Origin of the sequence: Streptomyces spiroverticillatus (assembly GCA_014650415.1) — a bacterium.
GTDB classification, from domain to species: Bacteria; Actinomycetota; Actinomycetes; order Streptomycetales; family Streptomycetaceae; genus Streptomyces; species Streptomyces spiroverticillatus.
Window position 1 is genome coordinate 1 of record BMUX01000016.1, and the last position, 55,288, is coordinate 55,288.

Below are 55,288 nucleotides of genomic sequence, written 5' to 3' on the forward strand. Positions count from 1 at the left end.
GGGAGAGTAGGACGCCGCCGAACAATCATTGTGGAAATGCCCCGTACCGGGTTACCGGTACGGGGCATTTCTGCGTTCAGGGGTCGGGTCAGTGCGGGGCGTTGCAGGCGCAGCCCGGGGTGGGGGTGGCGAGGGTGCCGTTTTCGGGGGGTGTGCTTTCGGAGGCGGCTTTTTCGACGGCGGCCAGGAGGTGGGTGCGGTCGGTGGGGGAGAGGTAGTGGCCGGCGTTGACCACGGAGTGGATGTTGAGGGTGTGGCGGATGTTTGTGAGGGGGTTGGCGTTGAGTATCAGGAGGTCGGCGGGGCGGGAGGTGGGGAGGCGGAGCAGGTCGTGGGGGTGGGTGGTCGCGGTGGTGAGGACGTCGCGGGTGGGGAGGCCGGCTTCGGAGAGGAGGCGTAGTTCCTCGTGGAGGGAGAAGCCGGGGACGGCGTAACCGGTGCCCGTGTCCGTGCCGGCGGTCAGGCGGACACCGGCGCGGTGCATCTCGGAGACGAGGGTGAGGCGGTGTTCGTAGATGCGGCGGATGCGGGCGGTGTCCTCGGGGGTGCGGGAGCCGGTCATCGCTTCCCAGATGTACGGCCAGGAGGCGACCGTCCAGGCGGGGAGGTACTTCCAGTCCGGGGATGAGGTGGGGAGGTCGGCGATGCGTTCCAGGGAGTGGTGGACGGTGAGGGTGGGGGTCACGTAGGTGCCGTGCTCGGCGAGGGTGTCGAAGAGGCGGCGGGCGCGGCCCTTGTCGTACGAGCGCATGGCCTGCCATTCCAGGGGGTGGACCTGGCGGAACCAGCTGCCGTAACGGGACAGGCTGGACGGGTCGTTGGGGTCGATCCGGACCTTGGTGAGGGCCGCGCGGATCTCGCGTTCGCGGGAGGACGTCGCCGGGAGCATGGCGTGCAGGTGCTCGATGGAGCGTTGGCCGGAGGTGGCGGCGCGGGACATCGGGAGGGTGTCGGGGCAGTGGCCGGCGAAGGGGAGGTGCTGGCGCTTCGACTCGTCGGCGATGGCGTAGTACGACTCGGGCGAGAGGCGGGAGTAGACCTTCACGAAGTCGGCGCCCTCGCGCTTCACCTTGCGGACGGCGGCGCGGGCGGACTTCGCGTCGGCGACTTCGAGGACGGGCAGGCCGGTGTCGTTCGCCCAGATCGAGGGCGGGCCGTCGAGGATCGGGCTTGCGATGACGAAGCGGGGGCCGAGGAGGGTGCCCGCGGAGATCCTCCGGCGCCAGTCGTGGTGGAGGGGCTGGCCCCACATTTCGCGGACCGAGGTCACGCCCGTCAGGGGGAAGAGGGGCGGGGTGATGGCGTCGTCGCCGCTGGTGTGGATGTGGGACTCGGTCAGGCCGGGGATCACGTATTTGCCGGTCAGGTCGACGACGTGGGCGTGGGGTGGGGGCTCGAGCTGGGCGCTGGGGGCGTAGGTGGTGAGTCTGCCGTCGGTGATGAGGAGGGTGTGGTCGGGGAGGGGGCGGGAGTTCGGGGTGAGGAGGAGGGTGGCGTGGGTGAGGGCGAGGACGGAGGGGTTCGGGCGGGCGGCGGTGCTTGCGGACGCGGTCGCCGGGGTCCCCGCAGGCGCCGCGGAGGCGGCGGGTGCGAGGGCGAGGCCGGTCAGGGCGGCGGCGGTGCCGAGGGCCGCTGTGCCGAGGGCTTCGCGGCGGCTGGGGCCGGGTGTGGGCGCAGTTGTGGTGTGCGGGTGCTTGGGCATGGGTGGTCGCCTCTTCTGCCGGTGGTGGGTGCGTGACGAGCGGGTGCGTCCTTGAGGGGCGCGGTGGGACTCGTACGACTGTCGCCGGTACGGAGGCGGAAAGCTGTGGGTGTGAACGGTCTTTGTGGGGTGGATCCGGGTGCACCCCCGGGCGGGGGCACACCCCATCAACGCCCTTGTGGCCAGGCGGAGTTGAACTGTTCCTGGGAACGGAGCAGGGCCAGGGTCGGCAGACCTTGGCCCTGACCGGCCGTGAGGAGCTCCGGGAGCTGGGGAAGCGGAGCCACGGCCGCGACATCGTCCAGGACGAGCGTCATTGGTGGGTCGAGCCGACCGTCGGATGACCGTGCGGCCATGCGGCGGCCGTGCTCGACCACGTGTGAGGCGAGGGCGGTGAGCAACGGCATCGCGCCCGGCCCGCTGGGGCGGGTGCGGGGGTCCTCGATTGATTCACCGACCATGTAGAGCGTTCCCCCCTCGACCACAAATGATTCCAAGGTGAGCGAATCGGTTCGGTTTGGGGTGCAAGCCTCGCGGATGTGGATCGAGGAGAGGGCGGAGAATGCGCGCGTGGTGAGGTGCTGGGCCTGCTCGCGGCGTTCGGGGTAGGCCGTGAGGGCCGATTCGAGGAGGCCGGCGGCGCCGGAGCGGGCCTTGGGGTGGGTGCGGAGGATGCGTACGGCTTCGTGGGTGCCCGAGCCCTGGGCCCAGCGGAGCAGGTGCTTGAACGGGCGGCCGTCTATGGCGGCGGCGTGCAGCCAGCTGCTGAGGAGGGTTTCGGCGGTCTCGGCGAGGGCGGAGTCGGCCTGGGCGCGGGGGCGGACGGGGGCGAGCAGTGCTCGGGCGCGGGCGGTGGCGGTGGTGGGGTCTTCGCAGCCCGTGGTGGGGGACCAGTGGAGGCGGGAGGGGGTGTCGCAGCGGTGCTCGGGGTCGTAGAGGAGGACGGGGCCGAGTTTGGTGCGGGCGTCCTTGGTTTCCGACCAGAGGGTGGGGTCGGAGGTGAGGACGAGGGTGGGGCCGGGGGCGTCGAGGATGGCTTCGGTTGCCGTTGCTCGGTGGGTGGGGCGGTGGAGGAGGAGGCCCGTTGTGGGGGTACGGGGGGAGGGGGCCGGGGGTGTGGGGTGCGGGTCTTCCGGGGCGGGGCGGGGGGTGGTCAGGTGGGCGGTGGTGGTGGGTGCGGGGGGCTCGGGGTGGGCCGGGGCGGTGCCGGGCGTGGCCGGGGCGGGGGGTTCGGCTCCGCCGGGGGCCGCCCCCTTGCCCGCCCGTTCCGCCCCCGGGGTTCGGCCCAGCCGCCCAAGGGGGCTACCGGAGGCGTCCCGTTGCCCAAGGGGGCTGGCGGGAGCGGAGGCGTCTGGCTGGTCAAGGGGGCTGGCGGGGGCGTCCGTTGGGTGGAGGCGGGCCTCGCGGGTGCGGGCGCGGACCAGGCGCCAGCGGGTGTAGACGCCCAGGGTGAAGATGGTGAGGACGAGGAGGATGAGGAGCTGACTGATGAAGAGGCCCCAGAAGAGGCCGTAGCCGGAGAGTGAGGCAGGCGGGGTGGTGGGCCAGGCCGCTGCGATGTCGTGCGGGTCCGTGGCCAGGCGGCGCATCGCGGAGGGGGCGCTGAGGAAGGTGACCCGGCTCGGCCAGGAGCCGTGGGCGAAGAGGCCCGCCAGGCCCGTGGAGGTCCAGGTGAGCACCATCAGGCCCAGCAGCAGGCCGAAGAGTCCGAGGAGCAGGCCGTCCGGGATGCCGCCGGTGCCGCCGGGGGCCCCGCGCCGGCCCCGGCCGCCGTGTCCGGCGCGGGGCGGCCCGGAATCGTAACCCCGGCGCTCGGACTCGGAGTCGCGGCGGCCGTGTTCGTAACCCCGCTCGTACGAACCCGACATGTCAGGCGACCGTCGCGTCCGAGGATTCGACCTCGGCCATCTGCTGCTCGATGAGGGCCGCGCGCTGTTCCGCCTCCCAGTCGGCGGCGCGGGCGTCGTCGTTGAGGAAGGACTCCTCGGGGGTGGTGGAGGAGGACTCGGTCATGGCGCGGTCGGTGAAGACCAGGGGGCGTTCGGCCTCGGTGATCAGGTGTTTGACGACCTGGACGTTGCCGTTGACGTCCCAGACGGCGATGCCCGGGGTGAGGGTCGGGATGATTTCGACGGCCCAGCGGGGGAGGCCGAGGACCTTGCCGGTCGCTCTGGCCTCGTCGGCCTTCTGGGCGTAGATCGTGCGGGTGGAGGCCATCTTGAGGATGGCGGCGGCCTCGCGGGCGGCGGCTCCGTCGACGACGTCGGAGAGGTGGTGGACGACGGCGACGAAGGAGAGGCCGAGGCGCCGGCCGAACTTCAGGAGGCGCTGGAAGAGCTGGGCCACGAAAGGGGAGTTGATGATGTGCCAGGCTTCCTCGACCAGGAAGATGCGCTTCACGCGGTCCGGGCGGATCCAGGTGTGTTCCAGCCACACGCCGACGATCGCCATGAGGATCGGCATGGCGATGGAGTTGCGGTCGATGTGGGAGAGGTCGAAGACGATCAGCGGGGCGTCGAGGTCGATGCCGACCGTCGTCGGGCCGTCGAACATGCCGCGCAGGTCGCCGTCGACCAGGCGGTCCAGGACGAGCGCGACGTCCAGGCCCCAGGCGCGTACGTCGTCTATGTCGACGTTCATCGCCTCGGCGGACTCCGGCTCGGGGTGGCGGAGCTGCTCGACGATGTCGGTCAGGACGGGCTGGCGGTTGGTGATCGTCTCGTTGACGTAGGCGTGGGCGACCTTGAGGGCGAAGCCGGAGCGTTCGTCCAGGCCGTGGCCCATGGCGACTTCGATGATCGTACGGAGAAGGGCCAGCTGGCCGGTGGTGGTGATGGCGGGGTCGAGGGGGTTGAGCCGGATGCCGTCGTTGAGGGCGGCCATCGGGTCCAGGCGGATGGGGGTTATTCCCAGCTGCTGGGCGATGAGGTTCCACTCGCCGACGCCGTCCTCGCCCTGGGCGTCCAGGACGACGACCTGGCGGTCCTTGAACCTCAACTGCCTCAGTACGTACGTCTTTTCCAGGGCCGACTTGCCGTTTCCGGACTCGCCGAGGACCAGCCAGTGAGGGGCCGGGAGCTGCTGGCCGTACAGCTGGAAGGGGTCGTAGATGTAGCCCTTGCCGCTGTAGACCTCGCGGCCGATGATCACGCCGGAGTCGCCGAGGCCCGGGGCGGCGGTGGGGAGGTAGACCGCCTGGGCCTGGCCGGTGGAGGTGCGGACCGGGAGGCGGGTGGTCTCGACCTTGCCGAAGAGGAAGCTGGTGAAGGCATCCGTGGCTGCGGACAGCGGGTCTCGCATGGTCTGTCCTTTCCGGGGGACCGGGGGCTTGGCGGTTAGCGACGGATGCCGGTGGCGAAGGGGAGGGTGTTCACGAAGGCGCGGTGGTGCTCGCGGTCGCACCATTCGAGCTTCAGGTACGACTTTCCGGCGGAGGCGCGGATGGTGCGCTTGTCGCGGGCCAGCTCCTCGGGGTTGCGGGAGGAGACCGTGATGTAGCCGACGATGTTCACGCCCGCCGCACCGCTGGCGAGGTCCTCGCCGCGCTGGTCGAGGCGGCCGTGGGCGGCGATGTCGCGGGGGTCGACGGTGCGGTTCATCTTGGCGGCGCGGGAGGCGTCGGCCTCGTCGTTGGTCTTCTCGGTGAGCATCCGCTCGATGGCGACCTCGGTGGGTTCGAGGTCCATGCAGACGGCGACGGTGCGGATGACGTCCGGGGTGTGGACCAGGAGGGGCGCCAGGAAGTTGACGCCGACCGGGGTCATCGGCCACTCCTTGACCCACGCGGTGGCGTGGCACCAGGGCTCGCGGGTGAGGGACTCGCGGGTCTTGGCCTGGAGGTAGGTGGGCTCCACCGCGTCCAGTTCGGCGGGCCAGGCGTTGCGCTTGGTCATGGCCTGGATGTGGTCGATGGGGTGGTCCGGGTCGTACATCGAGTGGACCAGGGAGGAGAGCCGGCCCTGGCCGAGCGGCTGGCGCACCCGGATGTCGGCCTCCGCGAGGCGGGCGCAGATGTCGGTCAGCTCGCGGGCCATGACGATCGCGAGACCGGCGTCCTTGTCGAGCTTGCGCTGGCCCTTGGGGCGCGAGGCGCGGGCCATCGCGGCGCCCTCGGCGGCCAGTTCGCGGGTGTAGTGCATGCAGGCGACCAGGTAGGCGCGGTGCTGCTCGCTGGAGGTGGAGACCATCGACTGGAGCTGGTCGTACGAGTCGAGGAGCCAGTCGGGGGCTGTGTGGTCGCCGCGCTGGGCGACGTCCTTGGCGTGCGCGTCGGGGTCGGCGGGGAGCGTACGGGCGAGCATCTGGAGGCGGGTGACGAAGCCGTCGCCGTTGGCCACGTGCTTGAGCAGGGTGCCGAAACGGTCCACCAGGGCTTCCTGGTCCTCGCTGTCGCGCAGGCCGACGCCGGGGCCCTCGATCTCGATGGCGGCGGTGACGGTGCGCCGGTCGGCGTGGAGGAGTACGGCGATCTCGTCCGGGCCGAAGGGGGCGGCCAGCCAGTTGATGCGGCCGATGCCCGGGGGCGGGCCGATCTCGACCTCGCGGCCGTCGATGCGGGTGCCCGCGTCCACCGCCTGGGAGCGGTAGGCGGTGCCCTTGCGGAGGTTCCGCTTGTAACTCCGGTTGATCTCGAACCACTTGTAGAAGGTGCGGTGCTTGTACGGCACGTACACCGCCATGAGAGCGAGCAGCGGGAAGCCGACCAGCAGCATGATGCGCAGGGAGAGGGTGGGGACCAGGAGGCCGCACATCATGCCGACGAAGCCGCCCGCGATGATCAGGGCGATCTCGCCGGTCTCGCGGTTCTTGCCGACGATCGCGTTGGGCCGGGCCCGGCCGATGAGATACGTGCGGCGGGGCGTGATCGGGTGGGACTGGGTGGTCAACGCCCTCCCCCTCCTGAGTTCTTGCGGTGGCTGTGCGGGGAGTTGGACGTTCCCGTGTTGCCGGTACCGCGGTTGCTGTGGGTGCTGTTGCTACGGGCCGAGGGGGCTGCGGAGGGGATGGATCCGGTTCCGCCGGTGGTTCCGCTTGAGCCGCTGGAGGACGGGCCGGGGTTTCCCGTACGGGAACCGTGGGCGGTGACGCCGCTGGAGGCGGAGTTCGCGGCCTGGCGGGGGGCGGGGGCGCTGCCGCCGCCTCCACCGCCGCCGCCTCGGCTGCTGTGGGTCTTGATGCCCTGGGAGACGAGGTTGGCGGGGGAGGAGAGGACCGCGGAGGCGCGGGCGCCGTCGGTGACCTGCTTGCGGCTGGCGCTGGCGGCGGCGATGTCGTCGCCGAAGCCGGGCACGAAGCGGTAGATCATCGCGGAGGCGAAGATGGCCAGGAGAATGATCGCGAGGCCGGAGACCACGGCGGAGAAGGCGTTGGGGCCGTCGCCGCCGGACAGTGCCCCGGCGAGGCCGAGGACGATCACGATGACCGGTTTGACCAGGATGACGGCGATCATGATGCCGGCCCAGCGGCGGACGTGGCTCCAGAGGTTCTTGTCGACCAGGCCCGCGTAGACGACCGTGCCGAGGAGGGCGCCGACGTAGAGCAGGGCGGCGCGGATCACCAGTTCGAGCCAGAGGACGCCCGCGGCGAGGATCGTGACGAGGGCGACGACGATCAGCATGATCGGGCCGCCGCCGATGGAGTCGCGGTTCTTCAGCGCCTGGGCGAACGAGCCGAAGAAGACGTCGGTCTGGCCGCCGGACGCGGAGGCGATGACCTGGGTGACGCCGTCGGTGGCGGAGACGATCGTGTAGAGGATCAGCGGGGTGAAGGCGGAGGCCAGGACGGTCAGCCAGAGGAAGCCGATGGCCTCGGAGGTGGCGGTGGCCAGGGGGACGCCGCGCATGGCGCGCTTGGCCACCGCGAGGAGCCAGAGGACGAGGGTCAGGACGGTGGAGGCGGCGAAGACGACGGCGTACTGCTGGAGGAACTTGGGGTTGGTGAAGTCGACGTTGGCCGTCGACTTCACGGCCTCGCTGAGCTTGCCGACGATCCAGGCGGCGGCGTCGGCGCAGCCCTTCGCCAGGGAGGCGAGGGGGTCCATGGTGTCGGTGGTGCCGGGGGTGGGGGCGGCGGGGGTGCTTCCGGCGGGGGCGCTGCCCTTCTGGCAGTAGTCCCGTGCGGGCCCGGAGATGGCCTCGCAGGGATCGCTGCTGCCGCTGGGGGTCGGCGTGGGAGTGGGGGCGGCGAAGGCGCGCGCCGACAGCAGCACTGCGGCTGTCTGGAGGGCCGCCAGAGTTCCGGCGACGGTACGCACTCGAGGGCTACCGGGCATACGTGAACCCTCCGAACTTTGTGACCGCGTCTGCGATCTCCTCGGATTTGGACGCCGGGTTGTCGGCCGTGAGCGGGGTGGGCCCGGTCTTCTGGCTGGTCTCCAGGACCTTCCAGTCCGAGCCGTTCCACTTGAGCTTCACGGTCAGCGTGAACCAGCCGCTCGTCACCGGCTTCGTGGACTTGTCCCCGGCCAGGCCGAAGAGGCCCATGCACCAGACGTCCACGGAGGCGCTGTCCGCCGAGTAGGTGGTGGCCTTCGTGCCGGAAGGGATGGTCCGGTTGACGAAGGTCAGGCCGGCGGGTGCCGCACCGTTCTCGTCGAGACCGATCTGCTTGAGGAAGGCTGCGGAGTAGTCGGCGTCGAAGCCGCCCTGGAGCTTGTCCACCGCACTGGCGTCCGCGACGGTCTGCACGATCCCGTGCCGACGGCCCGCGTTGAACATGCCGTCCGAGCCGAGGACCGTCGCGTAGTTGGCGGCGGCGCTCTCCGCTCCCTGCTGGGTCCTCGGGAAGCCCGAGGGGATGCCGCCCTTCTCACCTTCGACGGGCTTCACCCCCGAAGCAGCAGTGGAGCTCGACTCCGGTCGGCTCCCTTGCCCCCCCTGGGTGGACCCGTCCCCCGACCCCCGGTTGACGAACGCGATCGCCGCCACCAGCAGCACCACCACGCCCACCACCGTCACCGTCGACCGCGACGCCCTCATCCGGGGGGAGCGCGGCCGGGCCGAGCCCGCGTCGTCCGGCATGCGGGTACGCGTCTGGCGGGTGCCGCCCATCGTCGTATAGGGGTCGTCCGTTCCCCTTCGCTCGTCGTCACCGCGGTTCATGCCGCGTACGCCCCCTCAGCCATTCGCCGTCCCACGTCCGTCCCGCCGCATCCGCACACGTATGCGGTGGCATACCTCTTAGACGGTAGCGGTGCCGCTTCCCGCGTGGGCGCGGTGTGGTGACTCGTCAGTTGAGTCGGCATCAGAGAACGCAACCTCGGGGGGAGTTCCGGGCACGCCCGGTGAGGACTGGGGGAGAGGTGGCTAGACGGCCATGCCGTACACGATGGTGAACAGCGTGCCGAGCGAGCCGATGATGAAGACGCCGGTCAGGCCCGCGACGATGAGGCCCTTGCCCTGTTCCGCGCTGAACGTGTCGCGCAGCGCCGTCGCGCCGATCCGCTGCTTGGCCGCGCCCCAGATGGCGATGCCGAGGCACAGCAGGATGGCCACGGCCATGACGACCTCGACCATGATGCGGGCCTCGTTGCCGAGATTTCCGAACGGCCCCCAGTTAGGCGCGATTCCGCCGATGATGGTGGTGATGTCGCCCTTTTCGGCTGCCAGGATCATTAAGTCACCGCCCCTGTCGGGTAGTTCGCACTCCTGCCGGACGGCAGAGAGCATCGCCCTATCTTCGCTGATGAAACCGCCCCGGTATGTCGACTTGGCGGCTCTCTTTACCGGACTTCCGCACGTGTGTCCGGTCCCACCGCTCTGACCTGCGGTGCGGAGGGGGTGGGGCCGGTGTCGGGCGAAAAGCCGTATGGTCACTCTGTGTATCACGGGGGGTGACTCCGGGCAATGACTGGCGTTGTGCACCCTGGCTCTGTTACGTCCGGCCGAGGCGTGCGCTCCCTTGCGCCCGCGCTGCGTCTACGCGCGCGGGCTCTGCATCGGTCGGGCGGAGGGAGATGTTCCGGTTGCCGGAGTCAGGGGCTGCTTCGTCACGTCGACCTGGTGGGCCACCGCCCACAGCCACCGTTCCGCCACCGTCAGCCCCCGGCCCGCGCCGCCCGCCGCCCGGTCCGTCGCGCGGCCCGCCGCCGCGCCCAGGTCGGGGGCGGGGTGCGGCTTCGTACCGCTGAGGACGGCGTGCCCGGCTCCGCCGTCCCAGGCTGCGGTCGCGAAGACGTAGCTCTCGCCGGGGGTCAAGGGGGCGTCCTCGCCGGGACTCTGAGTGACCGTCACCACTCCGGTGAGGCGGCCCTTGAAGTTCCGGTCGACGCGGACCTCGTACAGCTCCTGTTCCAGCCCTCCGAGTGAGCGGTGGCCGGTCCTCCGGATGACACCGGCGTGGAACACGTTCTCGGCCGACCCGGCGACCTCGCGGAGGTCGGTGGGGTCGTAGAGGGTGAGGGATTCCACGCTGCTCGGCTGCGGGGCGTACGAGGTGTACGTGGCCCAGCCGGACGCGGCGAGGACGAGGGCGGCGGCCGCCCCGAGCCGTACGCGATGACGCATCGTCAGCCCCACAGACTGCGGTAGTTGGTGACGTCCTGGCGGGTCGGGCGGCCGTCGGCGGGGAGGTCGGTGACGCCGCGTTCCATGAGGGTGAAGTACCAGTTCAGGGACTTGTGGCAGAAGCCGAGGGCGTGGCCCAGTTCGTGGGCGGCGACGATGCGGCGCCAGCGGGTGGCTCCGTAGCGGCGGCCGTCGGCGAGGTAGGCGTCGTTCATGAAGACGACGTCCGTGCCGGGCCGCCCGCTCCACGCGGCCCCGGTGTTGTGCCACTTGCCGTCGGTGCGGTCGGTGTCTGTCCACTCCAGATCGGCGTACGAGAAGGGGTCGTCCGGCCGGAACGTCACCCGGCCGAGGCCGCGCCCCCGCTCCGTCCACGCGCGCACGGCGTGCCGTCGGGCGTCGTCGTACGCCGTCGAGTCCTCCCAGGTGATCTCGCGGCCGTCGACCGAGGAGTCGCCGCGGGAGTCGACGCCGTCGGTGCAGCGGGCCGGGGCGGCGGCCCGCTGGGGCAGGGCGTGCGCCGGGTTGGCGAGGGCTACGGCGAGTGCGGTGGCGGCGAGGAGGGTGGCCAGGGGGTGGCGGGCCGGAGTCATGTGCCCACTGTGGGGCGTGGTCCGGGCGTGCTCCGGGCGCGACATGCGGCGGCCCGGTCCGGTCTCCGTACAGCGGCCCGGTCCGGGCACGGCCTGCGGCGGGCGGTCCCGCGCCGTCCCCGCCTCGAACGCATGTGCCTTCCGGCCCCGGCCCGCGCGATAGTGTCCACCATGTCCGAGACCCAGGTGCCCCCCAGAGCCCGGACGAACGAGCCGGACCCGGCCCCCGGCCCCGTGTCCCGCCCGTTCGTCGCCCCGCTGCGGTACGCGGCACCCGCGCTGCTCGGTTACGTCGCCGTACGGCTCACCGGCCTGGCGATCCTCCTCGTCACCGCGTCCGCGCAGGGCAAGGACGGCCTGCTCCGTCTGTACGGGCGCTGGGACTCCCTCTGGTACCAGCGCATCGCCGAGCACGGTTACGGGCTCACGGTCACGCTGCCCGACGGCACCGTCCACTCCGACCTCGCCTTCTTCCCGCTGCTCCCGGCGCTGGAGCGGGCCCTGCACGCCCTCGTCCCGCCGCTCGACCTCGCCGGCGCGGGGCTGGCCGTCTCGTGGGTGGCCTCCGTGGCCGCCGCGTGGGGGATCTTCGCGGTCGGGGCGCGGCTGTACGGGCGCCGGGCGGGCGTGCTGCTGGCGGTGCTGTGGGGGGCGTACCCGACGGCCTTCGTGCAGTCCATGGCGTACACCGAGACACTCTTCACCGCGCTGGCGGCCTGGTCCCTGTACGCGGTCCTGCGCGACCGGTGGGTGTCGGCGGGCCTGCTCGCGGTGGGCGCGGGACTGACCCGGCCGGTGGCGGCGGCGCTGATCGCGGCGATCGGGATCGCGGGCCTGTGGCGGCTGTTCGTGACGCGGGACGCCGGGGTGCGTCCCGGCCGGGTGGTCGCCGGGGTGCTGCTGGCGCCGCTGGGCTGGCTCTCGTACGTCGTCTTCGTGGCCGTACGGGAAGGGGACCCGCTCGCGTACTTCGAGGTGCAGGCGGGGTGGGACAACCGGGTGGACGGCGGGGTGGCGCTGGCCCGCTTCGTCGGGGAGCAGTTCGGCGCGAACGTCCTCGCGGGCCTCGGCCTGTGTGCGGCCTTCGCGGTGCTGGGCTGGGCGCTGTGGGCGGCCCTGCGGCTGCGGCCCGCGCTGCCGGTGGCGGTCTACGGGGTGGCGGTCGTCGTCATCTCGCTGATCGGGTCGGGGTACTTCGGGTCCAGGCCGCGCCTGATGATGCCGTCGTTCTTGCTGCTGCTGGGGCCGGCGGTGGCGCTGGCGGGGGTGCGGCGGAAGTGGGTCGCGGTGGTTGTGGTGGGGGCGGCGGGGGTGGCGTCGGGGGTGTACGGGGCGGTGGCGCTGTTGGGGGCGGGGCCGCCGTAGGGGTGGGCGGGGTGAGGGCGGGCCCTGGGGGCCCGGACTCCTTGGGGTGAGCCCCCTCGCCCCCTTGGGCTGCGCCCCCTTCCCTCTCCCTAGCCCCCTTGGGCGGCGGGGCCGCCCCCCGGGGGCGGGACGGGCGGGCAAGGGGGCGGCCCCCTCGCTCCGGGCCCGCCCCGGCACCGGCCCCTGCCCGCACCTTGGGTGCCGGGTGCGCGCAGCCCCGGGGCNCCTGCCCGCACCTTGGGTGCCGGGTGCGCGCAGCCCCGGGGCCCTCGGGGCGCCTCCCAGCACCGGGCAGGTCAAGCACCGGCCCGCCGGGCCAAAGGGTCCCCAGCCCCGCCCCTTCACCTAAACCCTGCGGGGCAGTTGGAGGGTTCCGTGCGGGTGAGTGGGTGGCTGGTCGCGCAGTTCCCCGCGCCCCTGAAGGGGCGCGGTGGTGGGGCGGGCCCGTACGAGCAGGGCGCGCTCGCGCGGCGGCAGCCGCACGTCGGTACAGCCCCGCGCCCCTGAAGGGGCACGGACAAGCGGCCCGTACGGGAAGGGCGCGCCCGCGCGGCGGCAGCCGCACATCGGTGCAGCCCCGCGCCCCCGAAGGGGCACGGATGAGCGCCCCCGGCACGGGAAGGGTGCGCCCGCGTGGCGGAGCCGCGAGTGCGGTACGGGACCGTGCCCCCGGCGGGGTGCGGAGGAGCCGTGAGACCCCTGTGCGCCGTTGCGGGAGCGGGGAGACCGACACGACCTTGGGGAGAACCGTCGTGAAGCGGGCCCCGATGGGGGAGGGTTGGTGGGTGCGCAAAGTCTGGGTGGTGAGCGGGGCCGGGGCCGGGATCATGCTGGCCTTCGTCGTGTTGCTCGTCGTCGGTACGTTCTCGGCGGCGGCCGGGGTCGCCGGTCTCGGCGGGGCCGGCGGGCGGGCCGTCGGGCTCGCCAAGGGGGCCGTGCCCGCGCTCTACCAGCCGTTGGTGCAGAAGTGGGGGAACCTCTGCCCGGCGATCAACCCGGCGCTGCTGGCCGCCCAGCTCTACCAGGAGAGCGGGTTCAACCCGACTGTCGTGAGTCCGGCGAAGGCACAGGGCATCGCGCAGTTCATCCCGGGGACCTGGGCCACGCACGGGATCGACGGCGACGGCGACGGCGACCGGGACGTCTGGGACCCGAAGGACGCCATTCCGTCGGCCGCCTCGTACGACTGCGAATTGGCCGGATACGTCAAGAAGGCGCCCGGCGACCCGACGGACAACATGCTCGCGGCGTACAACGCGGGCGCGTACGCGGTGATCAAGTACGGCGGGGTTCCTCCGTACAAGGAGACGAAGAACTACGTCAAGATCATCCGCTCGCTGGAGCAGAGCTTCGCCAAGCCGATCGGCCGGGTCGCACCCTCGCGGGCGGCGGCCGTCGCGATCAACTACGCGCAGAGCAAGCTGGGGACGCCGTACCTGTGGGGCGGCAACGGGACGCCCGACCAGCAGGGGCGGTTCGACTGTTCCGGGCTTACGCAGGCCGCGTACCGGACCGTCGACATCGAGCTGCCGCGTGTGGCGAACGACCAGTACAACGCAGGACCGCACCCCTCCCGGGACGAACTGCTCCCCGGCGACCTGGTGTTCTTCAGCGACGATCTGACCAACTCGCGGAAGATCCGGCACGTGGGGATTTATGTGGGTGGCGGGTACATGATCAACGCCCCGTTCACGGGGGCCGTCATCCGCTTCGACAAGATCGACACGGACGACTACTTCGGGGCGACCCGGGTGACCGCCGACGGTGCGAAGGCGCTGCCGAAGGTGCCGCCGGAAGCGTGACGGAGCGTCGGATCTGGCCGGAACTCTCTGTGACGACTCGGCCCTGAGCTGGGACGATGAGTCTCTCTTCGATAACGTCATGGTGATCGTTCGGTGGAGAGTGGAACCTCGGGGCGCCGCAGGGCGTTCCCTGGACGCGACGACTGTGATGTCCATGTGCGGTCGATGCGCTGTCGACTTCGGGATGTCGACTTCGGGATGAACTGTCACGGGGGTGATGGGCCCGCCGCGCACAACGAAGTGCGCGGTCCGGGAGACGTGCGACTGCGACACAGCAAGGGCAAGGGGCCGTGCAGATGGCTGGACTCTCGATGGACGGGTCGAACCCCGATGTCAGCCTGCTCTACGACATCAACGGCATCGCCGTCGACGCACCCGGCTGGGCCGACCGCGTCGTGGGGTTCGTCGGGGAGTACGGAATCCTGCTCGGGCTCGTCCTGGTCGCCGTGTGGTGCTGGTGGCGCGGTCGCAGCCGTGGCAGTGCCGAGGACTCGGTGGCGTCGGCCGCCGCGATCGTGTGGGCGCCGCTGGCTGCCGGGATCGCGCTGCTGATCAACATTCCGATCCGGGGGTTCGTGGAACGGCCGAGGCCGTTCCTGGAGCACAAGGGGCTTGAGGTCCTGGTCGAGGGGAAGACCGACTTCTCCTTCGTGAGCGATCACGCCACGCTGGCCATGGCGATCGCCATCGGTGTGTTCATGGCGAACCGGAAGTGGGGTCTGCTCGGCATCGGACTCGCCTTCGCGGAGGGCTTCTGCCGGGTCTACATGGGGGTGCACTACCCGTCGGACGTGATCGGCGGCTTCGCGCTCGGCACGGCCGTCACGCTGCTGCTGGCCCCGCTCGCGCTGATGGTGCTGACGCCCGTGGTGGGGCTGATGTCCCGCTGGGGGGCCACGAGTTCTCTCGTACGGTCGAGGGCCGCGCGGGAGCGGGACGCCGAGCGGCGGGCCGCCGCGCTGGCCGGTCAGGCGCGCGCGGCGGCGGAGGCGCGTCGGGACGGGAGCGGGTTCAACGGGCTTGCCGCATAAGCCTGTTGAGGCTGCCAAGGCTGCCAAGGCTGTGAGGGCTGTTGAGGTTTTTTACAGCGCCTGGGGGAAGTCGAAGAGGCGGTCCGGGTCGTAGCGGGCCTTCAGCCTGGTCAGGCGGTCGGTGGCGTCGCCGAAGTAGGCGCGGCGCCAGTCGGGGAGCGTGGCGTCCGGGTAGTTCTGGTAGGCGAAGCCCGACGCGTGCCTGCGCAGGGCGTCATGAGTGGTCGTCAGCCACTCCTGCTGGGCGTCTCCCGGCAGGCCGGGCCGCCAGGACGCCGTGTACTGGGCCAGCATCCGCATGTTCCGGTGGACGAACGCGGTGGCCTGCGGCGCCACCCGGTTCACCGCCCCGCCGAGCGCGGTGAGGGTGACGGTGCCGCCACCGCCGCCCTGGGCGGCCGTGATGCGGGTGAAGCGTTCGACGGCGGCGAGCAGGGCCCGTACCCCCGCCTGGTCCAGGGACTTGGCGAAGAAGGCGGAACGGGAGCCGTAGTTCTCCCGGTTCAGCACCCCGCCCGGATCGCGGCCCGGGGTCTTGCCGGGGAGGTGGCACTGGGCCTCGGAGAGGTCGGCGCAGCCCGCGTACTGGAGCATCGCCTCCAGGTACGGCTTGGTGCGCAGGGTGGTGGAGCGCGGGGGGCCGGCCTTCGCGGCGAGGCGGTCGACGGCGTTCGCGAGGCCGGCGCGGGAGCCGAGGGAGAACGCGGCGACGTTCACGGTCGGGTTGCCGCCGCCCGCGCCCGCCGCGAAGTGGGCGGAGGACCAGATCTCGTCGGGCTGGTCGGGACCCCACTCCTGCCAGGCGGCGAGCACGGCCGCCGCCTTCGACCAGGGCCAGGTGAGGTAGCCGGTGACGGCCTCGGGCGCCGGGTGCGTACGGAATTCGAGCCCGGTGACGACCCCGAACTGCCCGTTGCCCGCGCCGCGCAGGGCCCAGAAGAGGTCGGCGTTCTCGGTGTCGGTGCAGCGCAGGGTCCTGCCGTCGGCCGTGACGAGGGTCGCGGCGGTGAGGCTGTCGCAGGTCAGCCCGTACGCACGCGAGACGACGCCGTGCCCGCCGCCGAGGACGAGACCGGACAGGCCGACGGTGGGGCAGGAACCGCCGGGGACGGTGCGGCGGGCGGCGGTGGCGAGGGTGCGGTAGACGTGGACGAGCTTGGCGCCCGCGCCGATGGCGGCGGTGGTGGAGGTGTGGGTGATCGCGGTCAGCTTCGACACGTCGACGACGAGGCGGCCCGTGCCGCTGGACCAACCGGTGTACGCGTGACCGCCGTTGCGGATGGAGACCGGGGTGTTGGTCGCGCGGGCGAACGCGAGGGCCTCGCGGACGTCGGCCTCGTGCGCCACATAGGCGACGGCGGCCGGGCGCAGGTCGTCGAAGCGCGGGTTGTAGAGCTGGCGGGCGGTGGGGTAGTCGGCGTCCTGGGGACGGACGAGGCGGCCTTCGAGGGTACGGGCGAGGGCGGGCCAGTCCGTGGCGGTGGGCTTCTTCGGGGTGGGCTTCGCCGGTGCCGGGGACTTCGGGGCGGGCGGGTCGTCCGGCTTGTCGCAGGCCGTGGCGAGGGCGGCGACGCCGGTCGCGGCGAGGAGGGTACGGCGGCGGGGCAGGGTCATACGGGCCTCCCGGGGCGGGTGGGGCGGCGGCCCGGGACGGGGTACGGATGGGCGTTGCCGCTGCGCGGGGCGTATTGCCCGGCGGGGGGCGGAGCTAAACCGGGGCCGCTCGCCCGTGCCCCGGCCTTCAGGACCCCGACGTGTGTTCCGCCGCGTCGGTCCTCGCCTTGTCGCGGCTGCGCCGCGCCGGGCCGCGCCAGCCGCAGGGGCAGTGGGCGTACGTGAAGGAGCCGCGTTCCGTGGTGGTGGGGGTGTGGGGGGTGGTGGGGGCCGGCCGGGGGGCTTCGTTCTCGGGCACGGGTCCACGGTACGGCGTGACGAAGTTCCCCCGGCACTCGTTAGGCGGGGCGAGCAGGAGGCTCGTACTCCGGAGGCAGACGGATGGACAGGGTGAGCGGGGGCGCGGCTGCGCTGGCCGTCGTGGTGGGGCTGGTGGGGACCTGCGCCGGGTGCGGCGGGAGCGGGGCCGCCGCCGAGGACCGGAAGGGCGCCGACCCGGGGAGAGCGGTCAGAGGGGCCGCGGAGGTCGTGCTGCGGGCGGGCAGCGCGGGGGCGGTGCGGACCGGGATGGAGATGGCCGCCGGGGGGACGCGGGTGACGATCCGGGGCGAGGGCGTCTACGACTTCCGGGGGAGCCGGGGGCAGTTGAAGGTGCTGCTGCCGACCGGTCCGGAGGGCAAGCAGGAACACCGGCCGATCGTGGAGGTGTTCGTTCCGGGGGCGCTGTTCATGAAGAACCGGGGCGCCGGAGTGCCCGCCGACAAGTGGGTGCGGGTGGACACGGCCGGCCTCGCCGACGGGAACCTGGTGACCGGTGGGGCGACCGATCCGCTCGCCGCCGTGGAACTGCTGCGCGGGGCGCGGGACGTGACGTACGTGGGCGAAGAGCCGGGCGGGGTGCGGCACTACCGGGGCACGGCCGATCTCGCCGTCGCGTCGAAGGTCGCCTCGCCGCAGGTCAGGGGGCCGCTCGGGGCGGCGGCGAAAGGGTTCTCCAGCACGGGGGTGCCGTTCGACGCGTACCTCGACGAGGTGGGGCGGGTGCGCAAGGTGCGCCACCGGTTCAGCTTCGTGAACGCCGGGAAGGCGGTCGAGGTGGCCTCCACCGTCACGCTCGACGGGTACGGCAGACCGGTGCGGGTGCTCACCCCGCCGGCCGGTGACATCTACACCGGGAAGATCCGCAGGCAGTAGCGCGCCGGTGGTGAGCGGCGGGCCGCCCCCGTGGTCCCGGCGCGCCCCGGCGCATGGCGAGGGCGGGTGGGGGTGAAATGGCCCGTCCGTGCCATGCGCGGTGAGTGCCGTCCTCCCTACGCTAGGGAGTCGGCCCGCGGCGACAACGAGGTCGGGAAGAGGTGATGCAAGTGGTTCCGATGCGTGGTGCGGCCGTACAGGACCGCGTCGCCCTCGCCGAGATCGAGCTGTGCGGCGAGTTGATGATCGCGGCGTCCTCCGTGGACGGCGACCGGCTCAGTCCGGACCGCATCGACGAGGTGCTGATGGTCGCGGCGAAGGAGTTCGAATAGGCCGGGACGCGTGCGTGCGTTCCGGTACGGAAGGAGGGGGAGGCGACACCGGTCGCCTCCCCCTCCTCGTACGCGTCAGGAGCTCTTCGTACCGCTCCGTCCGCTGTCGTACGGGCGAGAACAATCACGTCCGCAGCATGCGGGCGATCGCCTTCGTCGCCTCCTCGACCTTCTCGTCGATCTCCGCGCCGCCCTTGACCGCCGCGTCCGCGACGCAGTGCCGCAGGTGCTCCTCCAGGAGCTGGAGGGCGAAGGACTGGAGCGCCTTCGTGGAGGCCGAGACCTGGGTGAGTATGTCGATGCAGTAGACGTCCTCGTCGACCAGGCGCTGGAGCCCGCGGATCTGGCCCTCGATCCGGCGCAGGCGCTTGAGGTGCTCGTCCTTCTGCTTGTGGTAGCCGTGCGTGGCAGGGGCTTCGGAGGCCTCGGTGGAGGGCGCGTCCGTCGTGGTCACGCCGGCCGCCTCTTCGGTGGTCGTCATCGCGTCCTCCTGGGACAAGGGAGGAGGGGCATATACGGGATCGCATACCCCTCGTGGGTATATTCTACGGGATTTCGCCCGGGTGCGGCGGGGGTGCTGCGGCGTCGCGCACGGGGTCCCGCCGGGGTGTGCACGGGGCCCGACCCCGCTGCTCGGGGGCCGCTGCCCGCCACTCTGCCCGATGGGCGACACTGAGGAACGCCGGTTAGCCGTGGCCGGATGATGCGCCTAGCATCAGCCTGACCGAATCCAATGCACCCCGAGGACCCCACGTGCGCTTTCGTCTGACCCCCCGGGAGACGAGCTTCTACGACATGTTCTCCGCATCCGCGGACAACATCGTCACGGGCTCCAAGCTCCTCATGGAACTGCTCGGAGCGGACTCCTCCGCCCGGGCCGAGATCGCGGAGCGGATGCGGGCAGCGGAGCACGCGGGCGACGACGCCACTCACGCGATCTTCCACCAGCTCAACTCCTCCTTCATCACGCCGTTCGACCGCGAGGACATCTACAACCTCGCGTCGTCGCTCGACGACATCATGGACTTCATGGAGGAGGCCGTCGACCTGGTGGTCCTCTACAACGTCGAGGAACTGCCCAAGGGCGTCGAGCAGCAGATCGAGGTCCTGGCCCGCGCGGCCGAGCTGACCGCCGAGGCGATGCCCGGTCTCCGTACGATGAGCAACCTCACCGAGTACTGGATCGAGGTCAACCGGCTGGAGAACCAGGCGGACCAGATCCACCGCAAGCTGCTCGCCCACCTCTTCAACGGCAAGTACGACGCCATGGAGGTGCTGAAGCTGAAGCAGATCGTGGATGTGCTGGAAGAGGCGGCCGACGCCTTCGAGCACGTGGCGAACACGGTGGAGACCATCGCCGTCAAGGAGTCCTGAGCTTCGTGGACACCTTTGCGCTGATCGTGACCATCGGAGTCGCGCTCGGTTTCACGTATACGAACGGCTTTCACGACTCGGCGAACGCCATTGCGACGTCTGTTTCGACGCGTGCGCTGACGCCGAGGGCCGCGCTGGCCATGGCCGCGGTCATGAACCTCGCGGGTGCCTTCCTCGGACAGGGCGTCGCCAAGACGGTCAGCGAGGGGCTCATCGAGACCCCGCACGGGCAGAAGGGCATGGCGATCCTCTTCGCCGCGCTGCTCGGTGCGGTCGTCTGGAACCTCGTGACCTGGTACTTCGGCCTGCCGTCGTCCTCGTCGCACGCACTGTTCGGCGGCATGGTCGGTGCCGCGCTGGCCGGGGGCACGGAGGTGATCTGGGGCGGTGTGCTGTCCAAGGTCGTCATCCCGATGTTCCTGTCGCCGGTGATCGGCCTCGTGATCGGCTACCTGGTGATGGTCGCGATCATGTGGATGTTCCGTAAGGCCAACCCGCACAAGGCGAAGCGGGGCTTCCGCATCGCCCAGACGGTCTCGGCGGCGGGCATGGCGCTCGGCCACGGCCTCCAGGACGCGCAGAAGACCATGGGCATTGTGGTCATGGCGCTGGTGATCGCGGATGTGGAGGGGCAGGACGATGCCATTCCGATCTGGGTCAAGATCGCGTGTGCGGTGACGCTGTCGCTCGGTACGTACGCGGGCGGCTGGCGCATCATGCGGACGCTGGGGCGGCGGATCATCGAGCTGGACCCGCCGCAGGGGTTCGCGGCGGAGACCACGGCGGCTTCTGTGATGTACACGGCCTCGTTTATGTTCCACGCGCCGATCTCGACGACGCACGTGATCACCTCGGCGATCATGGGTGTCGGGTCGACCAAGGGGTCGCGGGCGGTCCGGTGGGGGGTCGCGAAGAACATCGTCATGGGGTGGTTCATCACGATGCCGGCGGCGGCGATTGTGGCGGCGGTCGGGTTCTGGGCGGTTCAGCTCGTGTTTGGCTGAGGGCTTTTGCCTTCTTTGTGCGGTTTTGGGCCCGCTCCCGGCATCCTCTTGGTGCTGGGGGCGGGCCCTTTCGTGTGGCCGCAGCCGGTGTCGGGGTTGCCGGGGGCGCTGCCCCCGGACCCCCGTTTTCGCCCCGGTCCCGCCCCTTCACCTAAAGCGCTCGGCCGCGCGGCTGGGTGGGGGGCTGGCGTTTTGCGCAGTTCCCCGCGCCCCTGAAGGGGCACGTACTTCGCCCCGCCGGGATCGAGGTCCCGGCGGGGCGAAGGGGGCTCGCGGTGGCACCGCCATGCAGCACCGCGAGGTTCAGGGGGGCAGGGCCCGGAATGGCCTAGCCGAAGCGGCCGGAGATGTAGTCCTCGGTGGCCTGGACGGAGGGGTTGGAGAAGATGCGTTCCGTCTCGTCGATCTCGATGAGCTTGCCGGGCTGACCGACCGCCGCCAGGTTGAAGAAGGCGGTGCGGTCGGAGACGCGGGCGGCCTGCTGCATGTTGTGCGTCACGATGACGATCGTGAAGCGCTCCTTCAGCTCCCCGATCAGGTCCTCGATGGCGAGGGTGGAGATCGGGTCGAGGGCGGAGCACGGCTCGTCCATGAGCAGGACCTGCGGCTCGACCGCGATGGCGCGGGCGATGCACAGGCGCTGCTGCTGGCCGCCGGAGAGGCCGGAGCCCGGCTTGTTGAGGCGGTCCTTGACCTCGTTCCAGAGGTTGGCGCCCTTCAGGGACTTCTCGACGATGTCGGCGAGTTCCGACTTCTTGTAGGAGCCGTTCAGGCGCAGGCCCGCCGCCACGTTGTCGAAGATCGACATGGTGGGGAAGGGGTTGGGGCGCTGGAAGACCATGCCGACGGTGCGGCGCACCGAGACGGGGTCGACGTTGGAGGCGTACAGGTTCTCGTCGTCGAGCAGGACCTTGCCCTCGACGCGGCCGCCGGGGGTGACCTCGTGCATGCGGTTGAGGGTGCGCAGGAAGGTCGACTTTCCGCAGCCGGAGGGGCCGATGAAGGCCGTGACGGAGCGGGGCTCGACGGTCATCGAGATGTCGTCGATTGCCTTGTGGGTGCCGTAGAAGGCCGAGAGGCCGGAGACGTCGATTCGCTTAGCCATGATGTCTGGTCACTTCGCTTTCAGGGTGTCGCGTCAGCGACCGGTCTTGGGGGCCTTCCAGCGGGCGATGCCGCGAGCCACCAGGTTGAGGATCATGACGAAGGCGATGAGGACGAGCGCCGCTGCCCAGGCGCGGTCGTACGACGCATCGCTGCCCACGCGGTACTGCTCCCAGATGTAGAAGGGGAGCGAGGACTGGGCGCCGTCGAAGGGGTTGGAGTTGATCAGCTGGGTGCCGAAGACCAGCAGCATGATCGGGGCGGTCTCACCGGCGATGCGGGCGATGGCCAGCATGACGCCGGTGGTGATGCCGCCGATGGCGGTCGGGAGGACCACCTTCAGGATCGTGCGCCACTTCGGTACGCCGAGGGCGAGGGAGGCCTCGCGCAGCTCGTTCGGTACCAGCTTCAGCATCTCCTCGGTGGAGCGGACGACCACCGGGACCATCAGGATCGCCAGGGCGAGTGCGCCCATGAAGCCGGAGGGCTGGAGCTTGAACATCAGCATGATCGAGAGCAGGAAGAGGCCCGCGACGATCGAGGGGATGCCGGTCATCACGTCGACGAAGAAGGTGACGGCCTTGGCGAGCGTGCCCCGGCCGTACTCGACCAGGTAGACGGCGGTCAGCAGGCCGATCGGGGCGGCGAACAGGGTGGCCAGGCCGACCTGCTCGACGGTGCCGATCAGTGCGTGGTAGACGCCGCCGCCCGCCTCGAAGCCGGGCACGCCCGCCATCGAGTGGGTGAGGAAGTAGCCGTCGAGGACCTTGATGCCGCGGCCGACCGTCGTCCAGAGGAGGGAGGCCAGCGGGACGACCGCGAGGATGAAGCAGACCCACATGACGCTGGTGGCGACGCGGTCCTTGGCCTGGCGCTTGCCCTCCACGGCGGAGGCGGCCGTGTAGGTCAGCACCACGAAGAAGAGGGCGGCCAGCAGGCCCCACTGCATCTTGCTCTGCCAGCCGGCGACCGTGCCGAGGCCGACGGCCAGGGCGATCGAGACGGCGGCGAAGCCGATCGGGGACCAGCGCGGCAGGCTCTTGCCCGCCAGGGTGTTCGTGCGGGGGGCGGGGGCCGGGGTGGTGTCCTGGGTCATCGTTGCCTGGCTCATGCGTTGGCCCCCGAGTACTCCTTGCGGCGGGCGATGATCAGGCGCGCCGCGCCGTTGACGAGGAGGGTGAGGATGAAGAGGACGAGACCGGAGGCGATGAGCGCGTCGCGCCCGTACTCGTTGGCCTCGTCGAACTTCGCGGCGATGTTCTGCGCGAAGGTGCCGCCGCCCGCGTCCAGCAGGTGGCCGGAGAGCAGGAAGCTGGGGGACAGGACGGTGGCGACGGCCATCGTCTCGCCGAGTGCGCGGCCCAGGCCCAGCATCGAGGCGCTGATGACGCCCGAGCGGCCGAAGGGGAGCACCGACATCCGGATGACTTCCCAGCGGGTGGCGCCCAGTGCGAGGGCGGCCTCCTCGTTCATCTTCGGGACCTGGAGGAAGACCTCGCGGCTGACGCTGGTGATGATCGGCAGGATCATGATCGCGAGCAGGATGCCGACGGTGAAGAGGTTCCTGGCGGCGCCGATCTCGGTCTTCGCGAAGATGACCGTCCAGCCGAAGTAGGTGTCCAGCCAGGAGTTCAGTCCGTCGAGGTACGGGACGAGGAAGAGGGCGCCCCAGATGCCGTAGATGATCGACGGCACGGCGGCCAGCAGGTCGACCACGTAGGCCAGCGGTGCGGCCAGCTTGCGCGGCGCGTAGTGCGAGATGAACAGCGCGATGCCGACGGCGATCGGGACCGCGATCACCATGGCGATGATCGAGCTGATCACGGTGCCGTAGAGGAGTACGGCGATGCCGAAGACCGGCGGTTTCCCGGCGGGGTTCCACTCGAAGGTGGTGAGGAAGTTGCCCTCGTTGCCGGAGATGGCGATCACTGCGCGGAAGGTCAGGAAGGCGGCGATGGACGCCATGACGACCAGCAGCAGGATGCCGGAGCCGCGGGAGAGCCCGCGGAAGATCTTGTCACCCGGCCGGGTCGCGCTCTTCGCCTCGGTGGCGGGCGGCGGTGGGGGCGAGGGTGGTGAGTCGGGGGGTATGACGGTCGTGGTCATGATGGATCTTTCCGGTCTGGGAGGGAGGGCCCGGGGGCTCTCCCGGGCGGCGGTGCACCGGATGGAGCGGGTGGAGCGGGTGGAGCGGGTGGATCGGGATGTCGTACGGGGGCGGGGGCGGCCCGGATACAGGCGGGCCGCCCCTGGCCCCGGCCGTGCTACTTCAGGCCGGCGATGACCTCGCGGACCTTGGTGTTGATCTCGGCCGGGATCGGCGCGTAGCCGTTCTCGGAGAGGATCTTCTGGCCCTCGTCGGAGGCGGTGTAGCCCAGGAAGGACTTCACGTTGCCGAGGGTCTCCGGCTTGTTGCCGGCGTCGCAGACGATCTCGTAGGTGACCAGGACGATCGGGTACGCACCCTCGGCCTTGGTCGCGTAGTCGAGGCCGAGCGCCAGGTCCTTGCCGGTGCCCTTGATCTTGGCGGCGGCGATGGCCTTGGAGGCGTTCTCGGAGTTGGCGGCGACCGGGGCCGCGGCGCCCGTGTTCAGCTTCGCGGTCGGGATGGACTGCGAGGTGGCGTAGCTCAGCTCGAAGTAGCCGATCGAACCCTCGACCTGCTTGACCTGGGCGGCGACACCGGCGGAGCCGTTCGCACCCTGGCCGCCCTTGGCGGGCCACGCCTTCTCGGCCTCGTACTTCCAGTCGTTCGGGGCGGCCTTGCCCAGGTACTTGCCGAGGTTCTGGGTGGTGCCGGAGTCACCGGAGCGGTGGACCGTCTGGATCGCCTTGTCGGGCAGGGCGGCGCTCGGGTTCAGCTTCTTGAGGGCCGGGTCGTTCCACTTCTTGATCTTGTCGTCGAAGATCTTGGCGAGGGTCGGGGCGTCGACGACGAGGTCCTTGACCTCGGGGAGGTTGTAGCCGATGGCGATCGGGCCGCCGACCATCGGCAGGTTGACGCCCTGGCCGGAGGTGCAGACCTTCTTGGAGTCGGCGACCTCTTCCGGCTTCAGCGCGGAGTCGGAGCCGGCGAAGCCGACGACGCCCTGGGTGAAGCTGGTGATGCCCTCGCCGGAGGAGGAGGACTTGTAGTTGATCTCCACGCCACCGCAGGCGGCCATGTAGTTCTTGACCCAGAGGTCCATGGCGTTCTTCTGCGCGGAGGAGCCGGCGGCGAGGAGCTTGCCCTTGGCGCCGTCGCACTTGACGTTCTTGGCGGAGGTGTTGTTGCCGCCACCGCCGCCCGTGGTGCCGGTGTTGTTGTCCGAGCCGCACGCCGTGAGGAGCAGGGCGCCGGAGACGGCGAGGGCGCCGAGTGCGGAGGCGCGGAGCCGGTTCTTGCGCGGGAGCTTCATCACTCTCTGGGTTCCTTCCGGGTGCCGCCGGGCCCTGTGGCGGGCGGCGTGCGAGGTGGGGCAGGGGTTTCTCGGCCGGGTGGCCGGTCCCTTGCGTTGCCTGTACGAAATTAGGCAGATCAGGTGAAGCGGGCTGCGGGGGAGAGTGAACGGGGGGTGAACCGTGGCGGGCGGGCACGTGCCGGGTCCCTGCGGGGCGGGGTGGGGGTGGGCGTGCTTGCCTGTGCGGGCCGCTTGTTCGTGCCCCTTGAGGGGCGCGGGGAACTGCGCGCTCAGCCACGACGCGCCTGCACGGAACCGTGCAATTGCCCCGCGGGTTTAGGTGAAGGGGTGGGGCTGGGGACCCCATGGCCCAGCGGGCCGGGGCTTCACGTGCCCGGTGCCGGGAGGCGCCCCGAGGGCCCCGGGGCTGCGCGTGCCCGGCACGGAGGGTGCGGGCAGGGGCGGTACCCGGGTGGGCCGGGAGCGGGAGGGGCCGCTCCCTTGCCCGCCCGTTCCGCCCCCGGGGGGCGGCCCCGCCGCCCAAGGGGGCTGGGGAAGAGGGGAGGGGGTGACGGCCCCGCCGCCCAAGGGGGCGAGGGAGGAGGAGGGAGGGCGGCCCCGCCGCCCAAGGGGACGGCGGCGGAAAGGGGGGCGGCCCCTCGCCCGAGGGGGAGAGGGCCCCCTCAGCCCCGAAGTGAGGAGGTCAGGGCGTGGAGGAGGGGGCGGTCGCGGCGTTGGGTGAGGCGGGTGGAGGCCGCGCCCGGCGAGAGCCAGAGGATGCGGTCGACCTCGGAGTTGGGGGTGAAGGAGCCGGAGGTTGCCTCCGCCGCCCAGTAGGAGACCTCCTTCGGGCGGCCCCCGACCAGGTAGCGCATGGTGGGCAGCCGGTCCCCGGGCCGGCAGTGGAAGCCCGTCTCCTCCAGGACCTCCCGCAGCGCCCCGGCGAGCGCATCCTCACCCCGCTTCAGCTTCCCCTTGGGGAAGGACCAGTCCCCGTACCGCGGCCGGTGCACGAGGCACACCTCGACCTCCCCGTCGTACGGCCCCCGCCGCCACAGCACGCACCCCGCCGCCAGAATCACCCTCGTGCTCATCCCGCCACCACCGCCTGCCGCCACGCCCGCTGGAAGCCGAAGCGGGCCGCTTCGACCTCGTGGCGCTGCGAGGAATGGAGTACCCCGAGCGCGTACGCCGTAGCGGGCGCGATCCGGGCGGTACGGGCCGCGGCCGCAGCCGCCGCGGCTGCCTCGGCCGCGTCCCGGTGCCGGTCCAGCGCCCGCCCCGCCTCCGCGAGGGCACTGGTGTCGCCGCCGGTGACCTCGGCCGCGTAACGGTGCAGGCGGAGGAGGAGGCGTACGTGGTGCCAGGGCGAGTCCTGCCCGTCGTGGACGGCCTCCGCGTTGTACGGCCGGGCCGCCCGGCCCAGCGGCAGCGCGTCCACCGCCTCGGTGAGCCGCCGCGCGGCCCGTGACGCGTGCTCGTACGGGTTGCCCGGCACCACCGGCGCGTCCGAGGCCAGCAGCGCGACCGCGTCGGCGAGTGCGTGGAAGCGGGAGGAGCCGAGGGCCTGGAGGGCGGCGGAGTGGGCCCGGGTGCGGGCGAGCGTGAGCTGCCGCTCCAGGAGGGCCCCGGCGCGGGCGATGCCGAGCGCGTTCTCCCGTACGGAAGGACCGGACGGATCCTCCCGCTGCCCCGGCACAGCAGCCGGAGCCGCCCCCAGCCGCTCCATCCCCTCCAGCAGCCTCCCCAGCCGTGCCGCGCACGCGTGCTCGCGGGCCAACGTCCCGCTCAGCCAGGCGAGTTCGGCCCGCAGTGGGTCCGCCCAGGCGGTGTCGGTCATCGGCCGGAAGGTGTGCAGCGCGCCCCCGATCCGGCGGGCCGCGCGCCGCATGTCGAGGGCGGAGCGCGCGGACTGCACCGGGTCGGTGGCGTCCGAGCCCTCCCGGTGCCGCCGCAGCGCCCGCAGGAACTCGGCGGCCTGGGCGTGCAGGTGCTCGGCGAGCATCACCTCACCACCCTTGTCGGCGGCGGCAGTTGACGTAATAAGTGATGGTTCATGGCGTGGCACGTCGGCGCCTCCGGGCGTCGATCAGCATTTCCTGTACGTGACGAAGGGGGTGCCCGTCCGCGTCGGTGGAGTGACGCGTCCAGTTGCCGTCCGGGCCCAGGTGCCAGGACGAGGTGGTGTCCGACATGCCGGTCTCCAGCAGGCGGGACAGGGCGGCCCGGTGGGCCGGGTCGGTGACCCGGACGAGGGCCTCTATGCGGCGGTCGAGGTTGCGGTGCATCATGTCGGCGCTGCCGAACCAGACTTCGGGCTCGCCGCCGTTGCCGAAGGCGAAGACGCGGGAGTGCTCCAGGAACCGGCCGAGCACGGAACGTACCCGGATGTTCTCGGACAGACCCGTCACTCCCGGCCGGACCGCGCAGATCCCGCGCACCCACACGTCCACCGGGACGCCCGCCTGGGAGGCCCGGTAGAGGGCGTCGATGACGGCCTCGTCGACCATCGAGTTGACCTTGATCCGGACGTACGCGGGACGGCCCGCCCGGTGGTGCACGACCTCCTGGTTGATCCGCGAAACCAGCCCGTCGCGCAGGGACTTGGGTGCGACCAGCAGACGACGATACGTCTCGCGCCGCGAGTACCCCGACAGCCGGTTGAAGAGGTCCGAGAGATCCGCCCCGACCTGAGGATCGGTCGTCAACAGCCCCAAGTCCTCATACAAACGGGCCGTCTTGGGGTGGTAGTTCCCCGTCCCGACGTGGCTGTAACGCCGCAGCGTGTCGCCCTCCTGCCGGACGACGAGCGACAGCTTGCAGTGCGTCTTCAGCCCGACGAGCCCGTACACGACATGACAGCCCGCCTCCTCCAGCTTCCGCGCCCACTTGATGTTGGCCTGTTCGTCGAAGCGGGCCTTGATCTCCACGAGTACGAGGACCTGCTTGCCGGACTCGGCGGCGTCGATCAGCGCGTCCACTATCGGCGAGTCGCCCGAAGTCCGGTACAGGGTCTGCTTGATGGCCAGGACGTCGGGGTCGGCGGCGGCCTGCTCCAGGAAGAGCTGGACGGAGGTCGAGAAGGAGTCGTACGGGTGATGGAGCAGGACGTCCCGCTCGCGCAGGGCGGCGAAGATGTCCGGCGCCGACGCCGACTCGACCTCGGCGAGGTCGCGGTGGGTGCCCGCGATGAAGCGCGGGTACTTCAGCTCGGGCCGGTCGAGTCCGGCGATGCCGAACAGCCCGGTGAGGTCGAGAGGACCGGGGAGGGGGTACACCTCGGCGTCGCTGACCTTCAACTCCCGCACGAGCAGGTCCAGTACGTACGGATCGATGGACTCCTCGACCTCAAGGCGCACCGGCGGCCCGAAGCGGCGCCGCATCAGCTCCTTCTCCAGGGCCTTGAGCAGGTTCTCGGCGTCGTCCTCCTCGACTTCGAGGTCCTCGTTGCGGGTCACCCGGAACATGTGGTGCGCGAGCACCTCCATCCCCGGGAACAGCTCCTCCAGATGCGCCGCGATGACGTCTTCGAGGGGCACGTACCGCTCGGGGGACGCCTCCAGGAAGCGGGACAGCAGCGGCGGAACCTTGACCCGGGCGAAGTGCCGGTGCCCGCTGACCGGGTTGCGTACGACGACGGCGAGGTTGAGCGAGAGCCCCGAGATGTACGGGAAGGGGTGCGCGGGGTCCACGGCCAGCGGGGTGAGCACCGGGAAGATCTGCTGCCGGAACAGGGTGAAGAGCCGGGCCTGCTCCTTCTCCGTCAGGTCCGGCCAGCGGATCAGATGGATGCCCTCGTCGGCCAGCGCGGGCGCGATGTCCTGCTGGTAGCAGGCGGCGTGCCGGGCCATGAGCTCGCGCGAGCGGGTCCAGATCAGGTCCAGCACCTCGCGCGGCTGGAGCCCGGACGCGGACCGCGTCGCCACCCCCGTCGCGATGCGCCGCTTGAGCCCCGCCACCCGGACCATGAAGAACTCGTCCAGGTTGCTGGCGAAGATGGCCAGGAAATTAGCCCGTTCGAGGAGGGGAGTGGTGGGGTCCTCGGCCAGTTCGAGCACCCGCTCGTTGAACGCGAGCCAGCTGCGCTCCCGGTCCAGGAAGCGCCCCTGCGGCAGCGGGGTCCCGTCCCGCTCCTCCTCCCCCTCCTCGTACATGTCGAGGTCCGAGTCCAGGTCCGGATCGAGCCCGGAACCGGACGCGGCGGCCAGGGTGTGCGGCCGGTGCGCGGCTATGGCCCCCACGGAGGGCTGCGAGTGCTGGACGGGAACGTCGGCGCTCGCGTTGCTGCTGCTGCTCGTACGGCTGCTCGTGCCGCTGCTCTTGCTGGCGCCGGTGCTGGGCTGCTGGCTCATGGCCCCATTCTTCCGTGCGGGGCCCTCGGCGGGCGCGCCGAAATAGAGGGCGGCGGGAGGGGTGGGCACGGGGGGTCGCATTGAGCGAGGGTCGCAAGGGTGTCTGAATCCCGGGTTACGGGGAGGTGGCGCCCGGGGACCAACCCCGTAGCCGCCCCTCCCCGGGGAGTCTCCGGTTCAGCCCTGCTCGCCGGTGGCGGTGGCCGTCCGCTGCGCCCTCCACCGCTCCATCATCAGCGGGATCTCCTTCTGTACGAACGCGAAGAAGTCCGCGGACTCGGCGACGCGGCGGCCCGCCGCCGTGTCCGGGCCCAGGAGTTCCGCGCCCTCCAGGAGGACCGCCTCCCAGCGCACCATGATCTGGTCGCGGCGGCCGAAGGCCTCGTACCAGAGCTGGTCGTGCAGGAGGTAGCGGTCGCGGCGGGTGCCCGGTTCGCGTTCGCGGCGGACCATGCTCACGTGGGTGAGGTAGCGGATCGCGCCGGAGACCGCTGCCGGGCTGATCTGTAGCTGTTCGGAGAGTTCGGTGGAGGTCAGGGAGCCGTCCTCGGAGGCGAGGAGGGCGGCGAAGACGCGGGAGGCCATCCGCTGCATGCCCGCGTCCGTCATCTCGCCCGCGAAGCGCTCGACGAAGCGGGACACGGCCTCCGGGTCCCGGCCGGCCTCTCGTTCGCCGCCGCCCGGCGGGGCACCGTTCGTACTGGTCATCGGCTCATCTTCTCCCCTGTTCGAGATCCCTCCACAGCCTCCTCGACTTTATACGTTTCCTTAACTTCACAAATTTGTGAAGTGAGCGTACGTTCAAAAACATGACCAACGCACTCAGCGTGGCCGGACTCCACAAGTCCTTCGGCCGCACGCACGCATTGGACGGACTGGACCTCGACGTCCGCTCCGGCGAGGTTCACGGCTTCCTCGGCCCCAACGGCTCGGGCAAGTCCACCACCATCCGCGTCCTCCTCGGCCTCCTGCGGGCCGACTCCGGCGCGGTGCAACTGCTCGGCGGGGACCCGTGGCGGGACGCGGTCGCCCTGCACCGGCGGATCGCGTACGTCCCCGGCGACGTCACCCTGTGGCGGAACCTCTCCGGGGGTGAAGTCATCGACCTGTACGGCAAGTTGAGGGGCGGCCTCGACCCCGCCCGGCGCGCCGAGCTGATCGAGCGCTTCGAGCTGGACCCGACCAAGAAGGGCCGTACGTACTCCAAGGGCAACCGGCAGAAGGTCGCCCTCGTCGCCGCCTTCGCCGCCCGCGACGTGGACCTGCTCATCCTCGACGAACCCACCAGCGGGCTCGACCCGTTGATGGAGTCCGTCTTCCAGCGGTGCGTGGAGGAGGCCCGGGACGCGGGGCGGACCGTGCTGCTGTCCTCGCACATCCTCAGCGAGGTCGAGACCCTCTGCGACCGGGTCAGCATCATCCGGCAGGGACGGACCGTCGAGACGGGCTCGCTCGCCGACCTGCGCCACCTCACCCGTACGTCCATCTCCGCCGAACTGGCCTCCGCCCCCAACGGCGTCGCCACCCTCCCCGGCGTCCACGACGTCGACGTCCAGGGCAACCGGGTCCGCCTCCAGGTCGACACCGACAAGCTCGACGCGGTCCTGTCCGCCCTCACCTCCTCCGGCGTCCGCTCGCTGACCAGCACGCCGCCCACGCTGGAGGAGCTGTTCCTGCGCCACTACAGCGACGAGACCGGTGAGGAGGCGCTCGTACGATGAGTGCCGTCGCAGCCCCAGCAGCGGGCAAGCGCCAACTCGCCGGTCTGGCAACGCTGTTGAAGCTCGCCCTGCGCCGCGACCGGATCATGCTGCCGGTCTGGGTTCTGGTCCTCGGCGTCACCATGAGCAGCGGCGCGGGAACGGTCGACGAGCTGTACGGAACGGCCGCCGAGCGCGCGAAGGTCGCCGCCTCCATGACCGGCAGCGGCTCGCTCCGCGCGCTCTACGGCTCGGTCTTCGACACCTCCGTCGGCGGCCTCGTCGCCTGGCGGCTGGGCGGCTTCGTCGCCCTGATGGCGGGTGCGATGAGCCTGATCATCGTCGTACGGCACACCAGGGAGGAAGAGGAGACCGGGCGGCAGGAGATGCTCTCCGCCGGGACGCTCGGGCGCCGGGCCCCGCTCGCCGCCGCCCTGCTCACCGCCCTGATCGCCAACACCGCCCTCGCCCTCGTCACCTTCGCGGGCCTCGCCTCCTCCACACAGGACGCGACCGGCTCGCTGGCCCTCGGGCTCGGGATCGGCGCGACCGGCATGTTCTTCGCCGGGGTCGCGGCCGTCACCGCCCAGCTCAGCGAGAGCGCCCGCCTGGCGAAGGGCCTCGCGGTCGCCGTCCTGGGGACCTCCTTCGTCCTGCGCGCCGCCGGTGACGCCGCGACGACCGACTCCTCCTCGGTCCTGAACTGGCTCTCGCCGCTGGGGTGGACCGCCAACATCCGTCCGTACGCCGACGAGCGCGCCCTCCCGCTGATCCTGCTGCTCGCGGGCGCCGCCCTGCTCGCCTGGGCGGCACAGATCCTGGCCGCCCGCCGCGACGTGGGCATGAGCTTCCTGCCCGCCCGGCCCGGCCCCGCCACCGGCCGCCTGACCTCGGCGTACGCCCTGGCCCTGCGGCTCCAGCGCGGCACCGTCGCCGCGTGGGCGGCGGGCTTCCTGGCCTGCGGGCTGCTCTTCGGCGGCATGACGGGCGGCGTCACCGACCTGGTCGGCGGCAACGCCAAGACCGCCGAGATCTTCCAGCGGATGGGCGGCAACAAGGCCCTGGACGAGGCCTTCCTCGCCGCGATGGTCGGCATGCTGGGCATGGTCGCCGCGCTGTACGCGGTCGGGTCCGTGCTCCGGCTGCACGCCGAGGAGACCTCAGGCCGGGCCGAACCGGTCCTCGCGGGCGCGGTCGGCCGGCTCCGCTGGGCGGCGGGCCACCTCGTCATCGCATTCGGCGGCTCCGTCCTCGTCCTGCTCTGCGGCGGGCTGGGCCTTGCCCTCGGGTACGGCAAGTCCTTCGGCCCGGTGCTGGGCGCCTGCCTGGTCCAGGTCCCGGCGGTGTGGACCCTGGCCGGTCTCGCCGTCCTCCTGCACGGGGTGGTGCCCTCCCTCACGCAGGCGGCGTGGGGCCTGACCGGGCTGTGCCTGGCGGTCGGCTGGATCGGTCCGGTGATCGGCGCACCGGACGCGCTGCTGCGGATCTCCCCGTTCGGGCACCTGCCGAAGGTGCCGGGGGCGGAGATGGCGTGGACGCCGGTGCTGGCGCTGACGGCGGTCGCGGCGGCACTGGTGGGCGCGGGGCTGGCGGGGCTGCGGCGGAGGGACGTGGGGTAGGGGTCACGGCTTTCGGTACGGGGTGGGGCGGGCCCGAGCGGGCCCGCCCCACCCCGTACCCCTCACCCGCCCCCCGGCACCACCAACCCCCACGCCCCCTCCCGCACCGTCCACGTCCGGGTCCGGACCGGGCCGCCCACCGCACCGTCCGCCCGGTAGCGGAAGTCCGGGCCCGAGACCGTGACCGTACGGGCGCTCGCCGAGGCGCCCGAGGTGCCCGCGACCTCTACCTCGACCGTGCCGCCTCCCCGGGAACGTACGGAAACTCCTTCCACCGCCTCGTCCAGGTCGCTCAGCAGCACCCCGTCCGCCTCCACCCGCAGCCGGTGCGTCAGCAGCCGTTCCGGCGGGGTCGGGCGGACCAAGGTGCGGACCAGGGAGCGGCAGGCCGTCCAGACGGAGGGCGGGCCGCCGGAGGCCGCGCCCGGCCCGGCCGGGGAGAGGGCCGGGACGCGCAGGACGCCCAGGACCACCCCGTCGCTGTCGTCGACCAGGAGGTCGAGCCGCCGGGAGGCGCCCTCCAGGACCGCGCGGGCCGCCGCGACCGTGCCCGACGGCACGCCGAGGGAGCGGGCGAGGACCACCCGTTCGCCGACCGGGACCAGGCCCAGGGGATCGCCCTCCGCCAGGTCCCGCTCTCGGTGCAGGAGACCCACCGTACGGAGCAGCGCGCGGTCGTCGCCGATGACGACCAGCCGTTTTCGGCCCCGGCGGGCAAGGGCCCGCGCGAACTCCTCGGCACTCTCCGGAAGAGAGATTTTCGTGCGTGCCCCGGCGCACAGCACGTCTTTCGCGATGCGTACGGACTCGCCGTCCATACGCCGGGCGACCGGGTCGATGACCACCATGAGCTGGTCGGGAGCCGACACCTCGGTCCTTCCTCGGGTAGCATCTTTGTGCAAGAGCCCCTTGCGCTATTGCGCCAGGGGCTTCGTCTATTCCGGGGCAGCTCGTTCAGCGGTCAAGGCACGCGACGGACGTCAGGAGACGTTTCCGTACGCCGACACAGTCGTCGGCGCACGCCATCGCGTACGCCCCTTGACCTTGGACATGCCCCGCCCGGAAGGGGTGTACGCCTGTGCCCGCACTTGTGCTGCTCGGTGCTCAGTGGGGTGACGAAGGCAAGGGAAAGGCCACCGACCTGCTCGGTGGATCCGTTGACTATGTAGTGCGCTACCAGGGCGGCAACAACGCCGGCCACACGGTTGTCGTCGGCGACCAGAAGTACGCGCTGCATCTTCTCCCTTCCGGAATCCTCTCGCCTGAGTGCACGCCGGTCATCGGAAACGGTGTCGTCGTCGATCCCGCCGTCCTGCTCTCCGAGCTGAGTGGGCTGAATGACCGCGGTGTCGACACGTCCAAGCTTCTGATCAGCGGCAACGCCCACCTGATCACGCCGTACAACGTCACCGTCGACAAGGTGACGGAACGGTTCCTCGGGAAGCGGAAGATCGGTACGACGGGTCGCGGCATCGGCCCGACCTACGCCGACAAGATCAACCGCGTCGGCATCCGCGTCCAGGACCTCTACGACGAGTCGATCCTCACCCAGAAGGTCGAAGCGGCGCTGGAGACCAAGAACCAGCTGCTGACCAAGCTCTACAACCGTCGCGCCATCGAGGCCGAGCGGATCGTGGAGGAGATGCTCCAGTACGCGGAGCAGATCAAGCCCTTCGTGGCCGACACGACGCTCATCCTGAACAAGGCGCTGGACGACGACAAGGTGGTCCTCTTCGAGGGCGGCCAGGGCACCCTGCTCGACGTCGACCACGGCACGTACCCCTTCGTCACCTCCTCGAACCCGACCGCGGGCGGCGCCTGCACGGGTGCGGGCGTGGGCCCGACGAAGATCAGCCGCGTCATCGGCATCCTGAAGGCGTACACGACCCGTGTCGGCGCCGGTCCGTTCCCGACGGAGCTGTTCGACGAGGACGGCGAGGCGCTGCGCCGCATCGGCGGCGAGCGCGGTGTCACCACCGGCCGTGACCGTCGCTGCGGCTGGTTCGACGCCCCGATCGCCCGTTACGCCACCCGCGTGAACGGCCTGACGGACTTCTTCCTCACCAAGCTCGACGTGCTGACCGGCTGGGAAGAGATTCCCGTCTGCGTCGCGTACGAGATCGACGGCAAGCGCGTCGAGGAGCTGCCCTACTCGCAGACCGACTTCCACCACGCGAAGCCGATCTACGAGAAGCTGCCCGGCTGGTCCGAGGACATCACCAAGGCCAAGACCTTCTCCGACCTGCCGAAGAACGCGCAGGCGTACGTGAAGGCCCTGGAGGAGATGTCGGGCGCACCGATCTCCGCGATCGGTGTCGGCCCCGGCCGCACCGAGACGATCGAGATCAACTCCTTCATCTAGGAGCTCTCGGCGGCACAGGAAGGGGCGTTCGGACTTCGGTCCGGGCGCCCCTTTCGCATGCCCGGACACACCCGGCCTTGTGAGAACTCTGGTCAACAGGCGTACCCCTTGGTAACTTTCGGCGCTGTTACCGCTAGGTAACACCGATGACTCCCCCACGCCATCCCCGTGTTCCATGAGACGAATCCGAGGGAACCCATGCACCGCATCGCACCGGGCAAGCCGGGCAGGCCGGGCCGCACCGGCCGTCTGGCCGCCGCCGTCGTCACCGTCCTGGCCGTGACCACCCTCCCCCTGGCCGCCACCGCGTCCGCCGCCCCCGCCTCCTCGTCCGCCTCCGCCTCCGCCGAGGACTCCTTCTACGCGTACGACGGCGAGAAGCCGCTCTCCGAGTACGCGCCCGGCGACGTCCTGAAGACGCGCACGCTGAAGTACCACGTCCTCGGCATCCCGACGCCGGTGAAGGCGACGCAGCTCCTCTTCCGTACGGTCGACGCCCAGGGGCGGCCGTCCGCCGGGGTGACCTCGGTCGTCCGCAGCCCGAACGGCGACAGCAGCAAGGCCGTCTCGTACCAGTCCTTCTACGACTCCCTCGACCCCGAGCACGGGCCCTCCCGCGCGATCGCCGGTGACGTCTCGCTCGGCGGCGCCATCGCCAACGGCGAGTCCCTGTTGATGGCCCCGCTGCTGCTCGCGGGCTACAACGTCGTCATCCCCGACACCGAGGGCCAGACCGCCAACTTCGCGGCCGGGCCCGAGTACGGGACGAACACCCTCGACTCGATCCGGGCCGCGAGCAAGGCCCCGGAGACCGGGCTGAACTCCGCCACCCGCTTCGGGCTCGCCGGGTACTCCGGCGGGGCCATCGCCACCCACTGGGCGGCCGTCCTCGCGCCGAGCTACGCGCCGGACGTCAACAAGAGACTGGTCGGGTACGCGGAGGGCGGGCTGCTGGTGAACCCCTCCCACAACCTCAAGTACATCGGCGGCAGCACGATCTGGGCGGGCGTCGCGCCGATGGCCGTCATCGGGGCGGCCCGTGCGTACGACATCGACTTCAGGCCCTACCTCAACGACTACGGCGTGAAGGTCTTCAAGAAGCTGGAGAAGGCGTCGATCGCGAATGCGCTGGGGCAGTACCCGGGCCTGACCTGGAAGAAGATGGTCAAGCCGCAGTACGCCGACCCGAACTCGGTGGCCCCGTTCGTCGAGGCGGTCAACAAGCTCAACCTCGGCTCGGCGGCCACTCCGCAGATCCCCGGCTACATCGCGCAGGGCAACGGGGGCGTCTTCGAGGGCACCCTCAGCAACCACCCGGGCATCGGGCGGGGCGACGGGGTGATGGTCTCCGGCGACGTACGGGCGCTGGCGCGGCAGTACTGCGACAAGGGCAACACGGCCTTGAAGTACCAGCAGTTCGAGCTGCTGAGCCATGTCGGGGCGGCGGTGCCGTGGGCGCCTACCGCGCTGGGGTGGCTGAACGACCGGTTCGCGGGCAAGAAGGCGCCGTCCGACTGCGGGCGGATCCCGGCGGGGAACTCGCTGGACCCGGAGGTCCCGACGGGGTCATGACGGGCTCATGAGACGGTCCGGGGGGCCGGTGGCGTCCGTACGTCGCCGGTCTCCCCGGGCAGGTCGTGCAGTGACCTGAGCGGGAATCCCGTCCCCTTGGGCGGCGGGACCGCCCCGCCCCTCCCTTTTCCCTCGCCCCCTTGGGCGGCGGGGTCCTTCCGCCGAGCCCCCTTGGGCGGCGGGGCCGCCCCCCGGGGGCGGGACGGGCGGGCAAGGGGGCGGCCCCTCCCGATCCGGGCCCGCCCCGGTTCCGGCTCCCACCCGCACCTTGGGCGCCGGGTGCGCGCAGCCCCGGGGCCCTCGGGGCGCCTCCCGGCACGAGGCACGTTCAGGTCCGGCCCGCTGGGCCAAGGAGGCCCCGGCCCCGCCCCTTCACCTAAAGCGCTCGGCCGCGCGGCTGGGTGGGGGGTTGCTCGCGCAGTTCCCCGCGCCCCTGAAGGGGCACGGATAAGGGCGCCCGGTCGCGACCGCCGGCGGAGGGCGGCACCTGGTCCGGGAGAGCCTGCGGGTGAAGCACCGCCAGGGTTCCCGCACCTGGTCGCTCGGCGGGCAGGGCCTGTTGCTGATGCCGTCGGCCTTCGCGTGGCCGCACGTGATCTCCAAGGTGACCCCCGACTGGCAGCCGACCGTACGGTACCCACCGCGCGGGGTGGGCACCCTGTGGGAGTCCCGGGGCACGACCGCCCCCGAGGCGCTGGCCGCACTGCTCGGCCGCTCCCGCGCCCTGGTCCTGGCGGCGCTGGACTCACCCGCCTCCACCACCGCGCTGGCCGGGGACACCGGCCTGTCGGCGGGCGGGGTGTCCCAGCACCTGACCGTGCTGAGGTCCGCCGGTCTGGTCGAGCCGTACCGGACGGGGCGCTTCGTCCTGTACGCCCGTACGGCCACCGCCGAGTCCCTGCTGGCGGGACTCGCCTCAGCGGGTGCGGAGTTCGGCCCCGGCCGTGACCGCCAGAGCGGCGAAGGTCAGCAGTGACAGCAGCGCCCAGGCCGGGGTGAAGCTGCCGCTGAGGTCGACCAGCAGGCCGAGCACGGGCGGTACGGAGACGATGGCGATCTGGTTGACGGACATCGCCAGCCCCAGGGCGAAGCCGGTCTTGCCCGGCGGCGCGGCCTCGGTGACGTACGCGACCCACGGCCCGTACCACCCGAAGCCGAAGAATCCGAGCCAGACGAAGACACCGGAGGCGACGACCGGTGACCTTCCGGCCGGTGTCATCAGCACGGCCAGACCGCCGATCACGGCGACCATGCAGACCAGCACCACCGCATAGCGCCCTGACCTGCTCCGGTCGCTCCAGGCCGCCAGGCAGATCCGCCCCGCGACGCCCGCCCCCTGCGAGGCCACCAGGACCAGGGCGGCCGTCCCGGCACCGACCGACGCCACCCGGTGCAGGTGGAGCACCGTCAGGATGCCCACGCCGCCCTGTACGGAGATCAGGCTGATGCCCGAGAGCATGATCTTCACCGTGGACGGCTCCCGGAGCATGCGCAGCCGGGCGCGGAGCGGGGCCGCCTGCATGGGCTGCGAGGCGTGTGGCGTGGGCGGCCGACGGTGTGCGCCCATGAAGAGGGCGGCTCCGAGCAGCGCGACGAGACCGCCGGTCAGCAGGGTCGCCCGCCACCCGAACTCGACAGCCACGTACGGGAGTACGGCCGAGGCGAGCGCCACCCCCAGCGGCAGCCCCGCCTGCCGGATGCCCATGGCGAAGCCCCGCTGCGACGCGTCGAACCACGAGGCCACCGTCTTGCTGCCGCCCGGCTGGACGGTGCTGTACCCCATCCCCACCACCAGCAGCACGGCCAGCAGGGTCGCGTACCCCGGCGCAAGGCTCCCCGTGCACAGGGCCAGCCCGACCGTGCCGGCACCGATCCCGACCACCCACCGCTCGCCGTAGCGGTCCAGCAGCTCACCGGCCACCAACAGGCCGACGAGGGGGGCCAGTTGAGCCGACGAGACGAGCAGGCCCAGCTGCGCGGTGTTCAGATCCAGGGCGCTCTGGAGGTGGATGCCGAGTGCTCCGATGCCGCCCACGAAGAAGCCGGAGGCCGCCTGGGTGAAAGTGGCGACGCCCAGCATGGTCCAGCGATAGCGCCACGGGTCGTGGGAGGTGAACTCGGCTCGCGTGACGGGCTGTTGTGTCATGCCCGCCACCCTGCTGTAATGCCCTTATGATGCTCAACCCTTACGGAGAGGACGCGGTGAACCTGGCCGCGGACCTGGCCAACCGCCGCCCCGAGAGCGCCGACGAGCTTGCGGACCGCTGTCGCGCCGCCGGTCTCGTACTGGAACTTCCCGTGACGGCGGACGACCTGAGCCGCGCCGGAGCGGCACTCGACGCCTGGGAGAAGGTCGTCGACGCCGCCGGGGAGGAGGAGCGCGCCGACCTGCTCAACCAGATGCTGGCCGAGGCCGCCGCCTACCCCCGGCTGACCTCCCACCCCGGCACGGAGGGCTGGCACCTGCACTACCGGGACGCCGAACAGCCCCTCGGCCGAGCCCTGTTCACGCTCTTCGCTGTCGGCACCGCGTTCCACCTGGCGGGCCGGGGCATGCACCGGCTGCGGCGCTGCGAGACGGCCGAATGCGACACGGCCTTCGCCGACACGTCACGCACCGGACGCCAGCGCTACTGCTCCCACCGCTGCGCCAACCGCGACGCGGTCCGCCGCCACCGGGCGCGGGCCGCGAGTGCATGACGGGTACGACGAAGATGCCGATCCGGCTCGTCTACGAGACCCACGCGACCACCACCGACAACGAGGCGGGCATCGCCACCGGTTGGCTTCCGGGAGCGCTGTCGGCGGCCGGTCGCCGGCAGGCCCGGGAGCTGGGCGAGCGCCGTCGCGGCGACGGGATCGCGGCGGTGTTCACCTCCGATCTGCACCGTGCCGTGGAGACCGCGCGGATCGCCTTCGCAGGCGCTGAGGTGCCGATCCACCAGGACCGCCGCCTGCGGGAATGCGACTACGGGCGCCTCAACGGCCACCCGCAGACGGAACTCGCCCCGCTGCGCAGCCGGTACGTCGACGAGCCGTTCCCCGGCGGCCAGAGCTACCGCGAGGTGCTGACCGCCACCGAGGACTTCCTCGGCGACCTGGTCGCCCGGTGGGACGGCAGCCGCATCCTGCTGATCGCCCACTCGGCCAACCGGTGGGCCCTGGACTCCTTGCTCACAGGCGCCGACCTCGAAGACCTCGTCCGGGCACCGGCCCACTGGCAGCCCGGTTGGGAGTACACCGTCCCGTCGGCCCCGCTGCCCTGACCGGGCCATGTTCTGGATGCCGGGTCTTGAGTGGCCCTATCCGTTGACGTCGAGTGCCGTGCCGTACAGGCGGGACACCTTCAGGCGGATGACCACCCGGCGCTCGGTGACCAACTGGGCCAAGAACGCGTCCTCATCCTCCGGCTTCGCGGCCTCCGGGACCATCGCCAGCAGTTCGCGTCCGACCGCGTCGCCGGGTGTGGTCGTCACCTCGGAGAGCTCGGCCTCGCCCTCGGCCACGGCGAACGACCACACGTCGCCGCCCGGGACATGCACGGACGCGCGTGGATCACGTCTGAGCTGCTTGACCTTGATGCGGTCGGCCGTGGTGGAGAACCGCACGATGCGGGAGTCGGCGTCCCAGCTGTAGAGCATGGTGGTGAGGTGGGGGTGGCCACTGCTCTTGTTGGTGGCGAGGGTGCCGAACTGCTGAGTGCTCAGCAGGTGGGAGAGGGCGTCGTCGGACAGTGCGCGGGGTGCGGGGCCTTGAGTCATGGCCTGATCAACTCCCTTGCCTGTCTCGGCATTCCGCCCTCGTGTCGAATATTGCGTTGACGGCCTCGGCGGGCGGCCTGTTAGCTGCACAAGTCGTTCTGATTGGGTTGGATTCGTTCCGATCCCGTATGCCTCGGAAAAGGTGTTTTGATGTCCCGCCCCGCGCCGAGTGCGCCTCGCCACACCGCGTAACCGTCCCCAGCTCTTTGCGCCGCCCGATTCCACGGGCTGCTGCCGGGCGTGTCCTCCGGTGTTCCGACCTGCCCCTTCGCCGCTCTGCGGCGTCCTCGGGCTGACCTCTGACGAGGCCGCTCGGCCTGCTCTTGCTGTCCTGACCCCTTTCCAGCAAGGAGCATCCGGGTGTCCAGCCACACCTCAACCAGCAGCAACAACAACACCCTCAGCCTCGGCACCTTCACCTGCACGCGGTGCGGTCTCACTGTCTCCGCGTACGCCGCCGACGGCGTCCCGCGCAACCACTGCCCGTCCTGCCTGCACTCCCGGCACGTCCTCGACCACGTCGAGGGCGGTCCGAGCGACTGCGAGGGGCGGATGTCCCCGATCGCCATCGCCGTACTGCGTACCGGTGACTGGACGGTGATCCACCGCTGCGTGCGCTGCGACGAGCTCACCTCGAACCCGGTCTGCGTGGACGACAACCAGCTCATCCTGATGCGGATGGCCGTCCGCCCGCTGGCCCAACCGCCCTTTCCGCTCGAAGCGTTCGGAACCCTCTGACCGCCCGAGAGAGGAAGGAGCATCGCCATGTCCCGCAACAACAGCCGCAGCAAGCGCGAGGGTCGCACTGGCCGTGACCGGCGCCGCCCCCAGCGGCACAAGGACGTCCTGCACACCCAGGGCGGACACCGGGCCAACGCCTTCCGGTGTACGTCCTGTCGCCTCGACGTGTCCCTGGACGCACCCGGCACCGCACACCGCAACCACTGCCCGAACTGCCTGGCCAGCCTGCACGTCGACCGGAAGATTCCGGGTGACCGCGACGCGGACTGCCGGGGCCGGATGGAGGCGTTGGGCATGTCCGTACGGAGCGACGGCGAGTGGATGATCATCCACCAGTGCGTCGGATGCGGCGAGCTGAGCGCCAACCGCATCGCGGGCGACGACAACCCCCTCGCCCTGGTCCGCCTGGCCCTCCGGCCCTTGGCCGACCCCGGTCCCGCCGGCCGCGTCCTGCTCACCCTGTGAGCAAGCCGGGCGGCCCGAACCACACGGCTCGGGCCGCCCGCCCCGGAGGGGGGCCTTCGCCGACACGTCTCGGGCGGGGCGGCGGAGCCACTGCTCGCAGCGCTGCGCCAAGCGCGACGCGGCTCCCGGTCAAGGGCGCGGGAAGCGGGCGCGTACAGCGGTGATGCAGATTTCCCGGGACGTGGGCCCGCCGAACCGAAGACGGTCGTAGGCGGTGAACGCCGTTTCCAGTGCGTCGAGTTCGTCGACCAGGGCATGCAGTCGCTCGGACCACCGCGCCGAACCGGCATCCGGCGCGTCCGTTGCGGCGCTGATCGCGGCCGTCAGGTGGCCCTTGCGCTGAATGGTGGCCGGGGTCACCGAGTGCAGGCATACGTACTGTCCGCTGAGGTACGCGTCCCACTCCGCCTTCCCGCTGATCGGGTCGGCCCACTGGGCGGTGAACCATGCTTCGAGCAGCTCCGCGCCGCCGGCTGCGTCGGCCAGAGCGAACAGGTCGGCCGGCACCATCTCAGTACCGTCGGAGCGCAGATATCCCGGAAGCGGCAGACTCCGCTCCAGCATCAGCCGACGGACCGCATCGACATCACGACCGTGGACTGCGCGCAGTTCCTCCAGGGCGACGAACTGCGTGCTGACGTATACGTCGTCTGCATCGGTCATGGGATGGTCGCCGTTGACTTCACGGAACCGCTGGGCGATCCGTTGCTTCAGGCCTGTCTCCGACATCGGGTTGCCTCCGGCGCTACCGGTGCGGGCATCTCCCGCACCGGACTCAGCACGCTATCGGCCGGAAGGTTCGGTACTCACCGAACTGTCGGTGGATGTCGATGTCGATGCCCACGCCCAGCACCGCATGCTCCGGTGAGCAGGCCGTGTCCGGCTCGTGGGTTTCTCAGCGCACCAGAGCGCTGCCGAGGAAGGCCGTCCAGCTTGCGGACGTGACCGTGAAGACGGGGCTGGTTTCGCTCAGCTTGGAGTCGCGGACGTGGACGGTGTGGGGGCAGGTGGCGACCTCGACGCATTGGGCGCTGTTGCTGTCGCTGTACGAGGACTTGTGCCAGTCGTAGGCCACTTCGAGGCACTCGCCGCCGCTGCTGGCGCTGTAGCTCGACTTGAACCACCGGAGGGTCTTGCTCATGTAGTTTCTCCCGCCAACTGCTCGATGAGGTCCAGTGACTTACGAGGACTCAATGCCTGTTCCCGGATCTTTGCATACCTCTGAGAGTGGACGCTCACGGTTGCCGGGTCATCAATCAGCGTGCTGAGGTCCTGGATCTCGGTATAGGCCCGAAGCTCATGCTCGCGCGTTTCGATCAAGGTGAACGGGCCCCGGTCGCCCGCGTATTCACCTTCGTATCCGCAGTCCAGCGTGAGCACGCGCACGGAGACGTTACGGCGCTTGGCGCATTCGGTGATGTGTAAGAGCTGATCCCGCATGATCGCCTTGCTGCCGATTCCGCGAGTGAGGACCGACTCATCGAGGATGGCCTCGATCATGGCGGTTGGCTCTCGGTCGAAGAGCTGCTTGCGTGCCAGGCGTCCTACAGTCAGTTCCTCCACCCGAGCTTCAGAGTTGATCGGGTAGCCTCCATTGAAGAGCGCACGCATGTATGCCTCCGTCTGGAAGAGCCCATGGATCACGTGCATGGAGTAGATGTGCAGCGCCACGGCCTCCCGCTCCAGGTCTGAGAACGCCTGGAACTCGGATGCGTACCTCTCTCGCTGGATAGAGGCCATTGCGTCGGTGAAGAAGCCCGAACCTTCACCGAGCACTGCCTCCAGCCGTAGCAACATCTGATCGCTGGGTGGCTGAGCAAGCGTCTCCAGTGCGCTGACCGCGGCGCCGGAATAGCCGAGTTCGTGACCGAGCCGGTCTTGCGACCACCCCCTCTGCCTGCGGATCGCCAGAACCGTCTTCGCTACCAGCCGTGCCGTCGGACCTGCCAACACCTTGTTCTCGGAGCTCGCCACCACGCCCACCGATTCGCTCTCAACTGGCCTCAACCAGCCTCAACCAGCCTCAACCAGTCCCCGGTTAATTCAACTGGGCTCAACGGGAGTTGGCCTAACTCAACGGTCCGCCGAACCCTATGGAAAACGTAAGGCGGCCCCCCACAAGCTGTCAGCGTGGATACGCGAACTCGTGAAGTAAACATCGACTGGATTCCCGATTCCGGCTTCCAACTCCGCAAAGCAGGTGTGCAATTCGATGCCGTACGCATCGAGGGCGACGCGGGCCGACGGGTGGCCGCGATGCTGGAGGAGATGACGGGCGGCGACCCCGGCCCGATCGTCGTGGAGGTGAGGGGCGTGCGGGCGGTGTACTTCCTGGTGAGAGCCGGGAGCACGGGGTACCGGGCCTGGCCGCCGGGGGTCACTGTGCTCAACTCCGGGCCGAACAAGGTCAGTTACGTACCGGTGCCAGCCCTTGATGGTGGGACGTGGCCGCTCACGTGGTGGTGTCCGCCGAGTTCGGCCGGGCGGCGGGTGCATCTGGGGCTGCTCGCGGGGGCGGCGGACGCGGTTCTGGTGACGGCGTCAGGGGAATCCAGGCCCTCACTCGAATGAGTGGGAAACCTGAACCTGGCTTGCGTGTGGGCCAGTTGATGGTCGCGTAATGGTCATCGACACGACGACATAAGTCGGCCCCGCGGTGTTACAGCACCCGGGGCCCGGCACAGGAGCAAGCTAGGACTCCCGATGCAGATTCACCGTACCTCGCCCACGCGCGACTTCACCATCTTCAGAAACGAATTGCTGCGGGATCACTCGATCTCCTGGTGCGCGGCAGGCGTACTGATGTACCTCGTCAGCCTCCCCGAGCAGGCCCGCGCCTCGGTCCGTTCGCTCGCGGAGAAGCGCAAGGAGGGGCGGGCCAGAATCGCGTCCGCCCTGTGTGAGCTGGAGAAAGCCCGGTATCTGCGGCGCGAGGTGCGCAAGGACCAGGGGTCGGGGCTGCTGCGGACCGTGTACGTCGTCTTCGACCACCCGTACGAAGCGGGCGACGGGGAGCCCGTCGAGGCCGCTCCCGCGAATGAACCCGAAAGTGGCTGGAACCTGGCCTCCGGTGAACGGCCGGCCGGTGCCGCTGGCCCGAAACCCTTGGTTCCAAGCACCTCTCCGAAAGAACCTCCCTCCCTCACCGAGAGCGCCGAGGGACCGGACGACCCTGCCGTACGGACCGGGCGGGCCGCCCGCTTCCTGCACGGGCTCGGGCGTACTGTGCCCGCGCTGTCGCTGGGGGCTGCGGAGGCGCTGAAGCTCGCGCCGCTGGTGGAGGTGTGGTGGGAGCGGGGGGCCAGTGACGCCGTACTGGCGAAGGCGCTGACGGCCGGGCTGCCCGCGACCGTGCACTCCGCCCCGAAGCTGCTGGCCGACCGGCTGCGGCGGAAGTGTCCGCCGGTGCCGCCCGCGCCGCCGGAGCCGTTGTTGCGGCACGCGTGCGAAGGGTGCGGGGCGAGGCTGCCTGCGGCGGGGCGGTGTGCGGCGTGCGTGCGGGCGGTGGTGCGGGAGAGCAGGGGCAGCCGGGAGCCGGTGCCGCTGGCCGAGGGGGTGCTCGGGTTCATGGAGTCGGCGAAGCGGGGCGCGGAGGCGGCGCGGGCCGCGATGCGCGGGCTGGGCGGGGGAGCGGTGACGCCGCCCGTCGTGGCGGTGTAGCGGGGCGAGGTCCCCGTATCGCTCTAGGGCGTCGTACGCCCAAGGGCTTCCGGCCCGGATCCGGGCCGGTGGAATCAAGTAACCGGAGATGAAGGAAGGGGTCCTCGTGACCGCATTGCTCGAACCGCCCCAAGTGGTATACCGGCGGTATACTGCCGTCATGGCCGACACCACGATCAAGGTTGACCCCAGCACCCGGGACCGGCTCATGGTCCTCGCCCGGGAGCGTGGCATGACCATGCGCGACCTGCTCACGGAGCTGGCCGGTGCCACGCCCACCCAGGAGGAGCTGCGCAAGCGGTACGAGGCGACCAAGGCGTACTGCGAGACGCACTTCGGAGTGACGCTGACGGACGAGGAACACGACCGGGCTGAGCAGGTGTGGAAGGACTTGGAGGCCGGTAGGCCTGTGGACAGCCTGTGACCCGTTCCGTGGCGGTGGTCTACGACGAATCCGCGCTGCTCGCCCTCGGCCGGGGCAACCAACTCGCCTCGCAGTTCCTGTCCAACACCGAGCACGGGCCGACTCGGCATGTGTATGTGCCTGCCGTCTGTCTCGCGACGGCGGACGGGCTGCGCGAGGGGCTGGCGGATCATGTCGGAGCCCTGCCCGCCGCTGAGATCGTGGACCTGGACTTCGCCGGCGCCTCGGCGCTGGGCGCGCTCCTCAGGGACGGGATCGCATTGCCGGTCGGACACGCCGTCCATCTGTCCCGCCCCACCCTGGACTGGCCCGACGGCAGGCCCGTGGTGACGGTGGAACCGGAGCTGTACGCCGACATGCCGCTGGTGCGGACCATCCGGCTGCCATGAGGTGAGGTGGTGGGGTGCACATGGCATCGTGCGCCCCACCACCGCACACCGGGCGACCCCGCCGACGGCTCACTCGCCGCGCCTGCGGCGCCAGTAGCCGTACGTCAGGATCAGCAGCAGGGGGCCCCAGAGGTTGAGCAGACCGCTCATGGTCATGGCGAGCTGACGCCAGCCGTCCTCGTACGGGAAGCCGCCGCCGAGGCCGAGCGTGGCGCTCAGGACCCAGTCGACGAGCAAGGCGGTCATGATCAGGCCGCCGATCGTGGCGGGGACGATCGCCACCCACGGGCTGATCCGGCGTCCGGCGAGGCGGGGCACCCAGGCCGGGACCACCTCGCCCCATCTGCGCACCAGCCCGAAGCTGAGCAGGGCGAACGCCTCCGAGAGGATGCTCAGCCCGAACACGTACGGGATCATCCACCAGCCCCACGGGGCGTCCTCCTGCGTGCTGCCCATGGTGAAGCCGAAGGCGAACGGCAGCCGCCAGATGCAGACGGGGAGTCCGACGAGCGGGATGGCGTGGGCGACGCGTTCGGCCCAGAGGGGGACGGGGCGGGCGGTGCCGGTGGTGGTGCTCGTGGGGAGGGTTGTTGTGGTCATGGGGCGATCCTGGTCGGGCCAGGAGCCGTACGGATCAAGCCTGTTGACGATCCGCCTCCGCCGGGTGGGGGAGGCGGACCGGCGGCGGGCTCAACCCGCGCGGCGGTACGAGGCGGGCTCGGCGTCGCTGCTCGCGGTGGCCTGCGTGATGATCAGCTGGGCGCCGCGCAGTTCCAGGAGTTCGGTGCTGGAGTCGCCGCTCTTGCAGTGGTCCTTCGGCTCGCTCGCGGTCACCAGGGACGGGGCGAGGCGCATCGTGTTCGTACCCGTGCTGACCAGCGAACTCTCCCACTCGCAGTGGTAGTTGTCGCCGTCGCCGGTCGTCCTCATCACGACGTCGCCGTACGTGCCCTGGCTGATCTTCAGGACCATGTTGTGGGTCGCGCCGTCCTCGCTCTTGTACGTGCGCTTCCAGGTGGCGGTCAGAGGTGCGGGCACGGCCTCCTTCGCCATCGGCGGGACCTTGCGGAGCACGGCGGTGTTGCTGCCGTCGCTGTCCGTCCAGACGACGGTGCCGTCGGGGCGCAGGCGCAGGGTCTGCTTGCCGGAGGGGGAGCAGTCGTCCGCCTCCGGGAGGGACTTCACGACGCGCTTGGTGTCGACCTCCAGGAGGTTTCCGGCGGAGACCAGCGTGGAGACGCCCTCGCAGAGGGTCTTGTCGGCGGAGTTGACGGTGTCGATGATCTCCTCGCCCTCGGCGCCCTGCTTGATGGTGAAGCGGCGTACGGACTCGACGCTGCCGTCGGACTTCTTGACCTCGCCCTGCCAGATGCCGAGGTATCCGGCGGGGACGGCACCGGCTGCGGTGGGGGGAGTGGTGGGGGTGGCGGGGGTGGTGGGCCGGCCGGTGGTGCCGGTGTCCGCCGGGGGCGGGTTCGGGGCGGGGGTCTGCTTGCCCTTGGCCGAACTGCCGCTGGCGGCGCCGCCGGTCTGGGCCTTGTCGGTGTCCTTGCCCTTCAGGAGGTCCGTGCCGATGAGGATGCCGCCGGCGGCGACGGCGAGGGCCACGACGGTGCCGACGGCGACGAGGAGGGGCTTGCGGGTCTTGGGCTTGGCGCCTGTGGCGGGTGGGGTGCCGGTGGGGGAGATGCTCACGGCGGGGCCGAAGCCGGAGGGAGGTGTGGAGCCCTGGGGAGGCGTGTCGCTTCCGGGAGGCGTGCTCCCGTACCCGACGGGCGGCGTGCCTCCGTATCCGCCGAGCGGCGTGGAACCGCCGGGGGGCGTCCCGCCGAAGCCGGGGGGCGTCCCGCCGAAGCCGGGCGGGGGAGGGCCGAAGCCGGGTGGGGTCGGCGACGGGGACGGGGTGGTCGGTACGGGGCCGCTTGCCGGGGCAGGGGTGCTCGCCGGTGCGGGGCCGCTTTCCGGTACGGGGCTGCTTTCCGGTACGGGGTTGCTCGCCGGTGCGGGGCCGTCCTCCGGGGCTGCCGTGCCCCCGGCCTCGTGCGTTCCCGGCAGCGGGGTCGGTGGGCCCGAAGGCATCGCCGGTACGGGCGTCGCGGCCCCCGGCAGCGGGGTCGGCGCCGGTGCGCCCGTCGGCCTCGGCGGCACGGACGGGGGCGGCGTGGCAGAGAGGGGCGCGGGCGCACCCGGAGCCGGTCCGAAGGCCCCCGCGCCGAACCCGGCCGCCCCCGCCCCGAATCCCCCCGCCCCCGGCACCCCGGTCGGCGGGCCCGCCGGCATCGGGGGCTGTGCCATCCCCGCCGGGGTCTCCGCGTCCAGCAACTGCGCCGCATGGCGACCGAGTTGGGCGACCAGGGCGGCCGGAAGCCAAGGTTCGTCCGAGTCTGATCCCGACCCCTCGTCCGGCACCGCGTCCGCCGTCCGCTCCGCCACCTGCTCCGGCGTCGGCCGTCCCGCCGCATCCTTCGCCAGGCAGTCCCGTACGAGCGGAAGCAGCCCCTCCGGCACCCCGGTCAGGTCCGGCTCCTCCTGCGCGATGCGGAACATCACCCCGTGCATCCCGCTCTCGCCGCCCCCGAACGGCGCCCGCCCCGTCGCCGCGAAGGCCAGCACCGAGCCCAGGCAGAACACGTCGCTCGCCGCCGTCAGCGGCTCGCCCCGCACCTGCTCCGGCGACATGAACCCGGGGGAGCCCACCACGGCACCGGTCCGCGTCAGCTTGCCCGTGCCGGACACCGCGTCCAGCGCACGCGCGATGCCGAAGTCGATGACCAGGGGGCCGTCGATGGTGACCAGGACGTTGCCGGGCTTCAGGTCGCGGTGGATGAGCCCGGCCCGGTGGATCGCGGCCAGCCCCTGGGCCAGCCGGTTCGCCAGCACGCGCACCGAACTCTCCGGCAGGGCGCGCCCGTTGCGCACGACGGCCTCGTGAAGCGTCGGCCCCGGAACGTACCCCGTGGCCACCCACGGCTCCCGCGCCTCCGTGTCCGCGTCCAGCACCGGTGCCGTCCACTCGCCGCCGACCCGGCGGGCCGCCGCGACCTCCTGGGCGAACCGCCGCCGGAACTCCGGTTCCGCCGCGAGCTCCGCCCGGACGAGCTTGACGGCGACCGTGCGCCCGCCCTCGGACCGGGCGAGGTAGACCTGCCCCATGCCGCCCGCGCCGAGTTTGCCGAGCAGGCGGTACGGGCCGATGCGGGCGGGATCGGAGTTGGTGAGGGCTTCCATGGGGGGAGGATAGGTTCCGGCCCAAGTCCGGGCCCCCCGCGTCAAGTTGTTGTTACGGGAACGGAACTGACGCGTCCCGGACCAGGGAGCCAAAGGGGGTCAAGGGGACCCGGAGCTACCCCGCCCCGCCCCACTTCCGTACGAACTCGCCGGGCTCGGCGTCCGTCCCCATCGAGTAGTCCTGGAGGATCTCCTTGCCCTGGTAGGTGATGATCCGCAGGTTCCGCGAGGTCTGGTCCCGGTCGCACTGCGGGTCGGACCGGTTCGGGTCGAACGTCACGGGACCGAGGACCAGCAGGTTGCCCGCGCCGCCGAGCGTCGCCGTCTTGACGCAGGTCGCGTCGCCGCCGGGCAGCGGGTTGCCCTCCTTGTCCGTTCGGGGGTTGGACGTCACGATGCGTACGAGCGGGGCCCCGATCGGCCCCTGCGTGACGGTGAGGAAGGTGCGGTAGCGGTCCTGCTCCCCGGCCGGCAGGTCCGCGAACGGCTTGCTCTCCCACTGGCCGACGAACGCCGCGGGCACCGCCTCCGGACCCGCCTTCGCCCGTTTGAGGGTGGCGGTGTCCTTCCCCGACTTCCACTCCAGCAGGTCGGCCGAGCGCAGGGTGAGGGTCTGGCGGGCGGAGGGCTTGCACCGCTTGGCGGGTGTGCTGGTGGTCAGGCTGCTCTCGCCCAGCACCACCGCGTCCTCGCTCGCAGACACCAGCGCCGACCGGCCCATGCACATCAGGTCCGGCCCGACCTGGACGTACGTCCCGGCCTTGTCCCCGGGCCGCCCCTGGGTGATCTCGATGCGCCGGGTCTCGCTGGGCATGTCCTGGTCGCCGCGTACGACGCCCTCCCAGGCCCCGAGGAACGCGACGGGCACGATGGCGGCGGCCGGAGCGGGACGGGTGGGGGCGGGGGAGGTGGTGCTGCCCGACGCCCTCTTTGCCTTCTCCTGCTCCTCCCGCGCCTGATACGCGGCGAACGCCCCGCCCGCGGCGAGCGCCAGCACCGTACAGACGGCGATGACGGCCCGGTGCCGGCGGCGGGGCGGGGCGGCGGTGGGGGCATCGGGCGAGCCGGTGCCGTCGGGCGAGCCGGTGCCGTCGGGCGAACCGGTGTCCTCGCCCGAGGGCGGACACGGTGCCGGATCTTCGGCCCGCCCCCCACCCCGTACCTCGAAATCCAGCAACTCCGCGTTCTGCTCACCGATCAGCGACAGCACCCCGGCGGGCAGCCACGGCCCCGCCGGTGCCGACAGATGCGCGGCGATCGACGCGGCGTCGGGCCTGGCCGCCGGATCCTTGCGCAGGCAGGCCCGCACCAGCCCGGCCAGGTCCCCCGGCAGATCCTCCGGCTCGGGCAGCCGCGGCTCGTCGTGCGCGATCCGGAACATCACCGAGTGCGCCCCACTGGCCCCGTCCCCGAACGGTTGCACGCCGCTGGCCGCGTACGCCAGCAACGACCCCAGACAGAAGATGTCCGACGCCGTCCCGACCCGCTCCCCGCGCACCTGCTCCGGCGACATGAACCCGGGCGACCCGAGCAGCTCCCCGGTCCCGGTGAGCGTGAGCGCACCTTCACCCGTGACCGAGTCCAGCGCCCGCGCGATCCCGAAGTCAATGATCCGCGGCCCCTGAACCGCCAACAGCACATTCGACGGCTTCAGATCCCGGTGTACGAGCCCCCCGGCGTGAATCGCCTCCAACGCCTGCGCCAGCCCGTGCGCGAGCACCCGCACGGTATCCGCGGGCAACGGCCCGAACTCCCGCCCCACCACGTCCCGCAGGGAGGGCCCCGGAACGTACGCGGTCGCCACCCACGGCACCTCGGCCGTCGTGTCGGCGTCGATGACCTCCGCCGTCCACACCCCGCCCGCCCGCCGGGCCGCCGCGACCTCCCGCGCGAACCGCTCCCGAAACGCGGGCTGCTGCGCCAGCTCCGGCTGCACCAACTTCACGGCGACGGTACGTCCCCCACCGGACCGCGCCAGAAACACGCGACCCATGCCACCCGCCCCGAGCCGGGCAAGCAGCCGGAACTGTCCCACCCGCACGGGATCTTCGGCTCTCAGCGCATCCACGGCGGCATGATCCCACGGGGCCCACCGTGAGCGGGTGGCGCTCCTGTGGAGGCTCAGGCCCGCCCCTCATCCGCGCCCCTTCAGGGGCGCGGGGCTGTTTCGATGTGCGGCTCCGCCGCGTGGGCGCGACCAGCCACGACGCACCCGCACGGAACCGGTCCCCTTGCCCCGCGGGTTTAGGTGAAGGGGCGGGACTGGGGACCCCATGGCCCAGCGGGCCGGAGCTGAACGCCCCCGGCACCGGAAAGCACCCCCAGGCATGATCACCGCATGACTGCTACCGAGATCGTGCTGATGGCCGACCCGAAAATCGCCGCCATCCCCGTGGAGGACTGCGGCGAACCACTCGTCGACGTAAGGGAGTTCGGGCTCGAACTGCGCCCGGAGCAGGTGGAGGACGGGGAGCCGTACGCCCTCCTCCGGTCCGGCGTGGTCGAGCGGCTCCTCCGCGCGCAGGACTCGCTGCCGGACGGGCTGAGGCTGGTGATCGTGGAGGGGTACCGCCCGCCGGACCTCCAGCGCCACTACTTCGAGGAGTACGAGGCCGAGTTGCGCGCCCTGCACCCCGCCTGGGGCGCGTCCCGCATCCGCACTGCCGCCAGCCGCTACGTGTCGCCGCCGGAGATCGCCCCGCACAGTGCCGGTGGCGCCGTCGACCTGACCCTCGCAGACGCGGAGGGCCGCGAGCTGGACATGGGGACGCGGATGAACGCGAGCCCGGAGGAGAGCGCCGGGGCCTGCTACACGGACGGGCCGGGGGTGCCGCCCGAGGCCCGGGAGCGGCGGGCCGTGCTGGGGGCGGCCTTGCAGGGGGCGGGGCTGGTCAACTACCCGACGGAGTGGTGGCACTGGTCCTACGGGGACCGGTACTGGGCTCTGGCGCAGGGGGAGCGGGCGGCGCTGTACGGACCGCAGGGATGATTGACAGGGTGCTGTCGTAATGACAGCATTCTGTCAACGGCCCAGGGGAGGCCGAGCCCGCGATCTCCAGGAGGCAGTCATGTCCCGCAAGACCGTGCACCTCGCCGTCTACGACACCTACGCCGACTGGGAGTCCGGCCACATCACCGCCGAGTTGAGGGACCAGGGGTACGAGGTCCGCACCGTGGGCCTCACCCTCGACCCCGTCACCACCAAGGGCGGGCTGCGGATCCTTCCGGACCTCGTGCTCGCCGATCTCCGGGCCGAGGAGAGCGCGCTCCTCATCCTCACCGGGGCCGAACTCTGGGACACGGGGGCGGAGTTGGTGCCCTTCGCGAAGGCGGCCCGCACCTTCCTCGGCTCCGGTGTCCCCGTCGCCGCCATCTGCGGGGCCACCGCCGGGCTCGCCCGCGAAGGGCTCCTCGACGACCGGCCGCACACCAGCAACGTCAGCTTTTACCTGGACGCCACCGGCTACAAGGGGGCCGCCCACTACGTCGACACCGACGCCCTCACCGACGGCGACCTGATCACCGCCAACAGCACCCAGCCCGAAGCCTTCGCCCGCGAGATCCTGCGCCGCCTCGACGTCTTCCCGCCGGAGAAGCTGGACGCCTGGTACCGGCTGTTCCACGACTCCGACCCCTCCGCCTACGAGGTGCTCGCCTCGTGACGGCCTCCTCCCGGTCCCCCGAGTCCCCCGCCCAGCAGCTCCTCACCCGTACCGCACTCGGTGTCTTCCACCTCAACGGGCAGTTCCTCGCCGTCTCCGACCGGATGGCCCGCGAGGTGGGCCTCACCGCGGCCTGGTGGCAGGTGCTGGGGGCCGTCGACCGGGTCCCGGACTCCGTCGCGGGTGTCGCCCGCACCATGGGGATCACCCGGCAGAGCGTGCAGCGCATCGCCGACGTCCTGGTCGAGCGGGGGCTCGCCGAGTACGCCGACAACCCCGCCCACCGCCGCGCCAAGCTCCTCCGTATCACTGGGGAGGGAGCGGAGGCCCTGCGCCGCTGCAACCCCTCCCACGCCGCCCTCGCCGACCGGCTGCGCGCCGAACTCGGCGAGGAGGGTTTCGCGGAGACCGTCCGCGTGCTGGAGCGGCTGTCGGCGGCCATGGGCACGGTGCCCGCGTCCTTCCCCTCCCCTCCGGAAGCCTCCTGAGGGACACTCGGTGACGAAACGGTAGCGATCGGCTGACTTCACCGTCGTACGGCGGCACTATCCTCGGCCCATCGCTGTCGCATCGGGGGAGGGTGGCACAGCAGTCATGGCCATGGAGAAACTGGGGCCCGCGGACCCCCAACACATCGGTGCCTACCGCCTGTTGGCCCGGCTCGGCGCGGGCGGGATGGGGCAGGTGTACCTCGCCCGCTCGGAGCGGGGACGTACCGTCGCCGTCAAGCTCGTACGACGCGAACTCGCCGAACAGGAGGAGTTCCGCTCGCGGTTCCGCCAGGAGGTGCAGGCGGCGCGGCGCGTCGGCGGGCACTGGACGGCGCCGGTGCTCGACGCGGACACCGAGGCCGAGGTCCCGTGGGTGGCCACGGGGTACGTCGCCGGGCCCACCCTCCAGCAGGTCGTCTCCGGCGGGCACGGGCCGCTGCCCGAGCGCTCGGTGCTGATCCTGGCCGCCGGGCTCACCCGCGCTCTCAAGGACATCCACGCGGCGGGCCTCATCCACCGCGACCTCAAGCCCTCCAACGTCCTGGTCACCATCGACGGCCCGCGCGTCATCGACTTCGGGATCGCGCGGGCGCTGGAGACCGTCACCGACAGCGGGCTGACGCGGACGGGTGCGCTGGTCGGGTCGCCCGGGTTCATGGCCCCGGAGCAGATCCGGGGCGACCGGGTGACGCCCGCGTGCGACGTCTTCTGCCTCGGGTCCGTCCTCGCGTACGCGGCGACCGGACGCCTCCCCTTCGGTACGTCGCACAGCGGCGTCCACGCGCTGATGTTCCGCATTGCGCAGGAGCCGCCGGACCTGGCGGAGGTGCCGGAATCCCTGCACGACCTGATCCGCGACTGCCTCCAGAAGGCCCCGGAGACGCGCCCGGCCCTGGACGCGGTCCTGGCACGGACCGGCCCGGCGCCCTCCCCGGGGGAACCGTGGCTTCCGGCGTCGCTGGTGGCCCAACTGGGGACGCATGCGGTGCAGTTGCTGGAGCTGGAGAATCCGACGACGTCGCTGCCGGGGGCGGGGCCGGGAGCTGGGCCGGGGGCGGGGGTGCGGACGCCGACGGTCGGGGTCGGGACGCCGTTGCCGCCGGAGGTGCGGGGGCCCGGGGCTCCTGGTGGTGCGGGGGTTCCTGCCGGGCCGGGGGGCTCGGGTGGTGGCGTGCATTCGATGCCGACGATGATCGTCAGTCCGGGGGGTGCGGCTCCGGCCGGGCGTGGTGCGGGGCAGCCCGGTGGCACGGCTCCCGGTGCCGTGAATCCCGGTGACGCGGGTCCCGGTGGCGCGGGTCCCGCCGGACCGCCCGCGCCCGGTACGCCCGGGGGCGGGGTGCCCGGGGGTGGCACGCCTTCGCCGCCGGCCGCCGGGCAGGGGCTTCCGGCGCTTCCGCCGGCGGTTCCGCATGTGTACGGCTATCCCAGTGCCCCGCCTCCGCAAGCGGGGTACGGCTACCCGAACGCCTCCTCCCCGCAAGGCGGTTACGGCTATCCGCAGCCGGGCTACGACCCCTACGGCCGCCCCACCCCGCCCGGCAGCTACGGCTACCCCGGTGCCGCTCCCGCCCCCGCCCCCTCGCCCGAACCCCCGCCGCAGCGCGCCAGGCGCTCCAGCCTGGTCCTCGTCGCCGTGGCGGCCGTCGTGGCGCTCGCGGCGGGCGGCACGGTGTACGCACTCATGCGGGGCGACGACCCGGACAAGCGGCCGACGGCGTACGGCACTTCGGACAACAAGCCCTCGCCGCAGGCCTCGGCGACCTCCTCCTCGGGCAGTGCTCCGTCCAGCGGTACGGTCTCCACGCCTCCGCCCACCAGTGCCGACGCGGCGGGGACGATCCCGTCCGGCTTCCTGGGGAC

53 protein-coding genes (1 of these 53 cut by a window edge) are annotated in these 55,288 nt (G+C 71.4%); 24 read left to right on the forward strand and 29 right to left on the reverse strand.

Features of this window, described 5'->3' with window-relative positions:
- Positions 1 to 88: 88 nt before the first annotated feature.
- The 9 genes from IE269_RS32305 to IE269_RS32345 all read right to left on the reverse strand — a co-directional run bounded on the left by IE269_RS32305 (position 89) and on the right by IE269_RS32345 (position 10,799).
- Positions 89 to 1,702: an amidohydrolase family protein gene (locus IE269_RS32305; RefSeq protein ID WP_189826804.1), complete on the reverse strand. Its 1,614-nt coding sequence runs from the start codon at positions 1,700 to 1,702 to the stop codon at positions 89 to 91.
- Positions 1,703 to 1,869: 167 nt separating this feature from the next.
- Entirely contained in the window at positions 1,870 to 3,570 is a 1,701-nt protein-coding gene (locus IE269_RS32310; protein WP_229898398.1) for a type IV secretory system conjugative DNA transfer family protein, read from the reverse strand.
- A 1-nt stretch (position 3,571) separates the two neighbouring features.
- A complete protein-coding gene (locus tag IE269_RS32315) occupies positions 3,572 to 5,002 on the reverse strand; it encodes an ATP-binding protein (RefSeq protein WP_189826805.1) in 1,431 nt (476 codons plus the stop codon).
- 35 nt (positions 5,003 to 5,037) lie between these two features.
- Positions 5,038 to 6,588 carry an SCO6880 family protein gene (locus IE269_RS32320; RefSeq protein WP_189826806.1) on the reverse strand — a complete coding sequence of 517 codons (1,551 nt, stop codon included), beginning with the start codon at positions 6,586 to 6,588 and terminating at the stop codon, positions 5,038 to 5,040.
- The gene (locus IE269_RS32325; protein WP_189826807.1) at positions 6,585 to 7,973 is read right to left on the reverse strand and encodes a hypothetical protein; all 1,389 of its coding nucleotides are present in this window, start codon (positions 7,971 to 7,973) and stop codon (positions 6,585 to 6,587) included. The genes IE269_RS32320 and IE269_RS32325 overlap by 4 nt, the downstream gene beginning before the upstream one ends.
- Positions 7,963 to 8,802, reverse strand: coding sequence for a hypothetical protein (locus tag IE269_RS32330; protein ID WP_189826808.1), 840 nt, complete (start codon positions 8,800 to 8,802; stop codon positions 7,963 to 7,965). The genes IE269_RS32325 and IE269_RS32330 overlap by 11 nt, the downstream gene beginning before the upstream one ends.
- 204 nt (positions 8,803 to 9,006) lie before the next feature.
- Positions 9,007 to 9,315, reverse strand: coding sequence for a hypothetical protein (locus IE269_RS32335; protein WP_189826809.1), 309 nt, complete (start codon positions 9,313 to 9,315; stop codon positions 9,007 to 9,009).
- Positions 9,316 to 9,618: 303 nt separating this feature from the next.
- Positions 9,619 to 10,206, reverse strand: a complete 588-nt coding sequence (locus tag IE269_RS32340; RefSeq protein WP_189826810.1) for a hypothetical protein — start codon at positions 10,204 to 10,206, stop codon at positions 9,619 to 9,621.
- A gap of 2 nt (positions 10,207 to 10,208) precedes the next feature.
- Positions 10,209 to 10,799 carry a zinc metalloprotease gene (locus IE269_RS32345; RefSeq protein ID WP_189826811.1) on the reverse strand — a complete coding sequence of 197 codons (591 nt, stop codon included), beginning with the start codon at positions 10,797 to 10,799 and terminating at the stop codon, positions 10,209 to 10,211.
- Between the two features lie 171 nt (positions 10,800 to 10,970).
- Between IE269_RS32345 and IE269_RS32350 the strand changes: the two genes are divergently transcribed.
- The 3 genes from IE269_RS32350 (at position 10,971) to IE269_RS32360 (ending at position 14,997) form a co-directional block, all read left to right on the forward strand.
- Positions 10,971 to 12,164 (forward strand): hypothetical protein, encoded by a 1,194-nt coding sequence (locus tag IE269_RS32350; RefSeq protein ID WP_189826812.1) that lies wholly within the window; start codon positions 10,971 to 10,973, stop codon positions 12,162 to 12,164.
- A gap of 785 nt (positions 12,165 to 12,949) precedes the next feature.
- Positions 12,950 to 13,966 carry a C40 family peptidase gene (locus IE269_RS32355; RefSeq protein WP_308436995.1) on the forward strand — a complete coding sequence of 339 codons (1,017 nt, stop codon included), beginning with the start codon at positions 12,950 to 12,952 and terminating at the stop codon, positions 13,964 to 13,966.
- 296 nt (positions 13,967 to 14,262) lie between these two features.
- A complete protein-coding gene (locus tag IE269_RS32360; protein WP_189826813.1) occupies positions 14,263 to 14,997 on the forward strand; it encodes a phosphatase PAP2 family protein in 735 nt (244 codons plus the stop codon).
- Positions 14,998 to 15,048: 51 nt separating this feature from the next.
- Here IE269_RS32360 and IE269_RS32365 read toward each other — a convergent pair whose 3' ends face one another.
- Together IE269_RS32365 and IE269_RS32370 are read right to left on the reverse strand one after the other, a co-directional pair.
- Positions 15,049 to 16,611, reverse strand: coding sequence for an FAD-binding oxidoreductase (locus IE269_RS32365; RefSeq protein WP_189826814.1), 1,563 nt, complete (start codon positions 16,609 to 16,611; stop codon positions 15,049 to 15,051).
- Between the two features lie 127 nt (positions 16,612 to 16,738).
- Entirely contained in the window at positions 16,739 to 16,909 is a 171-nt protein-coding gene (locus IE269_RS32370) for a hypothetical protein (protein ID WP_189826815.1), read from the reverse strand.
- A gap of 83 nt (positions 16,910 to 16,992) precedes the next feature.
- Here IE269_RS32370 and IE269_RS32375 point away from each other — a divergent pair, with 83 nt between their 5' ends.
- Together IE269_RS32375 and IE269_RS32380 are read left to right on the forward strand one after the other, a co-directional pair.
- Complete coding sequence (locus IE269_RS32375; RefSeq protein WP_189826816.1) at positions 16,993 to 17,805, forward strand: SCO4651 family lipoprotein; 813 nt, start codon at positions 16,993 to 16,995, stop codon at positions 17,803 to 17,805.
- Between the two features lie 170 nt (positions 17,806 to 17,975).
- Positions 17,976 to 18,137 (forward strand): hypothetical protein, encoded by a 162-nt coding sequence (locus IE269_RS32380; RefSeq protein WP_189827007.1) that lies wholly within the window; start codon positions 17,976 to 17,978, stop codon positions 18,135 to 18,137.
- A 124-nt stretch (positions 18,138 to 18,261) separates the two neighbouring features.
- On the opposite strand, the gene IE269_RS32385 is transcribed toward IE269_RS32380, so the two are convergent.
- Positions 18,262 to 18,618, reverse strand: coding sequence for a metal-sensitive transcriptional regulator (locus tag IE269_RS32385; RefSeq protein WP_189826817.1), 357 nt, complete (start codon positions 18,616 to 18,618; stop codon positions 18,262 to 18,264).
- Positions 18,619 to 18,890: 272 nt separating this feature from the next.
- On the opposite strand from IE269_RS32385, the gene IE269_RS32390 reads away from it, so the two are divergent.
- Together IE269_RS32390 and IE269_RS32395 are read left to right on the forward strand one after the other, a co-directional pair.
- Complete coding sequence (locus tag IE269_RS32390) at positions 18,891 to 19,511, forward strand: DUF47 domain-containing protein (protein ID WP_189826818.1); 621 nt, start codon at positions 18,891 to 18,893, stop codon at positions 19,509 to 19,511.
- Between the two features lie 5 nt (positions 19,512 to 19,516).
- Positions 19,517 to 20,515, forward strand: a complete 999-nt coding sequence (locus IE269_RS32395) for an inorganic phosphate transporter (RefSeq protein WP_189826819.1) — start codon at positions 19,517 to 19,519, stop codon at positions 20,513 to 20,515.
- A 328-nt stretch (positions 20,516 to 20,843) separates the two neighbouring features.
- Here the strand turns inward: IE269_RS32395 and pstB are convergent, their stop codons facing one another.
- From pstB to IE269_RS32435, 8 genes are all read right to left on the reverse strand, one after another.
- On the reverse strand, positions 20,844 to 21,620 hold the full coding sequence (gene pstB, locus IE269_RS32400; protein WP_189826820.1) for a phosphate ABC transporter ATP-binding protein PstB: 777 nt from the start codon (positions 21,618 to 21,620) through the stop codon (positions 20,844 to 20,846).
- 33 nt (positions 21,621 to 21,653) lie between these two features.
- Positions 21,654 to 22,730: a phosphate ABC transporter permease PstA gene (gene pstA, locus IE269_RS32405; RefSeq protein ID WP_189826821.1), complete on the reverse strand. Its 1,077-nt coding sequence runs from the start codon at positions 22,728 to 22,730 to the stop codon at positions 21,654 to 21,656.
- Positions 22,727 to 23,725 (reverse strand): phosphate ABC transporter permease subunit PstC, encoded by a 999-nt coding sequence (pstC, locus tag IE269_RS32410; RefSeq protein ID WP_189826822.1) that lies wholly within the window; start codon positions 23,723 to 23,725, stop codon positions 22,727 to 22,729. The genes pstA and pstC overlap by 4 nt, the downstream gene beginning before the upstream one ends.
- Before the next feature lie 158 nt (positions 23,726 to 23,883).
- Entirely contained in the window at positions 23,884 to 25,017 is a 1,134-nt protein-coding gene (pstS, locus tag IE269_RS32415; RefSeq protein WP_189826823.1) for a phosphate ABC transporter substrate-binding protein PstS, read from the reverse strand.
- A gap of 665 nt (positions 25,018 to 25,682) precedes the next feature.
- Complete coding sequence (locus IE269_RS32420; RefSeq protein ID WP_189826824.1) at positions 25,683 to 26,093, reverse strand: NUDIX hydrolase; 411 nt, start codon at positions 26,091 to 26,093, stop codon at positions 25,683 to 25,685.
- On the reverse strand, positions 26,090 to 27,004 hold the full coding sequence (locus IE269_RS32425; RefSeq protein WP_189826990.1) for a CHAD domain-containing protein: 915 nt from the start codon (positions 27,002 to 27,004) through the stop codon (positions 26,090 to 26,092). Before IE269_RS32425 ends, IE269_RS32420 begins: the two co-directional genes overlap by 4 nt.
- A gap of 49 nt (positions 27,005 to 27,053) precedes the next feature.
- Positions 27,054 to 29,432, reverse strand: a complete 2,379-nt coding sequence (locus IE269_RS32430) for an RNA degradosome polyphosphate kinase (RefSeq protein WP_229898399.1) — start codon at positions 29,430 to 29,432, stop codon at positions 27,054 to 27,056.
- A 96-nt stretch (positions 29,433 to 29,528) separates the two neighbouring features.
- Entirely contained in the window at positions 29,529 to 30,059 is a 531-nt protein-coding gene (locus tag IE269_RS32435; RefSeq protein ID WP_189826825.1) for a GbsR/MarR family transcriptional regulator, read from the reverse strand.
- A 101-nt stretch (positions 30,060 to 30,160) separates the two neighbouring features.
- On the opposite strand from IE269_RS32435, the gene IE269_RS32440 reads away from it, so the two are divergent.
- Complete coding sequence (locus IE269_RS32440) at positions 30,161 to 31,072, forward strand: ABC transporter ATP-binding protein (protein ID WP_189826826.1); 912 nt, start codon at positions 30,161 to 30,163, stop codon at positions 31,070 to 31,072.
- A complete protein-coding gene (locus tag IE269_RS32445) occupies positions 31,069 to 32,670 on the forward strand; it encodes an ABC transporter permease (protein ID WP_189826827.1) in 1,602 nt (533 codons plus the stop codon). The genes IE269_RS32440 and IE269_RS32445 overlap by 4 nt, the downstream gene beginning before the upstream one ends.
- Positions 32,671 to 32,732: 62 nt before the next feature.
- Here IE269_RS32445 and IE269_RS32450 read toward each other — a convergent pair whose 3' ends face one another.
- Positions 32,733 to 33,518 (reverse strand): diacylglycerol kinase family protein, encoded by a 786-nt coding sequence (locus IE269_RS32450; protein ID WP_189826992.1) that lies wholly within the window; start codon positions 33,516 to 33,518, stop codon positions 32,733 to 32,735.
- Between the two features lie 230 nt (positions 33,519 to 33,748).
- On the opposite strand from IE269_RS32450, the gene IE269_RS32455 reads away from it, so the two are divergent.
- From IE269_RS32455 to IE269_RS32465, 3 genes are all read left to right on the forward strand, one after another.
- Positions 33,749 to 35,032, forward strand: coding sequence for an adenylosuccinate synthase (locus IE269_RS32455; RefSeq protein WP_189826828.1), 1,284 nt, complete (start codon positions 33,749 to 33,751; stop codon positions 35,030 to 35,032).
- Positions 35,033 to 35,230: 198 nt separating this feature from the next.
- Positions 35,231 to 36,604 (forward strand): lipase family protein, encoded by a 1,374-nt coding sequence (locus tag IE269_RS32460; RefSeq protein WP_189826829.1) that lies wholly within the window; start codon positions 35,231 to 35,233, stop codon positions 36,602 to 36,604.
- Between the two features lie 508 nt (positions 36,605 to 37,112).
- A complete protein-coding gene (locus IE269_RS32465) occupies positions 37,113 to 37,580 on the forward strand; it encodes an ArsR/SmtB family transcription factor (RefSeq protein WP_308436996.1) in 468 nt (155 codons plus the stop codon).
- Here the strand turns inward: IE269_RS32465 and IE269_RS32470 are convergent.
- Entirely contained in the window at positions 37,521 to 38,750 is a 1,230-nt protein-coding gene (locus IE269_RS32470) for an MFS transporter (protein WP_189826830.1), read from the reverse strand. The two genes, IE269_RS32465 and IE269_RS32470, sit on opposite strands and share 60 nt — an antisense overlap.
- Before the next feature lie 26 nt (positions 38,751 to 38,776).
- Between IE269_RS32470 and IE269_RS32475 the strand changes: the two genes are divergently transcribed.
- Positions 38,777 to 39,304 (forward strand): CGNR zinc finger domain-containing protein, encoded by a 528-nt coding sequence (locus IE269_RS32475; protein ID WP_189826831.1) that lies wholly within the window; start codon positions 38,777 to 38,779, stop codon positions 39,302 to 39,304.
- Positions 39,301 to 39,870 carry a histidine phosphatase family protein gene (locus tag IE269_RS32480; RefSeq protein WP_229898400.1) on the forward strand — a complete coding sequence of 190 codons (570 nt, stop codon included), beginning with the start codon at positions 39,301 to 39,303 and terminating at the stop codon, positions 39,868 to 39,870. The genes IE269_RS32475 and IE269_RS32480 overlap by 4 nt, the downstream gene beginning before the upstream one ends.
- A 36-nt stretch (positions 39,871 to 39,906) precedes the next feature.
- On the opposite strand, the gene IE269_RS32485 is transcribed toward IE269_RS32480, so the two are convergent.
- Positions 39,907 to 40,365 carry a TIGR03618 family F420-dependent PPOX class oxidoreductase gene (locus tag IE269_RS32485; protein ID WP_189826832.1) on the reverse strand — a complete coding sequence of 153 codons (459 nt, stop codon included), beginning with the start codon at positions 40,363 to 40,365 and terminating at the stop codon, positions 39,907 to 39,909.
- Between the two features lie 360 nt (positions 40,366 to 40,725).
- Between IE269_RS32485 and IE269_RS32490 the strand changes: the two genes are divergently transcribed.
- Both IE269_RS32490 and IE269_RS32495 read left to right on the forward strand, forming a co-directional pair.
- On the forward strand, positions 40,726 to 41,103 hold the full coding sequence (locus IE269_RS32490) for an RNHCP domain-containing protein (protein ID WP_189826833.1): 378 nt from the start codon (positions 40,726 to 40,728) through the stop codon (positions 41,101 to 41,103).
- 27 nt (positions 41,104 to 41,130) lie between these two features.
- A complete protein-coding gene (locus tag IE269_RS32495) occupies positions 41,131 to 41,571 on the forward strand; it encodes an RNHCP domain-containing protein (protein WP_189826834.1) in 441 nt (146 codons plus the stop codon).
- A 129-nt stretch (positions 41,572 to 41,700) separates the two neighbouring features.
- Here the strand turns inward: IE269_RS32495 and IE269_RS32505 are convergent, their stop codons facing one another.
- From IE269_RS32505 to IE269_RS32515, 3 genes are all read right to left on the reverse strand, one after another.
- Positions 41,701 to 42,300: a DUF6058 family natural product biosynthesis protein gene (locus IE269_RS32505; protein WP_189826835.1), complete on the reverse strand. Its 600-nt coding sequence runs from the start codon at positions 42,298 to 42,300 to the stop codon at positions 41,701 to 41,703.
- 166 nt (positions 42,301 to 42,466) lie between these two features.
- Positions 42,467 to 42,712, reverse strand: a complete 246-nt coding sequence (locus IE269_RS32510) for a DUF397 domain-containing protein (RefSeq protein ID WP_189826836.1) — start codon at positions 42,710 to 42,712, stop codon at positions 42,467 to 42,469.
- Complete coding sequence (locus IE269_RS32515) at positions 42,709 to 43,545, reverse strand: helix-turn-helix domain-containing protein (RefSeq protein ID WP_189826837.1); 837 nt, start codon at positions 43,543 to 43,545, stop codon at positions 42,709 to 42,711. The genes IE269_RS32510 and IE269_RS32515 overlap by 4 nt, the downstream gene beginning before the upstream one ends.
- A gap of 156 nt (positions 43,546 to 43,701) precedes the next feature.
- On the opposite strand from IE269_RS32515, the gene IE269_RS32520 reads away from it, so the two are divergent.
- The 4 genes from IE269_RS32520 (at position 43,702) to IE269_RS32535 (ending at position 46,044) form a co-directional block, all read left to right on the forward strand.
- Positions 43,702 to 44,142: a hypothetical protein gene (locus tag IE269_RS32520; RefSeq protein WP_189826838.1), complete on the forward strand. Its 441-nt coding sequence runs from the start codon at positions 43,702 to 43,704 to the stop codon at positions 44,140 to 44,142.
- 132 nt (positions 44,143 to 44,274) lie between these two features.
- Positions 44,275 to 45,231: a helix-turn-helix domain-containing protein gene (locus IE269_RS32525; RefSeq protein WP_189826839.1), complete on the forward strand. Its 957-nt coding sequence runs from the start codon at positions 44,275 to 44,277 to the stop codon at positions 45,229 to 45,231.
- A 160-nt stretch (positions 45,232 to 45,391) separates the two neighbouring features.
- On the forward strand, positions 45,392 to 45,655 hold the full coding sequence (locus tag IE269_RS32530) for a hypothetical protein (RefSeq protein ID WP_229898401.1): 264 nt from the start codon (positions 45,392 to 45,394) through the stop codon (positions 45,653 to 45,655).
- Entirely contained in the window at positions 45,652 to 46,044 is a 393-nt protein-coding gene (locus tag IE269_RS32535; RefSeq protein ID WP_189826841.1) for a PIN domain-containing protein, read from the forward strand. Before IE269_RS32530 ends, IE269_RS32535 begins: the two co-directional genes overlap by 4 nt.
- Positions 46,045 to 46,113: 69 nt before the next feature.
- Here the strand turns inward: IE269_RS32535 and IE269_RS32540 are convergent, their stop codons facing one another.
- The 3 genes from IE269_RS32540 to IE269_RS32550 form a co-directional block, all read right to left on the reverse strand.
- Positions 46,114 to 46,644 (reverse strand): hypothetical protein, encoded by a 531-nt coding sequence (locus IE269_RS32540; protein ID WP_189826842.1) that lies wholly within the window; start codon positions 46,642 to 46,644, stop codon positions 46,114 to 46,116.
- 90 nt (positions 46,645 to 46,734) lie between these two features.
- Complete coding sequence (locus tag IE269_RS32545) at positions 46,735 to 49,272, reverse strand: serine/threonine-protein kinase (RefSeq protein WP_189826843.1); 2,538 nt, start codon at positions 49,270 to 49,272, stop codon at positions 46,735 to 46,737.
- 115 nt (positions 49,273 to 49,387) lie between these two features.
- The gene (locus tag IE269_RS32550) at positions 49,388 to 51,340 is read right to left on the reverse strand and encodes a serine/threonine-protein kinase (RefSeq protein ID WP_189826844.1); all 1,953 of its coding nucleotides are present in this window, start codon (positions 51,338 to 51,340) and stop codon (positions 49,388 to 49,390) included.
- Positions 51,341 to 51,610: 270 nt separating this feature from the next.
- Between IE269_RS32550 and IE269_RS32555 the strand changes: the two genes are divergently transcribed.
- The 4 genes from IE269_RS32555 to IE269_RS32570 form a co-directional block, all read left to right on the forward strand.
- Positions 51,611 to 52,261 (forward strand): M15 family metallopeptidase, encoded by a 651-nt coding sequence (locus tag IE269_RS32555; protein WP_229898402.1) that lies wholly within the window; start codon positions 51,611 to 51,613, stop codon positions 52,259 to 52,261.
- Positions 52,262 to 52,340: 79 nt separating this feature from the next.
- Positions 52,341 to 52,934, forward strand: a complete 594-nt coding sequence (locus tag IE269_RS32560; RefSeq protein WP_189826845.1) for a type 1 glutamine amidotransferase family protein — start codon at positions 52,341 to 52,343, stop codon at positions 52,932 to 52,934.
- Positions 52,931 to 53,422, forward strand: a complete 492-nt coding sequence (locus IE269_RS32565; RefSeq protein ID WP_229898403.1) for a MarR family winged helix-turn-helix transcriptional regulator — start codon at positions 52,931 to 52,933, stop codon at positions 53,420 to 53,422. The genes IE269_RS32560 and IE269_RS32565 overlap by 4 nt, the downstream gene beginning before the upstream one ends.
- A 112-nt stretch (positions 53,423 to 53,534) precedes the next feature.
- Positions 53,535 to 55,288: the 5' portion of a serine/threonine-protein kinase gene (locus IE269_RS32570; protein WP_189826997.1), read on the forward strand. 310 nt of this gene lie beyond the right edge of the window; only the first 1,754 of its 2,064 coding nucleotides appear in the window; its start codon is at positions 53,535 to 53,537; the stop codon falls past the right edge of the window.

What these genes read in the sequence shown, in the direction of transcription:
- IE269_RS32450 (WP_189826992.1), bottom strand. Translation starts at nt 33,518, where the DNA reads ATGGTGGTCATCGACCCGGTCGCCCGGCGTATGGACGGCGAGTCCGTA.
- IE269_RS32315 (WP_189826805.1), bottom strand. Translation starts at nt 5,002, where the DNA reads ATGCGAGACCCGCTGTCCGCAGCCACGGATGCCTTCACCAGCTTCCTC.
- IE269_RS32445 (WP_189826827.1), top strand. Translation starts at nt 31,069, where the DNA reads ATGAGTGCCGTCGCAGCCCCAGCAGCGGGCAAGCGCCAACTCGCCGGT.
- IE269_RS32420 (WP_189826824.1), bottom strand. Translation starts at nt 26,093, where the DNA reads ATGAGCACGAGGGTGATTCTGGCGGCGGGGTGCGTGCTGTGGCGGCGG.
- IE269_RS32385 (WP_189826817.1), bottom strand. Translation starts at nt 18,618, where the DNA reads ATGACGACCACCGAAGAGGCGGCCGGCGTGACCACGACGGACGCGCCC.
- IE269_RS32430 (WP_229898399.1), bottom strand. Translation starts at nt 29,432, where the DNA reads ATGCGACCCCCCGTGCCCACCCCTCCCGCCGCCCTCTATTTCGGCGCG.
- IE269_RS32510 (WP_189826836.1), bottom strand. Translation starts at nt 42,712, where the DNA reads ATGAGCAAGACCCTCCGGTGGTTCAAGTCGAGCTACAGCGCCAGCAGC.
- IE269_RS32425 (WP_189826990.1), bottom strand. Translation starts at nt 27,004, where the DNA reads ATGCTCGCCGAGCACCTGCACGCCCAGGCCGCCGAGTTCCTGCGGGCG.
- IE269_RS32375 (WP_189826816.1), top strand. Translation starts at nt 16,993, where the DNA reads ATGGACAGGGTGAGCGGGGGCGCGGCTGCGCTGGCCGTCGTGGTGGGG.
- IE269_RS32435 (WP_189826825.1), bottom strand. Translation starts at nt 30,059, where the DNA reads ATGACCAGTACGAACGGTGCCCCGCCGGGCGGCGGCGAACGAGAGGCC.
- IE269_RS32530 (WP_229898401.1), top strand. Translation starts at nt 45,392, where the DNA reads ATGGCCGACACCACGATCAAGGTTGACCCCAGCACCCGGGACCGGCTC.
- IE269_RS32480 (WP_229898400.1), top strand. Translation starts at nt 39,301, where the DNA reads ATGACGGGTACGACGAAGATGCCGATCCGGCTCGTCTACGAGACCCAC.
- IE269_RS32325 (WP_189826807.1), bottom strand. Translation starts at nt 7,973, where the DNA reads ATGCCCGGTAGCCCTCGAGTGCGTACCGTCGCCGGAACTCTGGCGGCC.
- pstA (WP_189826821.1), bottom strand. Translation starts at nt 22,730, where the DNA reads ATGAGCCAGGCAACGATGACCCAGGACACCACCCCGGCCCCCGCCCCC.
- IE269_RS32475 (WP_189826831.1), top strand. Translation starts at nt 38,777, where the DNA reads ATGATGCTCAACCCTTACGGAGAGGACGCGGTGAACCTGGCCGCGGAC.
- IE269_RS32340 (WP_189826810.1), bottom strand. Translation starts at nt 10,206, where the DNA reads ATGCGTCATCGCGTACGGCTCGGGGCGGCCGCCGCCCTCGTCCTCGCC.
- IE269_RS32495 (WP_189826834.1), top strand. Translation starts at nt 41,131, where the DNA reads ATGTCCCGCAACAACAGCCGCAGCAAGCGCGAGGGTCGCACTGGCCGT.
- IE269_RS32360 (WP_189826813.1), top strand. Translation starts at nt 14,263, where the DNA reads ATGGCTGGACTCTCGATGGACGGGTCGAACCCCGATGTCAGCCTGCTC.
- IE269_RS32305 (WP_189826804.1), bottom strand. Translation starts at nt 1,702, where the DNA reads ATGCCCAAGCACCCGCACACCACAACTGCGCCCACACCCGGCCCCAGC.
- IE269_RS32335 (WP_189826809.1), bottom strand. Translation starts at nt 9,315, where the DNA reads ATGATCCTGGCAGCCGAAAAGGGCGACATCACCACCATCATCGGCGGA.
- IE269_RS32525 (WP_189826839.1), top strand. Translation starts at nt 44,275, where the DNA reads ATGCAGATTCACCGTACCTCGCCCACGCGCGACTTCACCATCTTCAGA.
- IE269_RS32345 (WP_189826811.1), bottom strand. Translation starts at nt 10,799, where the DNA reads ATGACTCCGGCCCGCCACCCCCTGGCCACCCTCCTCGCCGCCACCGCA.
- IE269_RS32555 (WP_229898402.1), top strand. Translation starts at nt 51,611, where the DNA reads ATGACTGCTACCGAGATCGTGCTGATGGCCGACCCGAAAATCGCCGCC.
- IE269_RS32310 (WP_229898398.1), bottom strand. Translation starts at nt 3,570, where the DNA reads ATGTCGGGTTCGTACGAGCGGGGTTACGAACACGGCCGCCGCGACTCC.
- IE269_RS32485 (WP_189826832.1), bottom strand. Translation starts at nt 40,365, where the DNA reads ATGACTCAAGGCCCCGCACCCCGCGCACTGTCCGACGACGCCCTCTCC.
- IE269_RS32350 (WP_189826812.1), top strand. Translation starts at nt 10,971, where the DNA reads ATGTCCGAGACCCAGGTGCCCCCCAGAGCCCGGACGAACGAGCCGGAC.
- pstS (WP_189826823.1), bottom strand. Translation starts at nt 25,017, where the DNA reads ATGAAGCTCCCGCGCAAGAACCGGCTCCGCGCCTCCGCACTCGGCGCC.
- IE269_RS32440 (WP_189826826.1), top strand. Translation starts at nt 30,161, where the DNA reads ATGACCAACGCACTCAGCGTGGCCGGACTCCACAAGTCCTTCGGCCGC.
- pstB (WP_189826820.1), bottom strand. Translation starts at nt 21,620, where the DNA reads ATGGCTAAGCGAATCGACGTCTCCGGCCTCTCGGCCTTCTACGGCACC.
- IE269_RS32545 (WP_189826843.1), bottom strand. Translation starts at nt 49,272, where the DNA reads ATGGAAGCCCTCACCAACTCCGATCCCGCCCGCATCGGCCCGTACCGC.
- IE269_RS32560 (WP_189826845.1), top strand. Translation starts at nt 52,341, where the DNA reads ATGTCCCGCAAGACCGTGCACCTCGCCGTCTACGACACCTACGCCGAC.
- pstC (WP_189826822.1), bottom strand. Translation starts at nt 23,725, where the DNA reads ATGACCACGACCGTCATACCCCCCGACTCACCACCCTCGCCCCCACCG.
- IE269_RS32330 (WP_189826808.1), bottom strand. Translation starts at nt 8,802, where the DNA reads ATGAACCGCGGTGACGACGAGCGAAGGGGAACGGACGACCCCTATACG.
- IE269_RS32365 (WP_189826814.1), bottom strand. Translation starts at nt 16,611, where the DNA reads ATGACCCTGCCCCGCCGCCGTACCCTCCTCGCCGCGACCGGCGTCGCC.
- IE269_RS32460 (WP_189826829.1), top strand. Translation starts at nt 35,231, where the DNA reads ATGCACCGCATCGCACCGGGCAAGCCGGGCAGGCCGGGCCGCACCGGC.
- IE269_RS32470 (WP_189826830.1), bottom strand. Translation starts at nt 38,750, where the DNA reads ATGACACAACAGCCCGTCACGCGAGCCGAGTTCACCTCCCACGACCCG.
- IE269_RS32505 (WP_189826835.1), bottom strand. Translation starts at nt 42,300, where the DNA reads ATGTCGGAGACAGGCCTGAAGCAACGGATCGCCCAGCGGTTCCGTGAA.
- IE269_RS32540 (WP_189826842.1), bottom strand. Translation starts at nt 46,644, where the DNA reads ATGACCACAACAACCCTCCCCACGAGCACCACCACCGGCACCGCCCGC.